We start from the raw sequence: 57,671 nt of genomic DNA, 5'->3' as shown, positions 1-57,671 counted from the left end.
CACCGAATTCCCTCTTAGCTCCGGCCCGCCGTGAGACGAGCCGCAGAACCACGATTGTGTGACAATGCCCCGCAAAGGCGGGCAGGTCAATCGCATAAAGAAATGTTTATGTCTTTATTTTTACTCCTCGACGGACAGGGTAATCCTTTGGCGACAGGTCGCGGTACGGCGTCATGAGGCGCTGTCTGCACAGAGACGCTAGCGTTCTGTGTTACCTGCAGCGAGGGGGCGTCGCCGGGATTGGGATCCGCGACCCACTGCCATGGGACGGCGATGTCGCCGGCGCGTGCCCGGATTCCGTCATTGTCTCGCGTCAGGCCGATGTCCCTCAGCTGGAATTCGCTGAATGTGTCGACTGTTGTCGTGGTGTCGGCGGCTCTCTTGGCCAAGGTCCAGACATGGTGGATGATCGATCGCAGTGCACTGAGCATTGCTAACCCCTTCAGTTCTGCGGTGATGTGTTCGCGAGAAAATTGAGGATTTTCATGGTTTCGCGCAAAGCGGTTTCTCGCATGCTGCCATAAAGAATGCTTATCTCAACGCATGAGCAAGATTCCCCCCATGAGCGCGGTGCGCGCCTTCGAAGCGGCTGCCCGGCACCTGAGTTTCACCCGCGCCGCGCAGGAGCTGGGCATGACGCAGGCGGCCGTCAGCTATCAAATCCGGCTGCTGGAGGACCGCACCGGCACGGCTCTTTTTGTCCGCCTGCCACGGGAAGTGCGGCTGACGGCTGCCGGACGACAGCTCGCGCCGAAAGTGACGGAAGCCATCGATCTCCTGGGCACGGCCTTTTCCGAGATTGCCGACAAGACCGAACATCACCTGCACATCTCCGTGCTCCCGACGGTGGTCTCGAGTTGGCTCGGCTCAAGGCTCGCCTCGTTCCAGGCGGCCCATCCGAACATCAGCATTCGCGTGCACATGTCGACCGAGCTGATCGACTTCAAGCGCGATGCGATCGATCTGGTGGTGCGCAGCGGTAACGGCGAATGGCCGGGCCATGACGTGTTTCCGCTTTTCCCGATCGAATACCTGCCGGTCTGCACGCCGGCCTTCCTGGAAAAACATCAGCTCAAGCATCCCGCCGACGTCCTCAAGGTGAGGCGGTTCGGCAACGCCAGCTGGTGGCGGCGCTGGATGGTCGAAACCGGCGTGGAGCCGCCGGCCAGCAACGGCACCGAGCTGATCTTCGACGTCCAGGCAATGGACGTGGCGACGACATTGCTCGACCACGGCATTGCCATGGCCGTCTCGACCTTTCTGATCGAGGAGCTTCGCAGCGGAAAACTCATCCGGCCGTTCAACCATGTGGTCCGGGACGGCCGCGCCTATTGGCTGGTCTATCCTCAAAGCCACCGGCGTCAGAAGAAAATCCAGGCGTTCCGCGAGTGGATCATCGCCGAAGCGGCTGCTTCGAACGCGCAGCTGGCGGCGGCGATGGGGGAGTGACGGCGGCGACAGCGGCAAAATACACACAGCCATGAATTATTATTCATGGCATGAATTATATTGACATGAGCCTTGGTCATCGTTTTAATCGCGACAGTCGGAAGTCGAGGAGGAGTTCCGGCAAACTCACACATCAGCGGTCATTTCTGACGGCACGATTGGTTTTTGGGAGGGGCTTCGGCCTCGAGGAGGACGCTTGCGCACTTTTTTGAGCACGACCGCACTGGCGGTCATTGCAACGACGTTTCTGGCTGGCCCCGCCAGCGCGGAGACGGCCAACCCGTTTCGCTGCGAACCCGGCGAAAAATACGTCATGAACGTCATGGTATCGGGCGTCGAATACTGGTTCCCGGTCTATGAAATGTTCAAGCAGGCCGGCCAGCAGTTCGGCTGCGAGACCGAATATACCGGCACGCCGGAATATGACGTCAACAAGCAGATCGCCACCTTCGATCAGGCGTTGGCGCAGAACCCGGCCGGCATTCTCGTTCATCCGATGAACTCGGATCCGTTCATCGAGCCGATCAACCGCGCCATCGATCAGGGCACGGCGGTCGTCACGTTTGCGGCAGACTCTCCGCTCTCCAAGCGCATCTCGTTCATCACCTCGGACAACAACCGCGAAGGCGTCTATGCCGCCGATGCGATTGCCGAGAAGATGGGTGGCAAGGGCGAATATGCCGTTCTGGAAAATCCCGGCCAGGACAACCACGACAAGCGCATCACGGCTTTCGTCGGCCGCATGGCTGAAAAATGGCCCGACATGAAACTCGTCGGCCGTGCAGCTTCCAACCAGGACCCGAACAAGGCCTACCAGGGTCTGATGAGCCTGATCCAGGCCAATCCGAACCTCGGTGCTGTGTTCATGCCGGAAGCCAACTCCGCGATCGGTGCGGCACAGGCGAGCAAGGAAAGCGGCGGCAAGGTTCTCGTCATGTGCGCGGACGTCAACGCCAACATCCTCGACATGATCAAGGCCGGCGAAGTCTTCGGCTCGATCAATCCGAACCAGGGCATGCAGGGTTACATGGGCTTCATGCTGCTGTGGCTTGCCAAGCACCCTGAACTCATCGACCCGATGAACGATGCCAAGCGTTCCGGCTTCAACCCGATGAGCATTCCCTTCGTCGATAACGGTCTCTCTATCGTCACCGCCGCCAATGCGGACGACTTCTACTGGGACAAGTACCTGAAGCGCCGCGGCACCAAGGGCATTGACGAGTAGGGGACTTTTGACATGGCTATCCGGATGTCCGGATAGCCGGTCGAAGCATCGAGAGTGGAGAAGGCGATGATATCGCAGCCGGTCCTTCAGGTCCGCAATGTCACCAAGCACTTCGGGGCTGTGAAGGCGCTGACCAATGTGGATTTCAACCTGGAAAAGGGCGAGATCCATGCGCTTTGCGGCGAGAACGGCGCCGGCAAATCCACCCTCATGAACATCATCGCCGGCGTGCTGCAGCCGAACGAGGGCGAAATCCTCGTCGATGGCACGCCGACGAAGATCGCTTCGCCGGCCGCGGCCCAGTCGCTCGGCATCGGCCTCGTCCACCAGGAGATCGCGCTCTGCCCGGATGCGACGGTGGCGGAAAACATGTTCATGGCCGCGACCAACCGGCGGCGCTCGCCGCTGATGAACTATGCGTCGCTTGCCCGCGATGCGCAGGCCGTTATGAACCGGCTGGCGCCGATCGACGTGCGCCGCAAGGTCGCCGACCTCTCTATTTCCAGCCAGCAGTTGGTCGAGATCGCCAAGGCGCTGACCCTCGATTGCCGGGTGCTGATCCTCGACGAGCCGACGGCGGCGCTGACGGAGGCGGAAGCCCAGGCGCTTTTCGGCATCATCCGCGACCTGAAGGCCGCGGGCATTTCCATCATCTATATCAGCCATCGCATGGCAGAGATCTTCAGCCTGTGCGACCGCGTCACCGTCTTCCGCGACGGCCGCCACGTCTCGACCGAGCGTATTGCCGACGTGACGCCCGATGATGTCGTCCGCCGGATGGTCGGTCGCGAGATCACCCAGCTCTATCCGCCGAAACAGGCTCAGGGCGAACAGTCCGACGAGGTCATCCTGTCGGTCCGCGGCCTTGGCGACGGCGAACGCATCGATGGTGTTGGCTTCGAGTTGCGCAAGGGCGAAATCCTCGGGATCGGCGGGCTGATCGGGTCCGGCCGCACCGAGATCGCAGAAGCCATCTGTGGCCTGCGCCGGAAGGTGCGCGGCGACGTGCTGCTGCACGGCAAGAAACAGACGATCGGCAACTACAGAAACGCCGTCGATGCCGGCATTGTCTACCTCTCGGAGGATCGCAAGGGCTCCGGCGTGTTCGTCGACATGTCGATCGCCCAGAACATTTCGGTGCTTGACCTGAAGACGCTGACCGGGCCGCTAGGCCTGATGAACGCGAAGGCGGAAGCGGATCTCGCCCGCGATTTCACCCGGCGTCTCGGCGTGCGCATGGGCGGTATCGCCATGCCGGTGTCGTCGCTCTCGGGCGGCAACCAGCAGAAGGTGGCCATCGCCAAACAACTCGCGGTGAGGCCCAAGGTCATTCTGATGGACGAACCGACACGCGGTATCGACGTTGGCGCCAAATCGGAAATTCACCGCCTACTGCGCGATCTCGCGCGGTCGGGCATCGGTATCGTCGTCATCTCGTCGGAACTGCCCGAACTTCTGGGACTATGCGACCGGGTTCTGGTCGTGCGCGAAGGCGGCATTGCCGGCGAACTCGGCGAGGCCGAGATGACGGAAGAGGCGGTGATCCGCCTTGCATCCGGGGTCGGGCCGCATGGCGAACCACAAAAGATCAAGGCGGCCGAGCATGTTGCCTGAGACAAGCAGAGTGAATGGGGAGGCGGAAATGGCAGTCGATACGGTGGTTGCAACGCAGGTGCAGGTTCCGGCCTGGCGACGGATCGGCACGATGCGCGAGGCAGGGCTGATCGCCATCATCCTCGCGCTCGGCGTCATCATGAGCTTCGCCTCGCCGCACTTCCTCACCTTCGGCAACATGCGCGCGATGCTGATGAGCTTCTCGGTCGAGGGCATCGTCGTCGTCGGCATGACGATCCTCTTGATCGTCGGCGGCATCGATCTCGCTGTCGGCTCAGTCGTCTGCTTCGCCATGGTGCTGGCCGGTTCGCTGTTCCTCGCCGGCGTCGATCCCTGGACGGCCTCGCTCTTCGGCATCCTGGCAAGCAGCCTCATCGGCGCGATCATGGGCTTCTTCGTCACCGTGGTCGGGCTCAACCATTTCATCACCTCGCTTGCGGCCATGGTGATCGTGCGCGGGCTTTGCCTCGTCATCACCAAGGGCACGCCGCTATCGCTCTTCACCCTGCCGGCATCGTTCAAGGCGGTTGGCCAGGGCACGTTCAATGGCATTCCCTACGTCATCCTGATCTTCGTCGCGGTCGTCGTCCTGTTCGACTTCCTGCTGCGCCGGGCAACGGCTTTTCGCAAGGTGTTCTACACCGGCAGCAACGAGAAGGCGGCGCTCTATTCCGGCATCAAGACCAAGCAGGTGAAGTTCTGGGTGACGGTGCTCTGCTCCACGCTCGCAGGTGTTGCCGGCGTCATCTACATGTCGCGCTTTGGCGCAGCCACGCCCACCTTCGGCGTCGGCATGGAACTCAACATTATTGCCGCTGCCGTCATCGGCGGGGCTTCGCTCAACGGCGGATCGGGTACGATCTTCGGCGCCATTCTCGGCATGGCTCTGTTGTCCGTCGTCACCAGTTCGCTGATCTTACTCGACGTCTCGGTCTATTGGCAGGATATGATCAAGGGCTGCATCCTGCTGGCTGCCGTGTCGATCGATCATTTCCTGCATAAGCGGAAGGCCATCTGACCATGCCGATCGCCAATTCCAATCAGAACATCATCTCCAACGCCCGCGAGGAACTCGTCGTCGCCCGGCAGATGCACCAGGCGCTGGTGCTGCACTTCCTCGAAGGTCTGACCCAGTCGCAGATTGCCGACCGGCTCGGCATTTCCCAGCCGACGGTCAATCGTCTGATCAAACGCGGGCGCCAGCTCGGCCTCGTCGAAATCAAGATCAAGTCTCCGATCGAACCGCTGGTCGACATGGAAGAGCAATTGCTGGCGCTCGGCGGCATCAGCCGCGCCGTCGTCGTCCCGACCGTGTCGGATAACCAGCAGACGGCGCTACAGGCGGTGGGCGAGGCGGCGGCCCGCCTGCTGATGGAGGAGATCGCCGACGGCGATACCGTCTGCATCACCGGCGGCAAGGGTGTCAGCGCCGTCGTGGCCGGCCTGCATCCGTCACGGCGCCTCGATATCGAGGTGATCCCGGCGACGGGCTGTGTGCAGGGCAAGCACTATACCGACGTCAACCACGTCTCGACGCTGATGGCCGACAGGCTCGGCGGCAGGTCCTATCAGATCCATGCGCCGCTCTTTGCCGACAGTGCGGCGGAGCGCGCCATGCTGATCAACATGCGCTCGGTAGCGGATGTGTTCAAACGTGCCCGCGAAGCCAAGGTCGCAATCGTCGGCATCGGCTCGATCCTTTCCGACGATTCGAGCTACTACGATCTGCACCCGTCTTCGAGCACCGATCGTGACGCGATCAAGCGCTCCGGTGCAAGCTGCGAGCTGCTCGCGCACCTGCTCGACGACCAGGGCCGGGTCTGCGACTACAGCCTCAACCGTTCGCTGGTTTCGCTCACCCTCGACGAGTTCGCATCGATCCCGACCAAGATCGGGGTGGCGAGCGGACCGAACAAGGCCGGGCCGATCCTCAGCGTCCTGCGCGGCAGGCATCTCGATACACTCGTGACCGACGAGGCGACCGGCGAGCGCATCCTTGCCATGGCAAGCGAAAAAGGACTTTCGGCATGAGCAGTGAACAGTTGACGCGCGAGATCGGCCGCTCCGGTGTCAAGGCATCCGCCGTCGGGCTCGGCACCTGGGCGATCGGTGGCTGGATGTGGGGCGGAACGGATGAGGCCGAATCGATCGCCGCCATCCAGGCCTCGCTCGATGCCGGCGTGACCTTGATCGATACGGCGCCTGCCTATGGCCTCGGACGCTCGGAAGAAATTGTTGGCAAGGCGCTTGCCGGTCGCCGCGACAAGGCGGTGATCGCCACCAAATGCGGCCTCGTCTGGCATACGACGAAGGGCCGGCATTTCTTCGACCAGGACGGCAAGCCGGTCCATCGTTATCTCGGCCGCGACGCCATTGTCCACGAGGTCGAGGAGAGCCTGAAGCGCCTCGGGACCGACTACATCGATCTCTACATCACCCATTGGCAGGATCCGACGACGCCGATCGAGGAAACGGTGCGGGCGCTGGAAGACCTGAAGAATGCCGGCAAGATCCGCGCGATCGGCGCCAGCAACGTCGACCGGTCCGAACTCGAGGCCTATATTGCCACGGGCCGTCTCGATGCGATCCAGGAGCGCTTCAGCATGATCGATCGCGAGATCGAGGCTGAGCTTCTGCCGCTGACGACGAAAAACGGCGTCGCGACGCTCAGCTATTCCTCGCTCGCCCTGGGTCTCTTGTCTGGTACCGTCGGTCCTGACCGGGTGTTTTCGGGCGACGACCAGCGCCGCGACAACCCGCGCTTCTCCGTCGGCAACCGCGAGAAGGCGACGGCCTTTGCCGAAGCGATCCGTCCGATTGCGGAAAAGCATGGCGCCAGCATCGCGCAGACAGTCATTGCCTGGACGCTCGCCCAGCCCGGCGTCACCTTTGCGCTTTGCGGTGCACGCAACCCGGCGCAGGCGCTCGACAATGCCCGTGCCGGCACGATCCGGCTCGATGGCCCAAATCTCGCGGCGATCGACGAAGCGATAGCGGCGAAGCTCGCCCACATGGATAGGTAACGGACCGCCATCATGAACCGAGAAGAGATCTTTGACGGGCTCAGCCAGAGCCCGAAGGTGGACGTCTGCGTGCTGGGCGGCGGCATCAACGGCCTCAGCGTCTTTCGCGAGCTGGCGCTGCAGGGCGTCAATGTCGTGCTCGTCGAGAAACACGATTTCTGTTCCGGCGCCAGCGCGGCATTGTCGCGCATGGTTCATGGTGGCCTGCGCTACCTCGAAAATGGCGAATTCAGCCTGGTGCGGGAATCGCTGGTCGAGCGCGACCGGCTCCTGCGCAACGCGCCGCACTATGTCGGCCCACTGCCGACGACCGTTCCCGTCTTCGATGTCTTCTCGGGCATCGCCAATGGCGCCGTGCGGTTCCTCGGTCTTTCCCGCCGGCCAAGCCGCCGCGGCGCTGTCGTCATCAAGGCGGGGCTCGCCATCTACGATTTCCTGACGCGCAAGCGCGCCTTGATGCCCCGCCACGAGTTTCGCGGGCGGCGCTCGACGCTTGGCCGATGGCCGGCGCTCAATCCGGCGATCAAGAATTCCGCGACCTATTACGACGCCTGGGTCAGCCAGCCCGAGCGCCTCGGCATCGAACTGCTCGAGGATGGGCTGTCGGCCGGCTCCCAGGCGCGTGCCCTCAACTATGCCGAACTCAGGCTGACCGCCCCGGGACGCTACGTGATCAAGGACACAATCGGAGGAACGGAGACTTCGATTGAGCCGACACTGATCGTCAACGCGACCGGCGGCTGGATCGACATCGCCAATCAGAGCCTGTTCTCCGAGCCCGCGCGACCCGCGCCGTTGATGGGCGGAACCAAGGGGTCACACCTGATCATCGACAACGACGATCTGACCCGCGCGCTCGATGGCCACATGATCTATTACGAGAATGAGGACGGGCGCATCTGCATCCTGTTTCCCTATCTCGGCAAGGTGCTGGTCGGCTCCACCGACATCCGCGTCGATGATCCGGAAACGGTTCGCTGCGAGACTGCGGAAAGGGACTACATCCTGCAGTCGCTCGCCTTCGTCCTGCCAACGATCAAGGTCAGAACCGAAGAGATCGTCTTCCAGTTCTCAGGTGTCCGGCCGCTGCCGGCAAGCAAGGACAGCTTTACCGGCCGCATTCCGCGCGATCACTATTGCACCTTCGTCGAGACCGCCGATGCCGGTCCGCCGGTGCTGTGCATGATCGGCGGCAAATGGACCACTTTCCGCTCCTTCGGCGAGCTGGCGGCTGATCTTGTGCTGGAACGGCTGGCGCAGCCTCGCCGCGTGGCTACCGCCGACCGGGCGATAGGCGGCGGTCGGGATTTTCCGGCCGATCGCGAGGCCTGGATTGTCCGGGTCGCAGCGGCGACAGGGCTTTCATCGACACGCATCGGAACGCTGTTCGAACGCTATGGCACGGACGCCGAGCGCATCGCAGCCTTCATTGTGGCGGCACCTGACGCACCGCTTCCGCATGCTGATTATTCGGCGCGCGAAATCCAGCTTTTGATCCGTAGCGAAAAGGTCGAGCACCTCGACGACCTCCTGCTTCGCCGCACGACGCTGGCAATCACTGGCGAACTCTCGCTCGACATGACGGACGCCGTGCTCGCTATTCTGGCCGCCGAAAAACGCTGGCCAGTGGCTCGCCAAGCGCAGGAGCGCGCCCGTTTTCTCACCCTTCTCCACGAACGCCACGGCGTAGACGAAGACACGCTTTCCGTACGGAACGAACAAAGGAGTGCATTATGCGAAACAACCGCAAGGTCCGGATGAACCGTCTTTTTGGCGCAGGACGCTGCCTGGACGTGGCCATCGACCATGGCGTCTGCAACGAACCGTCTTTCCTTGACGGCCTTGAGAACATGGAGACTGTGGTGAAGGCCCTGGTCGAGGCCAGGCCCGATGCGATCCAGATGAATTACGGTCAGGCCGATCTGCTGCAGGACCTTCCAGGCAAGGACAAGCCTGCTTTGGTCATGCGCATCGACATGGGCAATCCCTACAACCGTATTCGCCACCGCGACATGTGGGCGGTGCTGCAGAACGAGGCCGAGCCGCTGATCGGCGCACTGGAGATGGATGCCGCCTGCGTGGTCGTCAACCTGTTCATGCTGCCGGACGAGCCGGATCTCTTCCGCCAGTGCGTCGCCAACATTTCCCGCGTGCGCGCCGATTGCGAAAAATACGGCATGCCGCTGATGATCGAGCCACTGGTCATGCAGCCGGTCACCGAGCGCGGCGGCTACATGGTCGATGGCGATGCGGAAAAGATCGTCACGTTGACACGGCTTGCCCGCGAAATGGGCGCCGATATCGTCAAGGCCGACCCGACGACCAATCCGGAAGATTTCCACCGTGTGGTGGAGGCGGCGCGCTGCCCGGTTCTGGTGCGCGGCGGCGGCAAGGAAGACTTGCGTGCCGTATTCGACAAGTCTGCGGCCTTGATGCGGCAGGGTGCCGTCGGCATGGTCTACGGGCGCAATATCTACCAGCATGCAAACCCGAGCGCCGTCGTCCGAGGATTGATGGCCATCGTGCACGACGACGCCGATGGCGAGGCCGCTTTTGCACTGTATCAGAAGGGCTGAGATCAGCTCAGTTTGGTACAAGGATGACGATGCGAACCTTGGGAGGGGTTCTTCAATGGCAGACTATCTTTTGGGACTCGACGCCGGAAACACTGTCATCAAGGCGGTGATCTTCGACCTCGAGGGCAATGAGATCGCGGCGGCTGCGCAGGAGGGGCACAGCCGGGTTCCGCGGCCCGGGCATGTCGAGCGGGGGCTCGAAGAGCTGTGGACCCATGCCCGGGCAGTCATCCGCCAATGTGTCGAGCGGGCCGGGATCCGCGCCGACGAGATCGTCGCGATCGGTTGTGCAGGGCACGGTAACGGGCTTTATGCGCTCGATCAGGGCGGAGAGCCGCTTCTCGGCATCCAGTCGCTCGACACCCGTGCGGCCGGGCTCGTGGACGAATGGAAGGCGCAAGGCGTCGGCGACCGGACCTATGCCATCGGCCGGCAGCGCCCATGGCCGTCGCAGACGCCGACGCTGCTCGCCTGGCTCAAGCGCTACCAGCCGGAAACCTTCGCCAGCATCGGCACGGTGTTTCTGTGCAAGGACTTCATCGTCAACCGCCTGACCGGCAAGCGGGTCAGCGACGTCTCTGACATGACCGGCTGCGGCCTCTTGAACGTTGTCAACCGGCGCTACGATCGCGACCTGATGGCCGCCTTCGACCTCGGCGAGGCAACCGGTCTTTTGCCGGATCTCGCCGAAAGTGCCGATGTCGTCGGCACGGTGACGCCGGAGGCGGCAGCACAGACGGGCCTTGCGGCGGGCACGCCGGTGGTCGGCGGTCTCTTCGATGTCATCGCTTCTGCCATCGGCTCGGGCGTGACGCGCACGGGCGCTGCCTCCATCATTGCCGGGACCTGGAGCATCAACCAGGTGATCATCGATGGTCCTGATCTTTCCGGTCCGGTCTTCATGTCGTCCACCTTCGACCGCGGCCGATACATGGCCATCGAATCGAGCGCGACGTCTGCCGCCAACCTCGAGTGGCTGGTGCGCGAGTTCTTCGCCGATCACGGCATCGAAGACGGCCGCTCGCCCTACGATGTCTGCTGCGCGTTTGCAGCCGAGATCGAGCCTGCCGCCAACGACCCCATCTACCATCCGTTCCTTTATGGCGCGCAGCAGGACGGCAATGCGCGCGCCGGGTTCTACGGCGTCGCCGGCTGGCACACGAAGGGGCATCTCGTACGTGCGGTTCTTGAAGGTGTCGCATTTGGTCATCGCCAGCACATCGCCACCATGCGTACGGCAGGCGCAACCTTCGACGAGGCGGTGCTTTCGGGTGGCGGATCGCGCAGCCTCATCTGGCCGCAGATCTTTGCCGACGTGCTTGGGGTTCCGGTGTCGGTTGCCCGTTCGCGCGAAACCGGTGCGCTGGGGGCAGCGATTGCTGCTGGCACCGGGGCGGGTATCTTTGCCGATTTCTCGGAAGGTGCGGCAGCCATGGTGAAGACGGAGCGTCACTATCGGCCGAACGCGGCCATGGCGCGCCATTACACCCGACGTTACGAGCTTTATCGGGATATTGCCGACGCAATGGCGCCGATTTGGCGTCGGCTTTCGAATGCCGACGTCGAGGTTTCGGAAGCTGCGGCTTAGGCGCGGCGGGACGGGTCGACAACCTTGCCGTCAACTGAGCGGAAGGCCGAAAAGTGAAGGCGAGGGCCGCGAGCCGGCCATCGCCTTGGTCGTTCCACTTCGATCTGAGCGCCGCCGCCCTGGGAGGAATGGGCAACGGCGCAGGGATCAGGTGAGAAGCATCAGAAGCGCATGTTCACGCCGGCTTTGATGACATGGCTGTTGATGTCCTTCTCGCTCGATCCGAAGGCCGTGTTGGTGCGCACATCAGGCGTCGTGATGTAGTTGTATTCGATCTTCGCCGACAGGCCGCCGGCAAAGGCCTGCTCGACGCCGGCGCCGAGCAGATAGCCGCCCTTGAAGCCGACATCGTTCTGGACGCCACCGCACTTCTTGTAGCTGGTCATGGCGTAACCGGCGGTGCCGTAGACGAGTGTCTGGTCGAAGGAAAGGCCGGCCTTCGCCTTGATCGCGCCGCGCCATTTCTCCTTGAGCTTGCCACCGCTGACCTTGTGCTCGGTGTCGCCGAGATAGGACCCTTCGATTTCAGCGCCGACGATGCCTGGACCCATCTGCATGTTGTAGCCGACCTGTCCGCCGAGGGCGACGCCGTTGCGGTCGGCAAACGGATTGGGGGTGCCGGTAAAGCCGATGCCGCCATGGGCGCCGACATAGGCACCAGTCCAGTTGAAGGCCGGTGGATCCTGGTAGGAAGAAGCCGGTTCCGGCGAATAGAGGTCGGCGGCCTGTGCCTGTTGCATACCGGCTGTTGCCAGGAAGGCGATACTGAGCCAGAGGGAAAACTTGTAATGTTGCTGCATGGCGTTGCTCCGTGGATTGCACATGGCGCCGGTTGCGGCGCTCTCACCTTCGCTCTTTGCTTCGCGCCGGGCTGGCACGATCATCGACGCTGGAAGATGTGCGCATTTGTGCGCCGCGCGGATTGCATCAACATTGCAAATGTCGATTAAAGTGCTGATTTTATTATTAATAACCTGTTAGCTTTTGTGGCGGGGCTTAAGGCGAGCTGACGCTCGCGCCCGCCTCACGCCGCAGGAAGGGTCATCCGGAAGCAGGCACCGCCAGTCTGCGCGCAGACCACCGATATGTGCCCCTTGTGGCGGCTGACGATCTCGCTGACGAGATGCAGCCCAAGTCCCGCACCGTGGTCGCGCGGTTGCAGCCGGTGAAATGGCTCGAAGATCCGTTCCCGCTCGCTTTCGGGAATGCCGGGACCTGCGTCGCTCACCTCGATGATGCCGCCACGTTCGACGTGAATGGAAATCAGGCCGCCCGCATGCTCGATCGCGTTGCGCACCAGATTGGTGACGGCACGCTCCAGGGCGCCCGCGTCTCCGCGCGCACGGACCTGTTCGGGGCCGTGCGTAAAGGAGATGTCGCAGCCGGCCGACAGTGCGAGAGGTGCGAGGTCGGCCGCCACATCCCGGCAGAGCGAGACCAGGTCGATTGGGGCGAAGTGAGCGCTGTCGCGATCGATGCGCTCAAGGTCGAGCAATTGTTCTGCAAGCCCGGCAATACGGGCGGTGTCAACCAGCAGGCGGCTGCGCAGCGGGCCGAAGTCCATGCCCTCAAGACGCGTCTGCAGAATTGCGACCGGTGTTCTAAGCTCGTGGGCGGCAGCCATGATGAAGCGCTGGCGTCGTTCGTAACCTTCGTCCAGGCGCTGCAGTGCGCCGTTGACCGCTTCGACGAGCGGGCGCACTTCGCCGGGGACGCGACCGTCGGGCAGGCGGGCGCCGCGACGGTCGACATCGATGCTTCTGGCATGGTCGGCGACCTCGGCAAGGCTCGCAAAGGCACGGCGCACGATGATCGGAATGGCGAAGGCAGGGATGAGAACTAGGATCAGAACGATCGGCAGCAGCAGCAGGTTCGTCAGGAAGAACACGGCGAACGAGGCGCTCCACAGGCGTCCACCGCCCGTCAGGACTGTATACGTACCGCTCTCGGTCTGAACCACCCGGGCGATGGCCGAGAGCATGTAAGGCGCCATACCGTCCCGGATATCGGCAAATGTCACGCGGTCGAGATGTTCGCCGATGCTGCGATAGGCGTCGGGCACCGGTCCGCTTTGGACCGTCTCGCCGCGCTCGTTGCGCACGACGAACCAGAAGCCCGGCGTCTCGGCGTGCATGGCGCGCAGTTCGGGCGTGTCTTTCAGTTTCAGCTTCTGGTCCGGGCCAACCTCGACGGCGCTGGCGGCGATCGATGCCGAACCGGCGTCGAGGATCATGCCGCCGAGATCGGCCCTGATCAAAAGGGCCATGAAACCGGCAATGACGGCCACGAGCAAAAGCACCTGAAATGTCAGGATATGCCAGATCAGCCGCTTCTTCAGCGAGTGGTTGGCGCTCGTGGTCACGACAATGTCCTCAGCAGATATCCAACCCCGCGAATGCCGTGGATTTCCACGCCGGAACCCGATTCCAGCAACTTTCTGCGCAGCCGCGAAACATGTGCGTCGAGCGAATTGGATTGGATCTCGTCGTCGTATCCATAGACCGACTCCTCCAGCGTCGAGCGCTGCACGGTTCTGCCGTGCCGCCGCACCAACGCCTCCAGCACGAGCAGTTCGCGGCGCGGAAGCTCCAGGACACGGCCGTCGATGCGGGCTTCCCGACCATCGAAATCGAAGACAAGATTGCCGATGCGCGCAGTCATTGGTGCGATATCGGGCGCACGGCGCATCAACGCGCGAAGCCTTGCCAGCAACTCCTCGACGGCGAAGGGTTTGGCGAGATAATCGTCGGCGCCCATGTCCAGTCCTTTGATCCGCTCGTCGACGCTGCCACGTGCAGTCAACACGATCACCGGAATTCCCGACTTCAGCGCGCGAACGCGCGGAATGAGCGTCAACCCGTCGCCGTCAGGCAGTTGCCGATCGAGAATGATCGCGTCGTGGACCTGATTGGCCATGGCGGCGATGGCGTGATCGAGCGACGGCGCGTGGTCAAGGATCATGTCATACCGACCAAGGGCGACGCCGAGCGCGGCAGCCATCTCGGGCTCATCCTCTACAAGGAGTAGGCGCATGCATCGATTCTCCAATGTGTCTGTGCGACGACGGCACATTTGATAGAGGAGCATTGCCGCAAGGTTGCGGCTGGTGCGCGCATCGAGTGCACAATCCTCAATGGAAACGCAATGCAATCGCAGCTGTCGTCATTGGCGGTTGCGATATTCGATCGCCGGTGGACGTGGCATGGATAGAATGAGGCCAGAAGGCGGTGGCACATCGCGGCCATTGCAACGTTGGCGTCGAGTTTTGTTTGGTCGCAGCACTGAAAGAATTCGCCGCAATTCTTATGCCCCGCGCTCCAACAGGCTCCTCGGCGCACATCACTTGAGAATGCGCCGAGAGCATCAGTCAGCTGGTCATGCGATGGTCGAACCTAAAGTGTCGCGCAAAACTGTGCCGTGGGTTTGCGACACTACATGCGTGGAAACAGGAACTTAAAGCGCGCCAAGCGAATCTGAAAGATTGCGACGGGCTTTAAGTGGCCCTGTTCTTGAAAAGAGTCGTCACCCGTCGCGGGTTCCAGTCGATCGCTTCAAAGCCCGCGTCCAACAGGAGATTGAAGACCGGGACGAGGGTACTTTCCTTTGCTACCCCTTTTTCGAAGCCGCAATCCACGGTGACATAGCGCGTCGACTTCAGGGTTTTGCGAGCGCCAGCGAGGATTTCCGGTTCCGCACCCTCTGCTTCGATCTTCAAGATGGCGACATTCGTCAGGCCCGTCTCAGCTGCATAGCTATCGAGGCTTCTGACCTTGACCTGGAAGCGGTCGGCATATTGCTCGGTCTCAAAAAGCGAACCGTCTGCAGTCCCGGGCTTGGAGTAAAATGTCAGTTCTCCGTCGCTCGACCAGAGCCCGAAGCGATTTGTCTGGGGCTTGCCGCCGAAGTTGTTACGGTCGCAGCAGTCCGCTTCCAGGCTCTCCGGCTCGAAGGCATGGTACTCCAGGCCCTTGGAGCGGCTGTATGCACCCAATTCGCCGACATTAGCGCCGCAATCGATAAAGGCGCCCTGGAGGGGTTCCGAGATGTGATGAAGCAGATAGGATTCCGCCAGCTGGTTCACGCGGGCGCTGATACCGCGCTTATAGAGCCAGAGCCGGTCGCGGCGGCAAATACGCAGCTTGTCGCTTCCGTCCATGACCGTCATCGTATTATCGTTGCTATGCATCGCGATGCGATGGCTGTAGCCCTTCAATACGCTGGTGCCGTTTGTAAATTGGACAAAATGCCGGTTTGGCAGGCCCTCAATCATAGATTGACGCACGCGTTTCAGTATCTTCATCTAGCCATCGCCCCCACGATGCAGTCTGTCTAGGATGCCCTTGCGAGTTGTCCCCAAAAGAGTTGAGTGATTCCAGCCGATTGTAGCTTCGACGCGTTGTGCCGATTTTGCAGGTTGCGTCAATGCGGTTCCGCGGAAGGAATACGCGTATTGGTTGATATCCGCAACTTTTTGCGGGGACCATGCACAGGATAGGCGCAAGGGTTTGGGCGATATGTGCGGCACCTGTTGAAGGAGCCGCGCCTATCTCAACTCTGCGATCGGAATGTTCCGTGAACAGCGTCATCGCCGCTTTGCGATCGTCGACGGAGATCATGCAGGGGAAGCCGATCTGCCGGTCGTTGCCGGCGAGTAAACCTGGAGGTGGCAACGCCTTGAACGCTATGCCGCAATGATTGCGGGAGGGGCGCTTGGCCCGCGACCACATGACCGACCGGGCGCAGCGCGAGGGTTGCGTGTCATGGAATTCGGTGTAGCCCACCAAGAGCTACACCGTACGCACGCGTCAGCCCATCAACAGCGGCTTCTATCGAAACCGACGCAAAAAGGCGGAGTGCGACGCCTCAAAGCATGTCGCGCAAAACTGTGCAGCGGTTTTGCGATAACGACATGCGTGAAAACAAGACCTTAAAGCGCGCCAGGCGAATCTGAAAGATCGCGACGTGCTCTAGTTGAGGGGGATTGCATTGCCGCCCTTGCTAGCTTGATAGACGGCAGAGAGGTCGTCGTACTTCCGGCCGATTGCGGAGGCTCTTTCTTTCAGATCGGAACGCTGCGGCTCGGGCAATCGCTCTATTAGCCCCCCGATCGACTGCCCGTTCCAGAATGCATTCGACCGGTTGTAGCCCCCCGGCTCCAAGGTGAAGACCTCTTTCAGGATCTTCAGATCGTGTGGAATGGAAAATGCATCCCGGGAATCCTCGTGGCTGAAGAAATAAAAGAAGTTGTCGAACCCAGCCCAGGTGATCGCCGACAGGCACATTGAGCACGGCTCATGGGTCGACAGGAAAATGAGGTCCTTGGAATCCGGTCGCTCTGAACCTGTCATCTCGTAAAAGCGCTTCAGGGTATGAACCTCCCCGTGCCACAGGGGATTCTCAGTCTCGTTGTTGGTTTCGACAAGGACCGTAGAAAGGTCCGATTTGCGCAGGAGTGCCGCCCCGAAGATCTTGTTGCCGGCGGCAACGCCCGCCTCCGTGGCGGGAATGATGCCCTCTTCCATGGCGGTGAGCAGGGCGTCGAGCAGACGTGCGGATTCGATTTCTTCTGACATTCTTCTTCTCCTTGAAATGTCGGGAATGAACTGGATCCGGACCAAGGCCTCGGGCTCGATCCGGAACCGGCTTTCAAAGCAATGCTCAGTGAGCGCCTTCAGGAACCATCGGTATTTCGATGCCTTTTTCGTCATAAAGCTTGCCGTTGAGGAAGTAGTCGCCGTCACGAAGCCGGACGATGTCCTTGTAGCGGATCGTCCGTTCTGTGCCTGCCACAAACACTGACTGCTGATCGGCATTGCCGGCTTTGAAATGGTTGAACAGCAGGTTGAGGACAATCGCCATCAGGGCAGCGGAGCTGATCCCGGAGTGAAAGATCGTCGCAACCCAGGTGGGGAAGTGTTCGTAAAATCCCGGTGACGCGATGGGGATCATACCGAAACCGATCGACGTCGCGACGATGATCAAGTTCATGTTGTTGTGGTAATCGACCTTGGAGAGCGTGCGTATTCCACTTGCCGCGACCGTACCGAAAAGGACGATGCCGGCTCCACCGAGAACGGAACTTGGCACAGCTGCCACAACGCGTCCCATGACCGGCAGAAGGCCGAGGACCACAAGGAAAAGACCGCCTGTCGCCACCACGTAGCGGCTCTTGACACCCGTGACGGCGACAAGCCCGACGTTTTGCGCAAAGGCACTTTGCGTGAACGAACCGAACACCGGTGCGAGGATGCTCGACAGCATATCGGCTCGAAGGCCATCGCCCAGGCGGCGGGAATCGACCTTGGTTTCGACGATTTCGCCAACGGCGAGAATGTCGGCCGATGTCTCCACAAGCGTTACGACGATGACAATCAGCATGGAGACGATGGCGGCGATCTCGAAGGTCGGATAACCGAAATGGAATATCGCCGGCAGGGCGAAGACGGGGCCGTTTGCGACTTGCGAGAAGTCGGTCATGCCTATGGCATAGGCGATGCCTGTGCCGATCACGAGCGCAAGCAGGATGGAGAGCCTTGAAACCGACGCGCTTCCGAGTTTGCTGAGCAGCAGAACGATGGCGAGCGTTGTGGCGGCCAGCTGGATATTCGCCGGGCTCCCGAAATCGGGTAAGGTGTTGTTGCCACCCATCGCCCAGAATGCGGCGACCGGCATCAGCGTCAGTCCGATCGTGGTGATGACGATCCCGGTGACAAGGGGAGGGAAGAACCGGGTAATCCTTGAGAATACAGGCGTAATCAATAGCCCGATCATGGACGCTGCGATAACGGCGCCCAGGATAGAGGGGATTCCTCCGTTGCCGGAAATTGCGACCATCGTCGCAACGCCTGAGAACGAGACGCCCTGCACAAGCGGCAGCCGGCTCCCGAAGAACGGCAATCCCAACGTTTGTAGGATCGTGGCAAGACCGCCGGCAAAAAGCGAGGCCGTCACCAGGAGGCCGACGTCGCTCGGGCTAAGGCCGGCCGCCTGACCGACAATAAGGGGTACGGCGACGATGCCGCCATACATCGTCAGAACGTGCTGCAATCCATATGCGATATTGGCGCCGATGCCGAGTTTTTCGTCTTCCGGGCGCCTGCTTGATGCATTTCACTCTTTTATGGTCGCCAAGGTAAACTCCTCCATACCTTTGCTGATGTTGCGCTTCGAGTTGAACCCCATTTCAATCAGGCACTTCGGCATAGCCATCGGGGCGCAGGCACCTGCCGCAGCATGGGCTCATGCCCGATGCAGAGAGCGTTGCCGATTGTTGTTGCTGGAACGCGCGCGAGAGATGTCTCTTCGTGCAACAGGGGTGGGGCGCCCCGCCGGATTTTCACGCATGCTTGCCGGGGCCTTGTGACAGGCGTCACAAGAACGTGTGTTCCGAGAGGCAATGCAGTCGCAGCCATAGATTAACCCGCCATCGAGCGGGGTCTTCCAGTCATGGTCGAAGCAAAAAATTATACGAAAGGGGAGATCGGTCTCCATGCCCCACCAGCTCCATAGTTGAACTGGCCGCTGGCCAGTTTCGCTAGGACCCTGTTCCAGGAGGTGCGAACTCCGGATCGTCATCAACTTGCGTTGAACGGGGCGACTATTGTGAGGCGTCAGCCTACACTGTCACTAAGCTTGCAATGTTTTAGAAGAACCTGTCAAGAGTATGCCGCAGCGATTGTTCCGGCGGACAACGGGAGTTGTCTTTCGCACCCCGTGTGCCCCTTCTCCGTCGCCCACCGTACGTTCGGCGCGCGGTTGACACGCGTGGGGTTGCGCCTAGGCTGCCGTCTGTTCCCTGGAGTGTGTCTTGCATCGCAACCGCGAGCCAAAGGAAGACGCGGTGATAAGGGCGACACCTCTTTCTTCGGCGCTTTGCCAATTCGGCAACCCCGTTTTCCGCTGTGGCACGTCTTCGGCACGCCTGCTGCAAGCCGACGATACCGATCAACACAAGCCTCTCGATGGGCCGGCTGAGGATGCAATGGTCAGACGTATCTCCGGTCGTAACGGCCGCCGAGGCCGGTCAGAATCTCATACGAAATGGTGCCGGCATCGCGCGCCACGTCTTCGAGTGTCTGGTTAGGGCCGAGCACTTCCACCAGCGTGCCGAGCTTTAGCCGGCCTTCCGGCAAAGCGGAGATATCAATCGTGATGCTGTCCATCGACACGCGTCCTACGATCGGAAGCCGAACCCCGTCGCAGTAGACCGCCCCGTTGCCGCTCAAGCTGCGTGGAAGACCGTCGGCGTAGCCTGCGGCAATGGTTGCAAGGCGGGTTTCCGCCGTCGTGACATGGCCGCCGCTGTAACCGACGCTGGCGCCCGCGGGGACGCAGCGTGTCTGCACCACCGCGACGTCGAGCCGCACGACAGCTTCCATAGGGTTTCGTATGCCGGCCGTTGGCGCGCCACCGTACAACGCTATGCCGGGGCGGACGAGCGCGCGGTGATAAGCGTTGCCGAGGAAGATGCCGCCGGAATTGGCGACGCATATGTCGAAGTCGGGGAATTCCGCCGCAATGCGGCTCATCTCGACGAGCTGGGCATCGTTCTGGGCGCTTTCGACATCGTCGGCGCAGGCGAGGTGGCTCATGATGAAGAGGATTTCAATGAGGCCGGCGTCCTTCACTGCGTTGGCAAGGGCCAACCGTTCCTCCGGCGGCACGCCGAGGCGAGACATGCCGGTGTCGAATTGCAGCACGGCCCTCAGGCGGCCCTTGAGGCTGTTGGCAGCCGCGGACCAGCGATGCAGCTGTTCCAGCGAATTGACGACCGGAACGATGCCGGCTTCGGCGCAGGCGCGCTCGTTGCCGGGCTGCAGGCCGTTCAGCACGAAGATGTCCGCGTCCAGCGGCAAGCAAGGCCTGAGGTGGAGGGCCTCACCAAACTGGGCGACGAAGAAGTGGCGGCAGCCATGAGCGTAGAGTTTGACGGCCACCTGTTTGGCGCCAAGCCCATAGGCATCGGCTTTGACGACTGCCGCCGCGCGCGCCGGCGACGCGGCGACCGCCAGCTTCTCGTAGTTGCGGGCGAGAGCGCCGAGATCGATGGTCAGATAACCTGGCATGCCTTCTGCACTCGGCGATCGGTGATTGGGCTGCCGATCCAAAATTGTGATGTCCATTTCCGTCTCCCGGTTGACGAAAGCCTATTGAAACAATCGTCAAATTGTTTGCTGATGATTGTTCAAAAATTGTGATTTTGCGAAGTTGTTGAAATAAAGCGTGAACATTCTGAATAATCGCGCATGGCGGATCTGCTGTGGGCGATGACAGCATTCCGTGATCGCCGGCGCTTGATCTGTGGAGGAAAACGCCCGTTTGTCAGTGGACGTCAGATTGTGGCAGCCAGCCGAACCGAGCGCGATGCATTGGTCTCAGCGTGGTTGGCCCAAAGGCGTGAGAGTGACCAGGCAAAGAGTTCGAGCGCCCTTGATGGAGCAATCAATTTGGCGTCGAAGAGCTTTAGGGGGTGGCGGGTCTTGCGGCAGAGAGCCTGCCGATGGCCATCACGCGGGCAGGGAAAATGTGCAGTGAACGAAGTGTGTTGCGACACATTTTGGTAGCAGCTATGGAGTTCGCACCGTTCATAGGGAACACAACATGACGACACGTGCTACCCTTCCCGCGGTCGACTGCGACCCTTCGCCTGAAGGACACGGGCCGATCTCGGTTTGGGGACATCGGCCCATCGCATTGCAGCGACTGATCAACGCAGCGGGCAACCTTCTGTTTGCTCACGATGTCCCGTCCATGGCGCGCTACACCGCCGGCAAGATCTTCCACGATCTTTCCAAGCCATCCTCAATGTTTGGCGTCGCCCGCAACACCTTGCCAGCCTCGGGATATCTCACGGAGGCCTTGGCCGTGGCAGTCAAGGCGGGCGGACCTATAACGGACCTCGGAAAAGCCATCGCGGAAATCGCGCCGGACCTCCGCTGGTACCGGTCGAGAACGGGGCCTTTCGCAAGCATCAACTTCGTGCGTGGTCATGCCCATGCGTTGATGGTGGGACCTGGCGGCATGGAGGAGCGTGACGACGTCCATATCGGCGCGACGATCATGGCGCCCTATAGCCGCTTTCCGGATCATCGCAAGAAACATCCGACTGTCTTTCTCGCGTTGTCGCGCGCCGAAGTGCGCCTCAACGACGACGATTGGTCCGTTCGCTCGCCGGGTGGCATTTTCTTCAGCGACGAGGGCAACGACCTCGCCATGCGCTGTACCGGAAACCCGCTCCTCTTGTTCTGGTGCCAACGCGTTCGATCTCAATCCTAGTCCGCGGCAGAGATGGAACTCTTCGCCTTCTCTGGATTGCTGTTGGGTGGCCTCCCGCTGGTTCGGCCGTCTGGTCTTTACAGGTCGCGATATGAAAGACGATGCTACGCCTCGCGCAGCTTCGCCTCACAACGCAGCAACATGCCGTAGAGATCACGAGGCTCGTCCGGATCGGCCAGCAGATCGAGATCGATGTATAGCCCGGTTTCCTGAAGCTTGCTGCGCACGTAGCGCAGCGCCGAGAAATCCTCGATGGCAAAACCGACGCTATCGAACAGCGTAATCGTCCGCTCGGACTGACGGCCTTCACGCTTGCCGGCGATCACTTCCCAGAGTTCCTTCACCGGATAGTCGGGATCGAGCTGCTGGATTTCGCCCTCGACGCGCGTTTGCGGTGGATACTCGACGAAGATATCTGAGCGCAGCAGGATATCCTTGTGCAGCTCGGTCTTGCCGGGGCAGTCCCCGCCGACGGCGTTGATATGCACACCCGGACCGACCATGTTGTCGGACAGGATCGTGGCATACTGCTTGTCCGCCGTAACTGTGGTGATGATGTCGGCTCCCTCCACTGCTTCCTGGGAGGAGCTGCACGCCTTGATCGCAAAGCCCTTGCCGGTGAGGTTTCTGGCGCAGCGCTCGGTTGCGCTCGGGTCGATATCGAAGAGCCGAAGCTCGCTGACGCCGACGATCGCCTTGAAGGCGAGCGCCTGGAACTCGCTCTGTGCGCCATTGCCGATGATCGCCATGGTCTTCGCGTCCGCGCGAGCGAGGTGCTTGGCAGCGACCGCCGACATCGCTGCCGTGCGAAGCGCCGTCAGGATCGTCATTTCGGAGAGAAGCATGGGGTAGCCATTGCCGACATCCGAGAGCACACCGAAGGCCGTAACCGTCTGGCGCCCTTCCTTTGTGTTCTTCGGGTGACCGTTGACGTATTTGAAGCCGTAGAGCGTGCCGTCGCTTGTCGGCATCAGCTCGATCACGCCCTCCTTGGAATGCGAGGCGATGCGCGGCGTCTTGTCGAACTGTTCCCACCGCCGGAAATCGTCTTCGATCACTGCGGCAAGTTCGGTCAGAAAGGTTTCGATCCCGACCTTCAGCACCAATCTCATCATATGGTCGACGCTGACGAACGGCACGATGTTCAGATTTGAATGAGCGGTCACTGTGTTCAATCCTTTTGGTTCGGGCGCGCGGCACCAGCGTACAACGAGTGGTTCCCACTCGCACCCTTTGGCGGCATCAATTTCCGTGGCCGTCGTCGGCGAGGAATGTTCTGGCAATCTCGGAGACGAGATCCGGGAGGACCTCGAACGCGTAGGGGGCATGCACGCGCTCGAACTTCTGGTGGAACTCCCGGCCCCAGGGACCGAGATTGACGGCCGGGAAGCGTAGCGCATTCTCCGGCGGACGATCGATCAACCGCGAGATCGGCGTGTTGTCCGAAACCACCTCACTGCCGCTCGCCGCCAAGCCCAGGAAACTCATGTCGGAGATGCCCTGGAAATGCGGCTTCCAGACCAGGCTACGGTCAGGATCGGAGCCGAGACCCGCACGCGCCTTTTCGATGGCCTGATGCAGGGCGCGGTCATTCGGTTTATCGAGCCGCAGGTGGCTCGAGGGGTAGTGCAGCCCAGAAAAGCCGACGACAATGGCAGGGCCGGACAATCGGGCGATCCCAACCAGCCACTCCGTCAGTTGCCGCGTGAAGACCAAGGGGTTGTCGATAGCACAGAGTGACGTTTCCTTGGCCGCGTGGAGGGCGTCGAAGCCCTCGCCGCAAACCTGCTTGGCCAAGGCACGCAATTCCTTGAAGGTCAAAAGACGTGGCCTGCCCGGCGTGGCGCCCGCACTTCTGCCGACGAGCCTGCCATACTCGGCGGATTGCGAAGCGAAGCGATCCACCGCTTCGGTGGCGCCGGATAACACTTCCTGCCTGAAGCGGGCGAACAAGTCGTCGGCTGGCATGGCATGGTACAGCCAGTTGAAGGCGATCCAGAACCGCTCCGGCGTGGTTACCTCATACCCGTCGCGCAGATCCTTGGCTTCCAGGCAAATCGGCGGGGGGGAAATATCGTTCTCGTCGCGGTCGGCCAGGGCGGCATTGCCCTCCAGACGGGCCAGAATTCCGGCGGCCATTGCCTGCGCGCTGACGCCTTCGAACGGGTAGCTGGCATGGGAGCTGCAGCCGATCACCAGCGCGAAAGGCAGAAGTTTGCCGATCGTACCGGCATAGACGGCGCGGCCTTCGCTGCCGTCGCCCTGATCCGACGTCACATCCAGGTTGATGCCGGCGGCAATCTCGACGTCCAATGTTGACGTGAGGCTCGGCAGCGCGTCGCGCAGCGAGCGCATGCCGCGGCTTTCGCGTTCTTCATCCGGCGTGGCGACCAGCATCAGATTGCCCTGGCGATCGGGGTCGGCTGCGAAGTTTTCGAGGCAGGCGATCGCAACTGCGATGCCGCTCTTCATGTCGAGCAGACCGCGGCCGGGCAGGAAGTCGGCGCTCAGCAGATCCTGCAGCGCCCGTTCCTCCTGTTCGGAACGGTCGTCCCGAACCGAGAGGCTCTCCACCAAGGCTTCCTTCAGTCGGAGGCTGTCGCACGCCAGCGGTTTGAGTTCGTGATAGTTGTCGGTCGAGACCGTATCGAAGTGTCCCGCCAGGACCAGCGTCCGCTTGCCCGTGCCACGAACAAGCGCCACGACATTGCGGGTGAGGGGCTCTCCATGGCTTTCGACCAGGCGAAGATCTTCGGGGTGCGCGCGAAAATAGGCAAGCTCGCTCAGAAGCCCGTGCAACTGATCGGCAAATCCGGCTTCACCGGGCGTGCCGGTTTCGCTCGACCACGAGGTTATGCGCAGGGCAAGTTCCCGGGCTCGATTGCTGTCGATCCGGGTTCCGGTTCGGGAAACATTCTGCTGTCGTGAGGTCGTCATCCTGTTTCTCCGTCGTTCAATTCGAGAGGTGCTTGCGAAGGAAAGCGCGTGTGCGCTCCTCTAACGGGTCGGAAAGAACCTGAGCGGGTTCTCCCTGTTCGATTACCACGCCGGCATCCATGAACATCACGTGATCGGACACTTCGGCGGCAAACCGCATCTCGTGCGTCACGATCAGCATGGTCATGTGTTCGGCGGCAAGCTGCTTCATGACCTGGTTGACCTCCTCGACCAGTTCGGGGTCGAGCGCCGAGGTCGCCTCGTCGAACAGCATGACCTTCGGCTGCATCGCAAGCGCGCGGGCGATAGCGACACGCTGTTTCTGGCCACCCGAGAGCCGTGCGGGGTAAGCATTTCCCTTTTCCGAGAGCCCGACCTTGGCAAGGAGGGCGTTGGCCCGGTCAAGGGCTTCGGCCTTGGTCAGCCCCTTGAGCCGCATCGGCCCGATCGTGATGTTCTGCAGGACGGTCAGGTGCGGAAAGAGATTGAACTGTTGAAACACCATGCCCATTTCCCGGCGGATATGGTTGATGTGGCTCTCGAACGCGCGCCCTTTCAACGGTCGGTTGACCTGATGGCCGTCAAGCCAGATCTCGCCTCTGGATGTTTCCTCCAGCATGTTGATGGATCTCAGCAGGGTGCTTTTTCCCGAACCGCTCGGGCCGATGATGGAAACGATCTTGCCGCGCGCGACACTGAGGTCGATCCCTTTGAGCACTTCGTGGCTGCCGTAGGATTTGCGGATTTGCCGCAGTTCGATCATGGGAGTCTGTGTCGTCATCGGATTTCCTCCGCTTTCCGGGCGGCAATGCCCAACAGGAATTCCATCGCCAGATTGACGACGTAATAGAGAAGAGCTGCGGTGAAGTAGAATTCAAAGGGTCGGTAGGTCTCGCTGATCGCACGCTGCGCGTTCAGGACCAGTTCGGCGATGCCAAGAACCGAGAGGACGGCTGTGTCCTTCAGGAGGATGATGCTGTTGTTGCCGACCTGCGGTAGCGCCGTCACGATGGCCTGCGGCATGATGAAGAGGCGCCGGGTGGCGCCGCGGCTGAACCCCAATGATCTTGCCGCTTCGGCCTGCCCGGGATCGACGGCGTGCAGCGACGCACGGAAAATATCCGCGTTGTAGGCGGCGTAGTGCAGGCCAAGCCCAACCACCCCGGTCCAGAAGGCGGGAAGCATGACGCCCACCTGCGATAGGCCGTAGTAGAGCAGATAGAGCTGCAGCAGCAGCGGCGTGCCCAGGAAAAGAAAGGTGATGCGGCGCACCGGCAGGCTTGCAAGCTTTGGCCCGTAGAGCGTTGTGGTGGCGATGGCTATGCCGAGCAGGATGCTGATGGAGCCCGCCAGTACGGTGATGAAAATCGTCCAGAGCAGACCGGTGAACAGAAGCTGCGCGTAGGACGGCACCACGCCGAAATCGAGTGTCATGCTCCGACCCTCCTGTCGGCATCGAACAGCTTTTCTGTGCCGCGCACGATCAGTGAAATCAGGGCGACGATTGCAATGTAGGCAGCGCCTGAAACGGCAAAAACTTCGAACGGCTTGTAGGTGGACGTGACGAAACGCTGTGCCGAGTAGGTCAGTTCGACGACGCCGATCGTCGACACAAGCGCTGTGCTCTTCGACAGAATTACCGTGTTGACGCCCAGCGACCGGATCATCAGGGGGGCTGCTTGCGGCAGAATGAAGAGGCGCATGGTATCGAAGCGGCCGAACCCGATCGAACGCGACGCTTCTCCCTGTCCCTTGTCGACGGCGATGATGGCGCCCTTGATACCCTCCGACATGTAGGCGCCAATGTTGAACCCCATGGTCAGCACACCGGCCATGAACGGCGTCAGCTCCAGCCCGAACTGCGGACCGCCGAAGAAGACGATAAAGAGCTGAACCAGGAGGGGGGTGCCACGCATGACGCTGACATAGGCCGTCGCAAGCCAGCGTATCGGCGTCATCCTGGAGAAGCGTCCCGCGACCACGCTAGCGGCGACGACAAGGCCGAGCGCCAGCGAACAGATCGTAAGGCCGACCGTCAGCAACGACGCTTCGACTATATGGGGCAATATTCGCCCGATCAGTTGAAAATCCATTCCTGCCTCTGCGTGCGAGGCTCGCGGGCGTGCGCCGCCTTGCAAGGGCCGCGTGAAGCGGCTCCCTAAGGTGACCTGCCTTGGAGCTACCAGACTCGACGGATGCGGCGGACTGTCTCGTCAAGCCGAACACCGCCATTCCTTTGGAATGTAGGCGGGCCGAGACACATCTCGTGTCCCGGCCGATCCCATCAACGAATGTCCCGGCCGATCCACTTCTTAGAAATGGCTTCGTAGGTGCCATCGGCCATCATGTCGTCCAGTGCCTTCTGCATGGCAGCGGCGAGCGCTGGATTGTCCTTGCGGATCGCGATGCCGATGTCGTAGCGCGGAAGCTTGTCGTCCTTGATCTGTTCGATCGGCGCGTTGCTCTTGGCAATCGCCACGAATACGGGAACGTCGTCGGCAACGATGGCATCGACGCGGCCCGCACCGAGGTCGAGAAGCATTTCGGGAAGGCCCTTGTAGGTGCGGATCTCGAACGTGTTCTGGTCGCGTGCCCATTTCTCGGCGGCTTCGCCGAGCGTGACGCCGATGGTCTTGCCCTTCAGCTCGTCGACGCTGGCGACGCCGGCACCCTTGCGAACGAAGACGGCAAGGCCGGAACGGTAGTAGGGGCCGACGAAGTCGACGGCCTTCTTGCGATCTTCGGTGATGCTCATGGAGCCGATGATCGTGTCATAGCGGCCGGTGACGAGACCGGCGATGATGCCGTCCCAGGCGGTTGTCACGATGTTCGGCTCGACCTTCAGCCGGCGGGCGATTTCCGAGCCTATATCGGCGTCGAAACCGACGACCTTGTTGCTTTCGTCGACGAAGCTGAATGGGGGGAAGACGCCAGAGAGAGCAACCGACAATTTGCCGGTCCCCTCGATCTTCTGCAGATCATCAGCATTGGCGGCGGTGAACGGCATGCAGATCGCGGCGGCGACCATCACGGCAGAAAAAACGCGGTTCAATTTCATCTGTATCATCTCCCAATTCGAGCCGACATCACGGATCATCGCGTGGATTGCGGCGGCAATTCCCAAGGCATGGATCGGTCGACAGGGCGTGAAGCCGGGCTGTCTTGTCTGGTCCCGCTTTATTCCGGCTGCTCTGTCTCGATGAGGGATTCGTAGTGCGGTTGGGGAGAACAAAAAAGAATACAAAGTGCTTGAATTTCCCCATTTCTGCCGAAATAGTAGTCAGAATGACGAAATAGGAAGTATTCGGTGGATGATCTCGATAGACGGCTCATTGCCGAACTGCGCATCAACGGCAGAGCTTCGGTGCCGCAACTGGCACAGCTTCTCGGGGTTGCGCGCGCAACGGCGCAGAAGAGGCTTGATCGCCTTGTCACCGATGGAGTGATCAAGGGCTTCACGGTCCGCCTGAAGAACGACATCAGCAAGGATCTGATCAGGGCCTTCATCCTGATCATGATAGACGGTTCGCCACGGCCGGCAGTATCGGCCGTAAAGCGTCTGCCAGGGGTGGCTGCCGTGTCCAACACCAACGGAGTCTGGGACATAATCGCGGAGATCGAGGTTTCGACCATGTCGGAGCTGAACGAGCTCATCTCAACGGTTCGGGCAATCGATGGCGTCTCGAAAAGCGAAACCTTTATGATGCTCGGGCCAGCGTGAGCGGCCACGCCTTCGCCCGTCCGCACGAGGACCTCGTGGAGAAGCACATTGCCTCAGGCAGACTGGTGCACCACCATCGAACAATGGTCGCCTGTCAGGCGAAGCGGGCCGCCATTCTGGCGCGGGCCTTGTTTGCTTCTTCTTCGCGGTTGCGCGGGGGGTGGGACGTCTCGAGCGTGACGAGCAATTCCCGGGCGCAGGCCGCAATCGAAGCGACTGCTTGCTCGAAGGCCGCTTGATTGCGTTTGGACGGTTTGGTCGTTCCGCTGAGCTTGCGCACGAACTGCACTGCGGCGTCGTGGATCTCCTCGTCAGTCGCAGGCGGATCGAAATTGAACAGGGGTTTTATGTTTCGGCACATGACTGGCTCCCGCGCCTCTCATTCTCGCTCCTCTGGAAGTCGAGATCTTAATGCCCACGCTTCGCCTGCGGAAGAGCCTGTCGTCATGCCTTGCTTCACCCAAGCGACTGGCGAGCGCTGCCTGTCAGGTGTTCTTGCCGTTTGATGCCATTTGCATTCCGGCTGCACGTCCGCCGCTCGGCACCACGACGATCTGCCTGACCTTGCCCTGTTTGAAGGCGGTGAGGAAACGCGGATAGTCCTTGAAGGCGACGCAGCCATGTGATTCCGCCCGGCCGCCGCGCAAGAGGTAGCTGTGGGTCAGGAAGCCGTCGCGGCCGTGCTTGTTTCTGCCGTCGATCGGCAACATGCGGATCGCTTCAACACCGTGGAAGCGCGTCTCGCGCATCTTGAGATTATAGGTGTGCGGTGGGGTCGGCCCGGTCATCTTGACATTCACGTAACGCGGATTGTCGGCCATCTTTCCGATGCCGGAATGGGCCTCGAGCACACTGCCGTCAGGCATGTAGACCTTCGCCGCGGAGATGTCGTAGACGGCGACGCCATTTCCTGCCCGGGTTCCGCCACCGAACAGATTGCGCAGCGCCCCGAGGCCACCGCCGGATCTGTTTTCTGCCGGATTGTTCGGCCGCACAAAGGCAAGCTCCTGCTGCCTTGGCGCTTCCCGCTCATCGGCCTTCGGTACGGCGTCGGCTCTGGCACGCCTGGTTTCGGGCTTTTCCGTTTCGGCGGCAGGCTTTTGGGTTTGGACGCCGCCGGGACGGAACTGCGGCATCGGTCCCGAGGACGGCGTATCCTCATAATCTGGCAGGGCAAGGACCTCATCTTCGGCGTTCGGCTCCTGCGAGGCCGCGATGTCGTCTTCCAAAGGGACCGTCAGCAAAGCCGAGAAAACAGCGCTGCCCGAAGCGCCCTTGGAGGGACCTGCGTAGGCCAGCGAGACAAGGGGCTTGTCGATCGCGCCGGCGAGCGGCGGCCCGAACCGTTCCGGTGCAGGTGCATCAATCCCGGCGATCGCGCGGCTTGGCGAGGTTGAATGAGATGCCTTGAAATGGCGGACGAGCTGCTCGGATGTCAATGCAGTCTGCTTTCCACCGGGGGAAAGCCGCGCTGCCTTGCCATTGGTCTGGTCATCGCCAAAGATATCGGCACTGCGGGGGCGTTTCCCTTCGGCGCCGTCAAGGCTTGCGAGGACGACGGGCTCAGCCTCGGCGGCGATCAGCCTCGGCGTCTGTTCGACCCGCGCCTGCTTGACCCACGAGCGCTCTTTTTTCTGCTGCGCCGTGTAGAGCTTTGGTTTGGGCAGGAAGGTGCCCGAACCGTGACCGAAGAAGCTGCCCATCGCGACTGCACCGGCCACGGATCCCGCAGCCGCGCCGGCAAGGGCGATGCCGCAACAGGTGATCAGCAGTGGGCGCAGCAGACGGCGCAAAGACTGTGGACGAACGACCTTATTCAACAATGCATCTCAAGCCAGTAAATTTCGCAAACGCTCTCAGGCCGACAAGCGACCACCGCTGCGCGATTTCCCGGATTGTCCCTTTTTGACGACGGATCGACAAAGAATGAACAAGTATGGTTAAATTTTGCTTTCCATAGACCAAGATCGATCCAAACCATCGGAATTGCGCGACGATCTCATCGACACCGCGTCCCCGCAGGTCAGGCGAGCACCGGTGTTTCGAGCACCGGTGTTTGATGTCAATGGGCGTCGACTGCGGGATGGAGTTCGCGGTCGTCCGGGACAAGGAAGACCCAACCGCTCAACGTATCCGACGAAGAATGTCCTTGGTGAAATAAGACTGGGAGGAAAGCCCGACAGCCGGCTCGGCGCCCCTCATGGTTCGGCCCTACGAAGATGCGACAATGTCTTGCGCCTTAAAGATGCCCGCTCGGCGACCGAGATCGCCCGGGCGCCCATGATTGCCTTGCCGTCGATGTAGCGCGCGAGGTCCCGGATCGTTGGATACTGGAACAGCGCGATCACGTCGATCGCGCGGCCAAGGCTCATCTCCAACGCTGCCTGCACCCGCATGAGCTGAAGCGATGTTCCTCCGAGATCAAAGAAATTGCGATCCAGTTCCACTGCCTGGATGCCCAATACATTGCGCCACAATTCCAGAAGTAGCCGTTCGGTGCTGTTCGCGGCCGGTACTGGATCGACCGCAGCGGCATCTGCCGGCAGCGGCAGTCTGCTGCGGTCGACCTTGCCGGATTGGTGCAGCGGGAGCTGATCGAGAACCATCACCACGCTGGGGATCATGTAGGCCGACAGGGTGGTGCGCAACGTTTCCATGACGCCGCGTTTGAGCTCGGCATCGGCAATGGTTGTGCCTTTGGATGGACACAGATAGCCGACGATACGCCTGTTCAGAGGGCCGAGATCCTGGCAGATCACCACACCATCGGCGAGGCGCGGATCGCGCCTGAGTGCAGCCTCGATCTCGTCGAGCTCGATCCTCTTGCCGTTGAGCTTGATCTGCCTGTCCCTGCGCCCCTTGAAAATCACGACGCCATGCGCGTCGAGGAGAGCCAGGTCGCCGGTGAGATAACCGCGCACAGTACCGCTCTCCGTCTCGACCGTGACGAAGCGTTCCGCCGTCAGTTCCGGACGCTTGAAATAGCCGATTGCTACGCCATCACCGATCAGCAGGAGCTCTCCTTCGACGCCGTTGACCACCGGCTTGTGATCGCCGTCGACGATCAGGATGCCGGTGTGGTTCACGGCGCTGCCGATCGCCACGTCCTTGCCGTCGAATCCGGCTGGTATATCGAAGGTGCTGGCAAGAACCGTAATTTCCGTCGGGCCGTAGCAGTTGGTCAATCGGCAATGCGGGTGAGCGGTCTGGAACCGTTTGACATGTTCAGCCGAGGCGACCTCTCCACCAAACAGCATATGGCGCAGCGAAGGCAGCGGTCCGGATGCGAAGTCGGCCAGCAGATTGAACAGACCCGTCGTAAGAAGCGACACCGTGACTGCGCTGTCGCGGATGACGTCGCGCAGGCGACCGATCGAAAAGGTGCCGTCCGGCAGGCCCGCTATCGAGGCGCCATTGGTCAATGCGGCCCAGACTTCGAAGGTGGAGGCATCGAAGGCGATGGTGGCGGCGTGCAGCACGACGTCAGCGCTGCTGATCTCCACATAGGTCTGGTCGAGCGCCAGACGGGCAATGCCGCGATGCGGTATCGCGACGCCCTTGGGGCGGCCCGTCGACCCTGAGGTGTACATGACATAGGCGAGATCGTCTCCGCCGACGTCAATGGCGGGCGCCACTCGGGCATCCAGCGCCGCAAGACGCTCGATCGTGGCCTTGAGATCCAAGATCTTGCCTCGCGTACCCGCCACCAGTTGCATCGTTCCCAGCGTGCACCCGTCGACGAATATTATCGTCGGCGCGCATTCGCCGATCACGTAGGTCAGGTGTTCGACGGGAAACGTCGTATCAAGCGGCAGGTAGGCGGCACCCGCCTTCAGTATGGCAAGCATCGCTACCACGCTGTCAAGCGAGCGGGGCACGAAGAGGCAGACGATATCGCCCTTACCGACACCTTCTGCCACAAGGTGGGCAGCAAGAGCATCGGACAGTCGGTCAAGTTCCCCATAGCTCCCCGACCGATCGTCGAAGACGATGGCGGTTGCCTCAGGCGCGGCGCTTGCATGCTGGCGGACGTAATCCTGAAGGGACCTGTCCCGATTGTAGTGGAGCTTTGCCGGGGAACGGCCCGCCCCGCTTTCCGATGCTTCGACCTGGTCACTGGGTTTGGGAACTCGGACCTCGTTCATCGTCGTCTCCTGTTCGTCTCGAACTTGCCGGAAATGTTCCTGGGCGTCTTTCGCCTATCGAGGGCGGCCTGAACGCTGCGGCGACGTCGAATGCCAATATTCCACGGCGGCAAAAGATGAACAGTTGATCATTGGGATAGCGAGTGCGGCGCCAGGCGATCAAAGGGATCAATCCCAATCCACAAAAAGACTATAGGTTATATAGATTATATGTGTAATGGGGTGGCCGCGGATCGAAAAGAAACCATGCTGTTGTCGAAGGGTGCGGCACGCCATCGCGCTTGAAGTAATCCTGGTGTCTGCCAGTCGGTGGTTCGTTGCCACAAGCCTGTTGGCCAGATTGCCGTCCGGGCGCTTATGCGGTCATTCCGACAATCCAGCCCGCAAACGCACGCAACCTGGTTCGGTCTCGCTGAAAATCTTATTAGTCGATAAATTTGATAGAAAATATATTTCGCCGAGGTGGAGTAGGGCGATAGGGAAAGTTCCCGTTCCTGACCCTCCATAAATCGCCATTCGTTGTTCACAAAGGCGGCATTTGCGATTTTTGAGGCAGAAACAATCGTGTTTCGAAGTTGATCCTCCCAATCGCGAAAGCAAGATCACCATGTCGAAGATCCGCACAAGCCTCCTGGAAACCGTACTCCTTTCACGCCGCGCCGCCCTTTCCGCTTTTGCTGCGGCCGCGGTCACTGCCGTTAGCCTCTCTGCGCCTGCACCCGCGGTCGCTGAAGACAAGAAGGAGCTCAAGGTCGGCATCATCTCCGGCGAAGACGAGGACGTCTGGCGCGCCGTGACGGCGGAAGCCGCCAAGAAAGGCCTGACCATCGAGACCGTGGTCTTCAATGACTATACCCAGCCGAACGAGGCGCTTGCCCGCGGTGACGTCGATGCAAACGCCTTCCAGCACCTTCCCTACCTCGAAAACCAGATCAAGGCGCACGGCTACAAGATCGTTCCGGTCGGTTACACCGGTGTCTGGCCGATCGGCCTCTATTCGAAGAAGCACGCCAAGATTGCGGATCTGCCGGAGGGTGCCGTCATCGGCGTGCCGAACGATCCATCCAACGAGGGCCGCGCGCTTCGCGTCCTGCAGAACGAGGGCGTGATCAAGCTCAAGGAAGGAACCGGCATCCTGGCGACGATTGCCGATATCGTCGAGAACCCGAAGAATGTCGCGATCAAGGAGCTTGACGCCGGTATCGTCGGTCGGTCGGTCGATGACCTCGATGCCGCCGTCGTCAACACGGACTGGGCTCTGAAAAGCGGTCTGACGCCGGACAACCGCATCGCACAGGAGCCGGTCGCCGACAATCCCTACCGCAACTTCATTGCGGTGCGCGAGGAATCGAAGGACCAGCCCTGGGTGAAGCCGCTTATCGAAGCCTACCAGAACGACGTCGTGAAGGCCGAGTTCGATCGTGTCTACAAGGGCACGGGCATCAGCGCCTACTGAGGCATGTGAAGAGCAGCCGAGACAGCCCCCATGGCCAGGGCCATGGGGGCTGTCTCGGCGTTTCCGGAAGGGAACCAGAATGAACAGACATGTGTCGTGGACGCCGGCCGAAACGACTGCCGATAGCGGCGACGTCATCCGGCTTGCCGACGTTCGCCGTCGCTTTGGTGAGACGGCTGCCCTCGACGGGGTCTCGCTCGGCGTCAGACGGGGTGAAATCCTTGGCATCATCGGGCGAAGCGGTGCGGGAAAATCGACGCTCATTCGCTGCCTTAACGGCCTCGAACGGCCGGATGGAGGTAGCATCGAGATCGAAGGCCGCGAGATTACCGGCCTTGGCGAGGCCGCGCTGCAACCGCTCCGGCGTCGCATCGGCATGATTTTCCAGCACTTCAACCTGCTGTCGGCCAAGACGGTCGAGGAAAACGTGGCGCTGCCTCTGAAAATCGAGGGGTGGCCGAAGGCAAAGCGGCTGGCGCGGGCGGCCGAACTACTGGAGCTGGTCGGTCTGTCCGACAAGGCGAGGGCCTATCCGTCAGCACTTTCCGGCGGCCAGAAACAGCGTGTCGGCATCGCCCGGGCGCTGGCGGCGAGCCCGGCTCTGCTCTTGTCCGACGAAGCGACGTCGGCCCTTGACCCCGAGACGACACGTTCGATCCTGGCGCTTCTCAAGGACATCAACAGCAAGCTCGGCCTGACGATCCTGCTCATCACTCATGAGATGGAGGTGGTGCGTAATATCGCAGACCGCGTGGCCGTCATCGACGCGGGTCGCATCGTCGAGCAAGGGCCGGTCTGGCAGGTGTTCGCAACGCCAAAGGCGGAAACGACGAAGAGCCTGTTGAGCGGCATCCGTCCGCAACTGCCGGCCCATATCGCTCAGACACTTCTATCGGAGGGGCCCGGCGATGTGGTGCTGAGCATCGACATCGCCGGGCCCGCCGCGACCGGCCCGCTCTTCCAGGACCTTTCGAAGGCGTTTCCGGGCGGGTATCGACTGATCCATGGTGGCGTCGACCATATCCAGAAGCAGCCCGTAGGGCGCTTCTTCATCGCCCTGCCGGCAGCCTCGACGGCAGGTCTTGTTTCTTTTGTCGAGCGCCTCGGCGCACAGGTGGAGGTCCTCGGCCATGTCGCCGATCATGCTTGAACTTCTCGTCCGCTCGCTCTGGGAAACCCTCGTGATGACGGCTGCCTCCGGCCTCATCTCGCTCGTTTTCGGTCTGCCGATCGGGCTTGCACTGGTGGCGACCGCGCGCGGTGGCATTGCGGAGAACCTCGCGGTCAATCGCGCGCTCGGTGCGGTGATCAACGGCTTCCGCTCCGTGCCTTTCATCATCCTGCTGGTGGCGCTTATTCCCGTGACGCGCGTGATCGTCGGGACATCGATCGGCACTTGGGCGGCAATCGTGCCCCTGGCGATCGCCGCGACGCCCTATTACGCCCGCATCGCCGAAGTGTCGCTGCGCGAGGTAGAGCGCGGGCTGATCGAGGCCGTGCGTGCCATGGGGGGCAATCGCTGGACCATCATCCGCGAAGTGCTGATCCCGGAGGCAATGCCCGGCATCGTCGCCGGCTTCACCGTGACATTGGTCACTCTCATCGGCGCCTCGGCCATGGCCGGTGCGATCGGCGCCGGCGGGCTCGGCGACCTTGCCATCCGCTACGGCTACCAGCGCTTCGAGACCGCGGTCATGATCGCGGTCGTTGCCGTTCTCATCGTGCTCGTCTGCGGCATCCAGTGGCTCGGCGACCGGCTCGTTGCCCGCCTCGACCATCGCAACTGAGGAAGGGGCTGGCGGCCTTCGAAGCGCCGGCCGGCAGTGCTAATATTTCTGTCTCCCGTCTGGAATTGGAAAATTCTCTCTGTTTCGCAGAAGTAGTTCACGTAATTTATGGATTGTATCTTTAATTCATAGGATGGGGACCAGCATGACGGTCAATGTGCTGGAGAATGCCATGACACGTCACATCCGTTTCAACGCCTTCGATATGAACTGTGTCGGCCATCAGTCGCCGGGCCTCTGGGCGCATCCGCGCGACAAGTCCTCGAAGTACAAGGACCTTGACTATTGGCAGGATCTGGCCCGCACGCTGGAACGCGGCGTTTTTGACGGTATCTTCATCGCCGACGTCATCGGCTATTACGACGTCTACAAGGGCTCGAACTATCATGCCATCCATCAGGCGGCGCAGATTCCGGTCAATGATCCGCTGCAGCTCGTAGCGCCCATCGCTCTTGCCACCGAGCATCTCGGCATCGGCCTCACGGCTTCCACCTCATTCGAGCATCCCTATACGTTCGCCCGGCGCCTTGCGACGGCCGACCACCATTCCAAGGGCCGGCTGGGCTGGAACATTGTCACGTCCTATCTGGAAAGCGGTGCGAAGAATGTCGGACAGGGCGGCTTGCGCAAGCACGACAATCGCTACGAGGTCGCCGCCGAATATGTCGAGGTGCTCTACAAACTACTGGAAGGATCTTGGGAAGAAGGCGCGGTGGTGCGCGACGGAAACAAGCGCGTCTTCACCCATCCGGAAAAGGTCCATGAAATCGCTCACAAGGGCAAGTTCTTCGAGGTTCCTGGCTATGGCCTGACGGAGCCGTCGCCGCAACGCACGCCAGTGCTTTATCAAGCTGGCGCCTCTGGCCCCGGAAAGGCCTTTGCCGCAGCCCATGCGGAATGCATCTTCGTGGCAGCACCGACGAAGTCCGTGCTGAAGGCCTATGTCGCCGATATCCGTCAACGTATCGCCGATGCCGGCCGCGACCCGAAGAAAGTCTATATCTACACGTTGATCACGATCATAACCGACGAGACTGAAGAGAAGGCACAGCGGAAGTTCGAGGATTACAAGAGTTACGTTTCCTACGACGGTTCACTGACGTTCATGTCGGGCTGGAGCGGTATCGATTTCGGCCAGTACGCCCCGACCGACGTCGTCGAAAAGATCGAGACGAATGCGATCCACTCCTTCGTCGAGCATATTGCCGGCGGCGACAAGTCCTGGACCATCGACGAACTCGCCCAGTTCGGCGGTATCGGCGGTATGGGCCCGGTGTTCGTCGGTTCGCCGACCCGTATCTCCGACATCCTGCAGGAATGGGTGCACGACACGGATGTTGATGGCTTCAACATTGCCTATGCGGTGACGCCGGACAGTTTCGAGGACGTCGTCGCGCACATCGTGCCAGAGTTGCAAAAGCGCGGAGCCTATCCCACGACGTACAGGCCGGGCACGTTGCGCGAAAAACTCTTCGGCGAAGGTCCATATCTGCCCAAGGCTCACCCCGCAGACGGCTATCGCGATATCGAAGCGGTGAAGCAGCGCGACGCTAGTGGCGTGGCGGTGCTAAAGACGGTGAACGCCTGACGGGCGGTTGTTTTCAGCTCGCGCCGGTCGCCGCGCTACGCTCATTCGCGCAGCAGTGGGAACAACGGAGCCGCTTCGGCTCTCGCGCACTGGCCTGACAGTTTCCGCATATCGCTCAGCGAAAGCGCGGCGGTTTTGACGGGGCGTTGGTTTCGAGCTCATGTCTGCTCGCGAACCTTCCCAATAGGGAAAGCAGCTTTCCCTGTTCCTTGCTGTTTATGCTGTGCCGGACGCAATGTTCCACAACATCGAACACAGGTTTGGGCGGTTGCGGATTCAAACGTCGCTCAGGGGTATGTTTGGACATGACTGCACCTCCGGTGGAGTAACGCCCGTGAGGCGTGTGAGTTCCATCGGCGAGGCACGTTCTTGTCCAGCCTCGGGCTCGCTCCGGCCAAGCTGGGACATGATGACGGCCCGGTAGTGCAGCCGGAACGGTCGCATGGAAGTGTCGTCCTTCTCCGCGGTCTACCCTGAGCGACCACCCATGGTCAGGGGTGGTCGAAACATGCGCAGGTACGGTTCGATGCTGTTTTCGATCTCCCTGCAGGTTCGCTCGTATTCCTCAATCAAGGACTGGTCAGGGTGATCACTCGACCGCAGGGCATCAAGCTGCATTGACGCTTCGGCATAGGCGACGAAAATCTCGCTCAAAGAACGGCTCTTCAAGTCGGCCAGAACATGTCGATAGAGAGGTAGGCGCAGCTTCAACCTCGCCCTGCCGATCTTCTCCAATTTCATCTGCGTCTCCGTGGCGTTGCGAGATCACAAGCTCATGGGAGTTCAACATCGCAAGCTGCGAAAGGTTCCCCAATCACAACAGACACACGCAGATCGGCTCTCCCCGCGGCCGATTTTGCCGCCGGCCGACTCTGTTTGACGTTGACTGCTGAAGGCGGATGAGACGCTATCGAACCAAAGTCCCGTTGCGTCCTTTGGGCGTTGTCCTGAACACGAGCGCTACGCCACTGCCATCATCGATTGAAACGCCTCATAGGCCGCCAGAACCGTCTCGCGTTGAGCGTCATGGCCGGCCACGAAGGCGTCGCCATAGATGGTTTCATCGGGATACTCCGTGATCAGCGTCAGCGGCGCCTTGTGGCGATCGTCGACGGAGATCATGCAGGGGAAGCCGTTGATGATGCGGAAGCCGGTTTCTCCGGCATGGGTTTCGTAAAGTGCTATCTGCCGGTTGTTGTAGGCAAGCAGACCGGGGACTGCGGCGAGACGCGCCGTGACCGCCTCGATCAGCTGTTCGGCGCGTGTCTCCCAATCGGCATGGTGGCGCATGATCAGGAAGAAGCCCTTCGGCAAGGTCCACATCGCAAAGCCGCGCGGCACATAACCCGACAGCGGTCGCGTCCACTCGTGCGAGGGGTAGCCGTGCAAATTGACGTGAAGCTCGGCGCCCGACAGCGCATCCGCCTCGTTGCGGATCGCGCGCTCGTTGAGCGCGGTACCGGCGCGGTATTCGAGGTCGTCGCCAAGGGCGGTGTAGCGGGCGGCGTGATGCATGTGCAAAGGGTTGTCGGCACGCAACCGCTGGTGAACTGCGTAACCATCCGGGTTTTCGAGCGGCGAGATCGTGAAGTGCGCGCCGGGGAGAGTGGCGAGCGTCTGGGCGGCCCGCAGCGCGCCGACGATGCCGGTGGTCTCGTTGGGATGCTGGCCGCCGCTGATCATCACGGCAGCATCGCTGCCCTTGTGGTAACGCGCCTTGACCGGGCGGCCGGCGCGCGAATGCGCATCGAACGGCTGTCCGCCGACCTTTTCCAGTTCGGCATGGATCTGGGAGACGGCGAGCGGCGCCTGCGCCGTGTCGATAGGCTGGCTCTCGCCTTCGGCATCGGCCGTCGCGAGTGGTCGCGTCTCCACCCGGATCGTCGGTTTGCTGTCGGCAAAGATGATTTCCGGCACGATCTGGCCGGGCTTCAACCCACGATCGCCGAGCGGGCGGCCGGACTTCTTCTGGAAGACTTCGAGCAGCGAGAAATAGAAATCCTCGTGCAGCGCCTCGCGCAGGCTGACGACCTCTTCGCCGACCGGCAGCCGCAGGTCGTTGATCGGCAGCGTCGCGCGGATGTTGAGTTCGTCGAAATAGGGTTCGCTGTCGCCCCAGCCATGTTCGGCGATCGCCCGCATGGCGCCTGTAAACAGCCGCTCATAATCGGTTTCGAGATGGCATTCCCGCCGCTTGCTGCTCGTGTCGTCAAGGCGTATCCAGCCGGTTGGGGACAGCAGCGTTTCGCCGATGAAGTCGGTGTGCTGGCGGTTCGGGGCGAACACGGCGTGTGTTTGCGTGCGGCCGTCGGCAAAGGTCAGCGCGACGTCGTAGGTCAGGGCCTGGTCGCTGCCGCCGGCAAAGGTGATCTCCGCATCGCCGACCAGTGCTGCCAGTGGATAGGCCTCGAGCAGAAAGCGGTTCGCCGGGCAGTTTTGCGGCTGCGGATAGCGGATGTCGATGTGCTTCACCGCCTCGAGATCGATCTCCTCCAGGAAGAAATGCAACAGCGGCTTGTAGGCGCTCCGGAGCTTTGCCTCGACGCCGAAGGCGGCGAGCTTCTGCTCGGCCGCCTTGCGGCTTTCACGGTCATCGAAGAGCCATGCCTCCAGTCGGGTGCCGCGGGCGGCCTCCTTGCCGTAGGTTGCGAGCATGGTGTCGAGCGTACGCTCGAAGGTCCCTTCGAATATTGTGGTCATCGTGAAGTTCTGCCTGTTGGGTCGAGACTGTCGCGCAGCCAGTCGCCGAGAAGGTTGAGGCCAAGGACGGTGAGAAGGATTGCAAGGCCGGGGAAGACGCTGACCCACCAGGCGTTCTGCAGGTAGGTGCGGCCATCGGCGAGCATGCCGCCCCAACTCGGGATCAACGGGTCGACGCCGAGGCCGAGGAAGGTCAGGCTGCTTTCGAGCAGGATATTGTTGGCGACGTTCAGCGTCATCAACACGATGACTGGGCCGATGAGGTTCGGCAGCAGGTGCTGGAACAGGATCTTGTAGTCGCGAACGCCGATGGCGCGGGCCGACTGTATGAACTCGCGCTCGCGCAGCGACAGAACCGAGCCGCGCACGAGGCGGGCGTACTGCACCCACTGCGACACGATGAGCAGAATGATGGTGTTGGTCAGGCCGCCGCCAACGATGGCGATGAAGGTGATGGCAAGCAGGATGAAAGGCAGCGCCAATTGCACGTCGGCAAAGCGCATGACCACCATGTCCCAGAAGCCGCGATAGTAGCCGGAGACCAGGCCCATCACCACGCCGACGACAACGGCGCCGGCGACCGATGTGAAGCCGACCAGCAGCGAAATCTTGCCGCCGGCGACGACGCGCGCGAGCACGTCGCGGCCGAGCGGATCGGTTCCGAATGGGTGCGCCCAGTTGACAAAGGGTGGCGTCAGTCGCGCCATCAGATCGATCTTGTCGGCGCCACCGGGGAAAAGCACGCCGGACAAGAGGACGGCGAGGCACATGCCGCCGGCAAGCAGCGCGCCGAGGATGAATTCGAGATTGCGGAAACGAGCAAAGCGGGTGTTTGCGGCCTTGGTGGTCATCGGCTCACTCCGTCCGGATGCGCGGGTCGACGAGGCCATAGGCGATGTCGACGATGAGGTTGACGCCGACGATCATCAGCGAGAGCACGGTGATGACAGCCTGCAGCACGGGATAGTCGCGCGCGCCGACCGCGTCGAAGGCAAGCGTGCCCATGCCCGGCCAGTTGAACACGCGCTCCACGACGACGATGCCCCCGAGCAGGCCGCCGAACTGGAGGCCGAAATAGGTGATCAGCGGGATCGCGCAGTTGCGAAGGGCGTGCTTGTAGAGCACCTTGCTCTCGCTGAGCCCCTTGGCGCGGGCGACCATGATGTATTGCGACTGCAGCGTTTCGAGCATCGCCGTGCGCACCAGGCGCACATTGGTCGCCGTCAGGATGATGCCCATGGTGACGGCCGGCATGATGAAGCTTGCAAATCCGTCCATGCCGCTCGGCGGCAGCCATTTCAGAGTGATCGAGAACAACAGCACCAGCATGATCGCCAGCCAGAAGTTCGGGAAGGACAGGCCGACGAGCGAGAGGATGCGGATCGCCTGGTCTGCCCACTTGCCGCGGGCAACCGCGGCCTTGATGCCGAGCGGGATCGAAATGATGATCGAGACGATGAGCGACGCGAAGGCGAGCATCATCGTGGCGGGCAGCGCAGCGGCGATCAGCTGCGAGACCGGCGTTCCGCCCATGAAAGAGCGGCCGAAATCGAAGACGAACAGGCCTTTGATGAAGGCGAAATACTGTGCCATGAACGGCTGGTTGAGCCCGAGCGCCTCGCGGATGCGCGCAAGGTCTTCTTCGGTGATGCTGCCAGCGCCTTGAGCGAGCATCAGTGCCGGGTCGCCCGTCAGGCGGATGGCAAAGGAGACAGTGAGCGTTACGACGAAAACGACGAACACCGCCTGCAGAACACGTTTGATCAAAAATCCGGCCAACTTACCCGCCCTTCATGAAGACGATCCGCCGCCCACCAAAGCGGGCGGCGGACCTGATTGTTACTCGACCGTGACGTCCGTCAGCCGCAGGCGGCTGTCGGGAACGGGCGTGAAGTTCTTGACGCGCTTGCTCACGCCGTAGATGGCGTTGAGGTTGTAGAGCGGCATTTCCAGCGCACGGTCGGCGGCGTAGTTGGCGATCTGCTTGAGGATTTCCTCACGCTTCGGCTGATCGGTGATCGAGCGCTGGGATTCCAGCAGCTTGTCGAGATCGGCGTCCTTGTCGTAGGGGTTCCACTTTTCGCCCGAGTGATACATCGAGTAGGCGGTGTTGTCGTAATCGAGCGTCCAGCCGCCCCAGGATTGCTGGAACATCGCGCCGGTCTTGCCGGCGGGGATGATGTCGTTCAAGAGAACGTTGGTCTCATACGGCTTGATCGTCGCGTTGATGCCGACGAGCTGCAGGTAGCTGGCGACAGCCTGCACCACTTCGTTGAAGGTCGCGTCGTTGCCGCGCACGTCGATCTGGACGGAGGCGCCCGGTGCGACGCCGGCTTCCTTCAAAAGCGCCTTTGCCTGCTCGGGATCGTAGGGCAGCGGCTTCATCGTGGGGTCGAAGCCGAACGACAGTTCGCCCTGGAAGCTGGCGATCGGAGCGGCCTGGCCGCCGAGGATCGACTGGATGATGGTGTCGCGGTCGACGCCGAGGATTAGCGCCTTGCGAACCTTCGGATCCTTGGTGATGCCGTCGCGGGTGTTGAAGCGCAGAGCATAGACCGTCGGGCCGGGGGTCGAGACGATCTCGAGCTTGTCGTCACCCTGGATCGTCGGGATCATGCCGATCGGAATGGTCGGCGGGATGACGAGATCGACGCGGCCGGCCTGCAGTTCGGCAACGGCGGTCGCCGGCTCGGCGATGAAGCGGAAGTCGAGGTTGGAGAGCTTCGGCGCGCCGCCCCAATGGTCGGCGAAGGCTTCGAGCTTGATCGCCACCTTCGGCTCATAGGAGACGAACTTGAACGGGCCGGTCCCGACAGGATGGGTGTTGAAGTAGTCCTCGCCCTTTTCCTGGATGTACTTCGGCGGCACGATCATCGCGCCATAGCCGGCAAGCTTCGTCAGGAGAACAGGATCCGGCGCCTTCAGATGCAGATCGACGGTCTTCTCGTCGATGATCTCGACTTTTTCGATGACGGCGTAGTTGGATTTCTGCGGGCCCTTCGAGCCTTCTTCGCCGAGCAGGCGGTCGAAGGTGTACTTCACGGCTTCGGCGTTGAAGGGCTCTCCATTGTGGAACTTGACGCCTTCGCGCAGCGTGAAGCGCAGGCGCTTGCCGCCGTCAAGCTCTTTCCATGATGTCGCGAGGCCGGGAACCAGTTTGCGGTCAGGGCCGCGATAGGTCAGGCCGTCGAAAATGTTGGTGGAGACAGACGCCCAGTTGACGAGGAAGGTGTCGACCGGATCCCAGCTGCCCGGATCCTGCGGCGACGAAACCGTCAATGTGCCAGCGGCAAAGGCCGGCCCGGTTGTCAGAAGGCTGCCAGTCAGCGCAAGCGCGATGAAGGCGGCGTGGATCCCCTTTTTGTTGATCATTTTTTACTCACTCCTGTTTCGACTGCCTTCCCTCGAAGAGAGAAAGCGGCTTTACGCGTCCAGTGCCACGAAATGGCCCGGCGCGATCTCCTTGCGCGGAAGCACCGCGGGTTCTTGTCCGACACGCCGGATCGGGCTCGGGATCTCGCCCTCGATCATGCCGCGGTCGCGTCCCTTGCCGGGATCTGCAACCGGCACGGCCGAAAGCAGCCGGCGGGTATAGGGATGACCAGGGGTCTCGAACACCTGGCGGCGGCTGCCGAATTCCATCACCTGGCCGAGATAGAGCACCGCGACGCGGTGGCTCATGCGCTCGACCACGGCCATGTCATGGCTGATGAAGAGGTAGGCGAGGCCTTCCTGCTCCTGCAGTTCCATGAACAGGTTGATGATCTGGGCCTGGATCGACACGTCGAGCGCCGACAGCGCTTCGTCGGCGATGATCAGCTTCGGTCGCGACGCCAACGCACGTGCGATGCAGACGCGCTGGCGCTGGCCGCCGGAGAACTCGTGCGGATAGCGCGTTGCGTGCGCGGACGTCAGCCCGACGCGCTCGAGCAGTTCATCGACACGCTTTGCAATCGCTTTTTCGCCGAGAATCAGCCCATGGGTGCGGATCGGTTCGGCAATCGAGAAGCCGACGGTCTTGCGCGGGTCGAGCGAGGCGAAGGGGTCCTGGAAGATGTACTGGATTTCCTGCTTCAGCCGCTGGCGCTCGGCAAAGCTCATGGCGGAAACCGGACGTCCGCCGAAGAGGATTTCGCCAGAGGTGGCGTTCTGAAGCTGCTGGATCGTGCGGCCGATCGTCGACTTGCCGGATCCGCTCTCGCCGACGAGCGCCAGCGTTTCGCCGGGGAAGATGTCGAAGCTGACATTTTCGATCGCGTGCACGCGGTGCGTTGTCTTGCCGAAAAGGTTCTTCTTGACGTCGAAACGGGTAACGAGATCGCGCACCGACAGGATCGGAGCTGCGTCATAGCGGGCGGTGCGCTGGATATGCTCTTCGCCGACAAGCGTCGGCGCGCCGTCGATCATCATCGTCAGGGGCATGCGCTTGGGGAAATCTTCGCCGGTCATGCTGCCGAGCTTCGGCACGGCAGAGAGAAGCGTCTGGGTATAAGGGTGTTTCGGGTTGGCGAAGATCTCGGCGACCGGGCCTTCCTCGACCTTGCGGCCCTTCCACATGACGACGACATCGTCGGCCATTTCTGCCACTACACCCATGTCATGGGTGATGAAGATCACCGCCATGCCGAGCTCCTTCTGGAGGTCTCGGATGATGGTGAGGATCTGGGCCTGGATGGTCACGTCGAGCGCCGTCGTCGGCTCGTCGGCGATGAGCAGCTTGGGGCGACAGGCGAGCGCCATGGCGATCATCACGCGCTGGCGCATGCCGCCGGAAAGCTGATGCGGATAACGGCCGACCAGTTCGGCGGAATCGGGCAGCCGCACCATGTCGAGTAGTCGGCACGTCTCGGTGAGCGCCTGCTGCTTCGTCATTTTTTCGTGCAGCATCAGCACTTCGGCGATCTGGTCGCCGATCGTGAAGACCGGATTGAGCGAGGTCATCGGCTCCTGGAAGATCATGGCGATCTCCTTGCCGCGAATGCTGCGCATCGCCTTCTGCGGTTCGACCGTCAGGTTCACCGCGCCGTTCTTGCCCTGAAACAGGATCTTTCCGGTCGGGAACTTTCCGCCCATCATGTCGGCAAGCCGCATGATCGACAGCGAGGTCACCGATTTGCCGGAGCCGGATTCACCTACGATTGCGAGCGTACGCCCCGCCGTGACCGAAAAGCTCAGGTCTTCGACGACGGCATTGCCATTGAAGGCGACGGAAAGGTTTTCGACCGCCAGCAGCGGAGGTGTCGTGTCAGCAGTCACGCGATCTTCCTTGTCACAATGTGGTCGCGGCACGCGCGGACTGTTCATAGGCACCCGACATGAAGCGCAGCACGGCGGCGATTTCCGACAAAGTCTCCTCGGAAGGGCGGGCATTGGCCGTCGATGTCACGAGCAGGCGCTCGCGGATTTGCGCATAGCGGGTGCAGGCTTCCGCACCTTTGTCGGTGATCTGGATGGTCTTTTCCTTGCCTTCCTTGCCGGTGGTGACAAGACCCGCCGCTTCGAGCTTGCGGATGGCATAAGTCGCGACATGGGTGTCTTCGATGTCGAGCACGAGGCAGATGTCGGCAAGCTTCTTGCCACGGTCGCGGTGGCGGATCGTATGCAGGATCAAGATTTCTGTGGATGAGAGGCCGGGCACGCCGGCAGCGGCCATGCAGCGCACCATCCAGCGGTGAAACGCGTGCGAGGCGAGAATCAGGCCGTACTCGACTTCCGAGAGGCCCGGGGACCCGCCTTCGGCAAGATGTGCGGAGGAGACGATCGGACCAATCGCGGCCACGGGCTTCATATGGCCGGGCAGAGCGTCTTGCGCCCACTCCCTGCCGTCAAAGCTCTCCTCAGACTTCTTCGTCATTCAGCACTTCCTCATCTTGACGATTTTATGTCATCATTTTATCGACATTTTGTCAACGAACTGCTTTGATGATTTTCGGAGCCGACCCGAGCTGGCGGCATACGAGTGAGAGGGATGGACGATGAGCGCACGCGAAACCGGCAGCTGGGACTTCTGGATCGACCGTGGCGGCACCTTCACCGACGTGATCGGCAGGGACCCGCAAGGCGTGCTGCATGCGCGCAAGGTGCTGTCGGAGAATCCGGAAGCCTATCGCGATGCGGCCGTACAGGGTATCCGCCTGCATCTGGGCCTGCCGACCGGCGCGCCGATCCCGGCCGGCCTCATCAGCGAAGTGCGCATGGGCACGACGGTTGCGACCAATGCGCTGCTTGAGCGCAAGGGTGAACCGCTGGCGCTGGTGACGACGCGCGGCTTCCGCGACGCGCTCCGGATCGGTTACCAGGAACGCAAGAACATCTTTGCGACCGAGATCATCAAGCCGGAAGCGCTCTATAAGGACATCGTCGAGCTCGGCGAACGGGTTCTGGCCGACGGTACTGTGGAGCAGGCGCTTGAGGAGGCGGAAGCGCGACAGGCGCTGACAGCATTGCGCGACCAGGGCTACAACACCGTCGCGATCGTCTTCATGCACGCCTACAAATATCCCGAACACGAGGCGTTGGTCGCCCGGCTCGCCCGCGAAATGGGCTTCGAGCAGGTGTCGGTCAGCCACGAAGTCTCGCCGCTGATCAAATATGTCGGTCGCGGTGACACCACAGTCATCGACGCCTATCTCTCGCCGGTGTTGCGCCGCTACGTGGCGCAGGTCTCAGGCGAGCTCGACGTCGAGCGTTCCGGCGCCCGCGTCATGTTCATGATGTCATCGGGGGGACTTACGGCCGCCGACATGTTCCAGGGCAAGGACGCGATCCTCTCCGGCCCGGCCGGCGGCGTCGTTGGCCTCGCAAAAACCGGTGAAGCGGCCGGTTTCGACCGGGTCATCGGCTTCGATATGGGGGGCACCTCCACGGACGTTGCCCATTTCGACGGCGAGTACGAGCGTGCCTTCGAGACCGAAGTTGCCGGCGTGCGCGTGCGTGCGCCGATGATGCTGATCCATACGGTTGCCGCCGGCGGCGGCTCGATCCTGCATTTCGACGGCGAACGTTTTCGCGTCGGCCCGGACTCCGCCGGCGCCAATCCCGGTCCCGCCTGCTATCGCAACGGCGGACCGCTGGCGGTCACCGACGCCAATGTCATGCTCGGCAAGCTGATACCGGAGTTCTTCCCGGCGCTGTTCGGACCTGAGCAGAACGAGCGGCTCGATGTCGAGACGGTGCGTCAGCGGTTCGCAGCGATGGCAACCGAGATCGGCGATGGCCGCACTCCCGAGGATGTGGCCGACGGCTTCATCCGCATTGCGGTCGCCAACATGGTCGAGGCGATCAAGAAGATTTCCGTCCAACGTGGCTACGACGTCACCCGCTATGCGCTCAGCTGCTTCGGCGGCGCCGGCGGACAGCACGCCTGCCTCGTTGCCGATTCTCTGGGGATGAAGAGCATCCTGATTCACCCGATGTCGGGTCTATTGTCGGCCTACGGCATGGGCCTTGCCGATATCCGCGCCACCCGCCAGAAGGCGCTCGGCGTCGCGCTCGACGACAAGGCACCGGCAGCGCTTGCAACGCTCGGCGCAGACCTGCAGGTCGAATGCCTGGGCGAACTCGAAGCGCAGGGGATCGCGCGTGACGACATCCGCACCCATCTTCGCGCCCATATCCGTTATGCCGGCACCGACACCGTTCTGGCTGTCGATGCGACCTTCCCCGCGCATGACGACATTGCCCGCCTACGCGCCGAATTCGAGACCTTGCACAAGCGCCGCTTCGGTTTCGTCGCCGAGAACAAGGCGCTGGTGATCGACGCGGTCGAAGTCGAGACAGTCGGCGGCGGCGCTGCCCAGATGGAGGGCGAAGGCCTGGCAACGACGGATGGCGCGCCAGCGCTCAGCCGCAGCACCCGCTTCTATTCTCAGGGCCAGTTCCACGATGCGCCGGTCGCGCTACGCTCCGACATCAAGCCCGGTCAGCGTCTCGACGGCCCGGCGATCATCATCGAGCCGAACCAGACGGTGATCGTCGAGGACGGCTGGCAGGCGGAACTGACGGCCAAGGACCATATCGTGCTTCGCCGGGTCAAGGCGTTGCCGGAACGCAGCGCCATCGGCACCAAGGCCGATCCGGTCATGCTCGAGATCTTCAACAATCTCTTCATGTCGATCGCCGAGCAGATGGGCGTGACGCTGCAGAACACCGCCTATTCGGTCAACATCAAGGAGCGTCTCGACTTCTCCTGTGCAGTCTTCGACAACAGGGGCAATCTGGTTGCCAACGCGCCGCATATGCCGGTGCATCTCGGCTCCATGGATGCCTCGGTCGCAACAGCAATCCGCGAGAACCCGGTCATTCATCCCGGCGACGTGTTCCTGATCAACGCACCGTATAACGGTGGCACGCATCTGCCCGACCTGACGGTCTGCACGCCGGTGTTCGACGACCAGGGCCAGGAGATCCGCTTCTGGGTCGCAAGCCGCGGCCATCACGCCGACATCGGCGGCATTTCTCCGGGCTCAATGTCGCCGCTTGCCACCAACATCGAGGAAGAAGGCGTCTACATCGACAACTTCAAGCTCATCGATGCTGGCCGATTCTGCGAGGCCGAGCTTGAGGCGTTGCTGAACGGCGCGCGTTATCCCGTGCGCAACATCGTCCAGAACGTCAACGACCTGAAAGCCCAGGTCGCCGCCAACGAAAAGGGCGTGGCGGAACTGAAGAAGATGATCGCTCAGTTCGGCGAAGACGTCGTCGAGGCCTATATGGGCCACGTCCAGGACAATGCCGCTGAAAGCGTTCGCCGCGTTCTCGACCAGTTGCCGGACGGCGAGTTCTCCTACGAGATGGACCAGGGCTGCAAGATCGTGGTGAAGATCACCGTCGATCGCGACAAGCGCGAGGCGACCGTCGATTTCACCGGCACGTCGGAACAGCGTGGCGACAACTTCAACGCACCGGCCCCGGTCACGCGCGCCGCCGTGCTTTATGTCTTCCGCGTGCTCGTCGAAGCCGACATTCCGATGAATGCCGGCTGCCTCAGGCCGATCCACATCGTCATCCCGGAAGGCACGATGTTGACCCCGAGCTATCCGGCCGCCGTCGTTGCCGGCAACGTCGAGGTCAGCCAGGCCGTGACCAACTGCCTGTTTGGTGCCGTCCAAAGCCAGGCGGGCGCTCAAGGCACGATGAACAACCTGACTTTCGGCAACGCGCATTATCAGTATTACGAGACGATCTGCTCAGGCGCGCCGGCGGGTCCGGGCTATAACGGTGCCGATGCGGTCCACACACACATGACCAACTCGCGGCTGACCGATCCCGAAATCCTAGAGACGCGATTCCCTGTCGTGCTGGAGGACTTCCATATCCGCCGCGGCTCCGGCGGCAAGGGCAAGTGGTCGGCCGGTGATGGCACGAAGCGCACCATCCGTGCCCGCGAGAAGCTCGACTTCGCCATCCTCTCCGGACACCGCCGCGTTGCCCCCTTTGGCATCAAGGGTGGTGAAGCCGGCAATCTCGGCCAGAACCTCGTTCGCCGCAACGATGGTCGCACCGAGGAACTGTCGGGTTGCGCCCACACGGTTCTGGAGGCCGGTGAGGCCTTCACCGTCGTCACGCCGACCGGCGGCGGCTACGGCAGTAAATGATCTCCCAAGACTGCTGCGGCGGTCTGCGGGCGGGCGAGCAATCGCCCGCCCGCTTTGCGTTTGCAACGGCGCTTGGCTCATGCGCGTCCCGGTGGAGCCGATCCTGGTATTGCTGTTTTAACGTTAATTTAAATTCGCAATTACTAAGGATAGCTCGGTCGGTGCGCCGAAAAACTCCGCCTCCTCCCACGGAGCGCGCGCAACATTCCGGGTGTCCTCCCACCGGTTTGGCCGACCATGTCCACCAAACCAGCGCGATCGCGACATCACAGGAGTCACGGCAGTGACGTTCAAGAATTTATCGATATTGACCAAGGTCGGCCTCGTGGTCGTGGTCATGGGCATTTCCTCCACCCTTATCGCGCTTGCTGGCGCGCGCGGGCTCTCCTCGCTTGGAACGACGATCGTCGACGTCGGCGCTCGTGAAGAGGCGGCGCGCGAAGCGATGGACCTGCGGGTCGATATTATCGCCATCAGCCGCATGACCTATCAGCTGGCGGCAACGCCGGAGAAGGCTTCGGAATTCGGCGCCGAAACCGAAACGCGCGCTGCGGAAATGCTCGAGCGCGTCACCAAGATCGAGGCGGTTGCCGACGATGCCGAGGACAAGCTGCTCAACGACATCCGCACGACGCTCCACAGCTACTTCGACGAAATCAGGGCCATGGTTGCCGTCGCCGACTCGAACGGCGCGGATGCCGCTGCCGTCAAGGCCGCACTCGACAAGGCGCTCGATGCCCAGAAGACGGTGACCTCCACCGTCAAGGCCTACAGCACCTATTCCGGCGATGCTCTTGCAACGGCCCGCGCCGAAGCGCTCTCCTCGTCTTCCGTTGCGATGACGATCCTTTTGGCCGCGGCCGGTGCCTGCATCGTCTTCGGCGTCGGCGTTAGCCTGCTGGTTGCCCGCCGCGGCATTGTTGTTCCGGTACAGTCGCTGACCTCTATCATGAGCGAACTTGCAGACGGCAAACTGGATGGCGATGGCGCCGACGTTTCGCGTCGCGACGAGATCGGTGAGATGGCCCGCGCCGTCGAGGTCTTCCGCAAGAATGCCATCAGCATGCGTGCCATGAAGGCCCAGGAGGCGGTGCTGCATGCCCGCAGCAGCGACCTGCAATCGAACATCAGCATCGTGGTCGCATCCGCTGTCGCCGGCGATTTCACCGGCCGCATCACCAAGGACTATGACAACGAGGACCTGAACCGCTTTGCCGCCAGCGTCAACGAACTGGTGTCGAGCGTCGACCTGACGGTCAACGAGGTCCGCCGTGTCGTGGCAGCGCTTGCCGACGCCGACTTGACGCAAAACATGCGCGGCGAATTCCACGGTGCGTTCGCCGAGCTTCAGACCAATGTCAACGCCACGATGGTGACCCTGCGCTCGACGATGCAGAATGTGCGGACTGCGGCCGGAACGATCAACGACAACTCCGTGGAATTGAGCTCGGCCGCAAACGACCTGTCGAAGCGTACCGAGCAGCAGGCGGCAGCGCTTGAAGAAACCGCGGCTGCCCTCGATGAAATCACCTCGACGGTCCGCACCGCGTCCGAGCGGGCCAACGAGGCCCATGACATGGTGCGTGCCACCAAGGACAGTGCCGGCCGTTCAGGCGCGATCGTGCGAAGCGCGATCGACGCCATGGGCCGCATCGAGGATTCGTCCAACCGGATCAACCAGATCATCTCGGTGATCGACGAGATCGCCTTCCAGACCAATCTTCTGGCGCTGAACGCCGGCGTCGAGGCCGCTCGTGCCGGGGAAGCGGGGCGTGGCTTTGCCGTCGTCGCCCAGGAAGTACGCGAACTGGCGCAGCGCTCTGCGAACGCTGCCAAGGAGATCAAGACGCTGATCCACAGCTCGGCAAGCGAGGTCGAAAACGGCGTGTCGCTGGTGCGTTCCACAGGCGAGGCGTTGCTGGAGATCGAGACCCTGGTCAACAATGTCAGCGGCCATGTCAACACGATCGCCACGGCTGCCCGCGAACAGGCAACGGCCCTGCAGGAGATCAACACCTCGGTCAACCACATGGACCAGATGACCCAGCAGAACGCGGCCATGGTCGAAGAGACGACGGCTGCAAGCGGTACGCTTGCCGAAGAAAGCCGTCAGCTCCGCACGATGCTGGCGAAGTTCAAGCTCGAAGCGGCTGCAACGCGCGAAAGCTGGAGCCGCGCCGCCTGACGGTTGAAGGCGAGCGGTAACGAACGAGAAGGGCCGGCAAACGCCGGCCCTTCTGTCATTTCGTCCCCTCGACGGCTTTACGCCTCCGGGGCGTAGCCGAAGACCACGGCCGGGTTTTCCGCGGTCTCGACCCAGACGCTCTTGGTCTGGGTGTAGGCCAGCAGCGCGTCGCGGCCGCTTGAGCGGCCATAGCCCGAGCGCCCGAAGCCACCGAAGGGCGACATGACGCTGATCGTCTTGTAGCCATTGATCCAGAACGTGCCGGCCCGCACCCGCGCGGCCATGCGGTGGGCGCGTCCGACGTCTTTTGTCCAGACCGCGCCGGCAAGGCCGTAGGGATTATCGTTGGCAAGGGCGACCGCCTCCTCTTCGTCGTCGAAGACGGTGACGCCGACGACCGGGCCGAAGACTTCCTCACGCGCGATCGTCATGTCGGGCTTGACGTTGTCGAGGATCGTCGGGGCAAAGAAGAAGCCGCCCGAGGCGACAAGCGCTTCCGGCTTGTTGCCGCCGGTCGCAAGGGTGGCACCCTCGGCCACGCCCTGGCGTACCATCTCGTCGATCTTTGCCCATTGGCGGGCATTGTTGATCGGGCCGATCTGGGTTTCGTCGAGATAGGGATCGCCGACGGGGATACGCTCGGCGGCGCGGGCATAGCGCTCGACGAACTGCTGGTGCACCGAGCGGTGGATCAGGAGGCGCGAACCGGCAACGCAGCTTTGGCCAGCACCGGAGAAGATCGCCGACTGCGCGCCGACGATCGCGCGGTCGAGATCCGCATCGGCAAAGACGATGTTGCCGGATTTTCCGCCGAGTTCGAGAATGCACGGTACGACGTTTTTCGCAGCCGCTGCCGCAATGGCAGAACCGGCCTGAGCCGAGCCGACGAAGACGACGAGCGCCGTCTTCTGGTGGGCGACCATGGCAGCACCCGCGGTCAGTCCCGCGCCGGCGATGACGTTGACGAGGCCGCGCGGCGCGCCGCCGGCTTCGCAAAGCGCTCCGAGCACGAGCGTGCTGAGCGGCGTCAGTTCCGACGGCTTGATGACGACGCCGTTGCCGGCGCAGATCGCGGGTGCGATCTGCCAGCCGCCGGTAAAGAGCGGCGCGTTCCAGGGCGTGATCTGGGCGACGACGCCGACCGGTTCGTGCCGGATGTAATTCAGGTGCGACGTCGGCACGGGGATGACCTCGCCATGCAGCTTGTCGCACCAGCCGGCGTAGTATTCGAACATCTCGGCGACGCGCAGCGCCTCGCCGCGGATGTCACGGATCGGCCGGCCGGCCGACCGGCTTTCAAGCTCGGCCAGATCAGGTGCGCGCTCACGGATCTTGCGGGCGATCTCGTTCATCACCCGGCCGCGCGCCGATGCCGTCATCGCGATCCACTCGCGCTGGGCCCGCGTCGCCGCCTCCATCGCCGCATCGATGACGTCGGCGCCAGCGTCCTTGAACGTTGCGAAAACCGCACCGGTTGCCGGATCGGTCAGGTCCTGATCGGGCCCGGAGCCTGCCACCAGCGCGCCATCGACATAGCTGCCGATTTCGCTGCCGGGCAGGAAGCCATGGAACAGTTCGCGGATGCGCTCGGCCTTTCCGGCCGGCATGGTCATATCGTTCATCGTCGTCCCCTTGTCTTATCGGTTGTCGTTGGCCGCAGCGCGAAAGGCGCCCATACGGGTGAAGTCATCGGCATTGTCGAGCGGGCTGTCGGCCCAAAGCCGGGCGACCTCTGCCGAAAGCGGCAGTGCGGCGCCGGTGCGGGCGGCAAGCTCGCTTGCAAGGCGCACGTCCTTGCGCATCAGGCCCATGGTGAAGCCGCTGTCGAAGCGGTCGTTCATCACCCAGGTCGGGAAATGCACGTCGCTGATCATCGATTTGCCCGAGGCGGCGTTCAGCACCTTCAGTGCCTGTTCTGGCTCGAGCCCGGCCGAAAGCGCCAGCTTCAGACCTTCGCCCGTCGTCACCATATGGGCGGCGGCCAGCAGGTTGTTGACGAGCTTGGCGACGTTGCCGGCACCGCTTGGGCCTACATGCAGGGCTTTGGCCGCCATCGCGTCGATCACCATCTTGGCGCGGATGACATCGGCGTCGCTGCCGCCGATCATCATCGTCAACGTACCGCTTGCCGCACCCGTCGGTCCGCCTGATACGGGCGCGTCGAGGAAGCCGTGGCCAAGCGCATTGAGGCCGGCTGCAAGATCGCGCGAAACATCCGGCTCCGACGTTGACGTGTCGATGATGACGACACGATCACTGGCAGCCTTCAGGGCGTTGAGATTGGCCTCGACGACGGCAGCAACGTCCTTTGCTGTCGGCAGCGAGAAGACGATGAAGCCGGTATCGACGAAGACATCGGCAAGCGTCTCGCAAGGCGTCACGCCGCCTTCGGCGGCGAGCTTTCGCCTGCTGTCGGAAAGGTCGAAACCTTTGACGGCAAAGCCGTTGCTTGCAAGCGTGGTCGCCATTCCGAGCCCCATGGCCCCAAGCCCGACCACGCCGATGGCTGCATCTTTCGTCGTCATATCCGGTTTCACCCTCAGCGTTTGTTTTGGTGCTGAGAAGGTGGCACGGGGTCTCTGGGGCGGGTAGACGGTCGGGCCGGTACACTGCGTTGCTGGCGCCGCAACGTCGGCATGCGAAGGGGCTGGCCACCGTTGAGAACCGGCCTCCGATCGTCAGATCGTGACGACGATCTTGCCGAACTGCTCGTTCGCCTCCAGATAGCGATGCGCCTCGACGATTTCTTCGAACGGGAAGGTTCTGGCGATGACGGGTTTCAATGAACCGGATGCCAGGCCATCGAGGATGAAAGCCTTGGCGGCCTCCAGACGCCGGGCATCGCCGATGATCTCGTGGACGAGGTAGCCTCGCAATGTCAGCGATTTGCTGAGGACGGCAAACAACGGAAAGGGTGTGGGCTCAGGGCTGAGGCCGCCATATTCGATCAGGATGCCGCCGCGCGCCATCGCTGCCGTCAATGGTTCGAAGATCGGTCCGCCAATCGGATCGAACACCACCCGGACGCCCTCAGGCCCGCTGATCTCCTTTAGTCGGGCTTCGAGGTCTTCCTCAGTGGAGGCGATGACATACGCTGCGCCTGCATCAAGCAGAGCCTGCCTCTTGGCTGAGGTCCGCGTGACGGCAACCGGTGTTACGCCGACAAGGTTGGCGATCTGGATCGCTGCCAACCCGACACTACTAGAGGCAGCGGTGATCACCACCGTATCGTCTTTGCCCAGCCCGGCGATGTCGATCAACGCGCCATAGGCGGTCAGATATTGCATCCACACGGAAGCGGCTGCTTCCCAGTTGAGAGACGACGGGTGCTTGACGACCTGTGAGGCGGGGAAGGTGAGGAATTCGCCATAGGCGGGCCAACGAACCATCGATAGAGGGGGAATGAGGCTGACGGCATCGCCCGGCGCAAACCCTTCGACGTTGTCGCCGATGGCCTCGATCGTGCCGGAGGCCTCAAGGCCGAGACCCGAAGGCAGCGTCGGCATTTCTATGTATCGGCCCGAGCGCAACAACGCTTCGGCGCGATTGAGCCCCAGCGCCTTGACGGAAATGCGAACCTCGCCAGCACCGGGCGCGGCGACATCGTGATGCTCGATGCGCAGGACTTCGGGACCACCATATTCATGAAAACGAACGATGCGGGCCATCACCTCTAACTCCGTAATGATTGAACTGAATAAGCTATGCGTGTGGGATTGATCGCGATAAATGTCCGTTCTGACAGAACAGTAGAAACCCGGAGTTTCGAATTATGGATCGCCTTACAAGCATGGCGGTTTTCGTCAAAGCGGTGGATCTCGGCTCGTTTGCAGCTGCTGCGGAGGCTCTCGATCTCTCCGGGCCGATGGTCGGCAAGCATGTCCGGTTTCTCGAGGAACGGCTCGGCGTGCGGCTGATCAACAGGACCACGCGCCGGCAGAGCCTGACTGAATTCGGCCGCGCCTATTATGATCGCTGCCGTGTCATCCTCACGGAGGCGGAAGCGGCGGACGCGCTGGCAGCCGACCAGCTTTCCGAGCCGCGTGGCCGGCTGCGGGTCACCATGCCGGCGCTTCTCGGCCGACGATGCGTTGCACCCATCCTCACGGAGTTTGCCCAGAGATATCCAGGGCTTGAGCTGGAGCTTTCCTTCGGCGATCGCATCGTCGATCTCGCCGAGGATGGTTTTGACCTCGCCATCCGCACCGGCATTCTGGAGGACCGGTCCGGCCTGATCGCCCGCCGGCTTGCCCGGCACGGCATGGTCGTTTGTGCTTCACCATCCTATGTCGAACGCCATGGCGCACCGCGACGGATCGACGACCTCCGCGGCCACCACGCCGTCACCTACAACCGTCCGGGATGGGTGCATCCCTGGCTGTTCCCGCGTGATGGCCAGTCGGCGCTGGAGGTGACGCCCGCCAGTCGGATGCGGCTTGACGATCTCGAGGCGATCGCCGATGCCGCCGCCTCCGGCATGGGACTGGCGTGGCTGCCGTCGTGGCTCGTTCGTCAGCGCATCAGGACAGGCGTTCTTGTCGAAGTGCTGCAGGACGAGCCGGGATATGTGTTCGACAACTACGCCCTGTGGCTACGCACGCCGCACCTACCGCTGAAAGTGCGCCTCGCGGTCGATGCGCTGGCGGCGGCCTTGCCCAAGGCAATGATCTGAACCGGCTTTCCTGGCTGGTGTCAGGCGCGAAAAGACTGCATTTCCAGCGCCAGGTGCTGACCGAGTTTTTCCACCGACAGCGGCAAGCGCCGATGGGCGCGCACCATCAGATGGGCACTCGCCTCGCGCAGCAGCGGGTCCTCGAGATCGACCGCCTGCATGACGCCACGGGCAATTTCGCCGGAGACGGCGGCACGCGGCAGGAAGGTGACGCCGAGACCGGAGGCGACGAAGCGGCGTAGCACCTCGATCGAATGGGTCTCGAGCAACGGCGCCAGCGCCATGCCGGTATCGGCGGCCACGCGGGCGACGATCTGGGTGACGCCGTTGCCCTTGCCGAGCAGGGCACAGGGCGAGGCCAGACAGTCCGCCAGCTTCAGTTCAGTGCGGCTGGAGAGGGCATGCCCGTTCGGCACGATGACACAGAGCGGCTGGCGCGCTATCGCCAGCGCGCGGATGCGTGGATCGGTCAGCGGCGTATAGGCAATGCCGATATCCGCGTCGCTGTTGGCGATGGCATCGACGACATCTTCGGTGCTGCCAAGTTCGACGATATAGCGCACATAGGAATGTGCCTTCGAGAACGACGACAGCCCGTGTTCGACCAGATCGGCCATGAAACCTTCGCCGCAGCGAATGCGGATGCGGGTCTGCTGCACGCCGCGGATCTGGTCGAGCTGTTCGGCCAACAGGCCGTTGTCCTCAAGAACACGCTTGCCGTGTTCGAGAACGAGTTCGCCGGCATCGGTCAAAACGGTGCCGCGCGCCGTGCGCTCAAAGAGCGCAAGGCCGATTTCGCGTTCGGTGTCGGCGATCTGGCGGCTGACGACCGATGGCGCCAGCCCCATATGTTCGGCAGCGCCCCGGATCGAGCCGATGCGGGCGACCGCCATAAAAATCTTGAGCGCTTTCGCGTCGAGCACGTCCATGGTGGTCATGGATGCGACGGAAACCGTTTGAGGTCAACGACCAAGAGATGTTGCGATCAGCCTTGTCCAGAGGTCAACGCCCTGGGGGATGATCGTGTCGTTGAAATCGTAGTGCGGTGAATGCAGGCCGGGGTTGGCGCCGTTGCGGCGCGCGCCAAGCCAGAGGTAGCAGCCGGGGCGCTCCTCCAGCATGAAGGCGAAATCT

At 61.9% G+C, this 57,671-nt stretch carries 46 protein-coding genes and 1 riboswitch (2 of these 47 running past the window's edge); of the genes, 18 read left to right on the top strand and 28 right to left on the bottom strand.

The genetic code is table 11. The features are described 5' to 3' along the window. Positions 1 to 68, bottom strand: a riboswitch (cobalamin riboswitch) (it extends 151 nt beyond the left edge of the window). Positions 69 to 561: 493 nt separating this feature from the next. The 9 genes from HT585_RS15240 (at position 562) to HT585_RS15200 (ending at position 11,475) form a co-directional block, all read left to right on the top strand. Next, positions 562 to 1,449: a LysR substrate-binding domain-containing protein gene (locus HT585_RS15240; RefSeq protein ID WP_176353728.1), complete on the top strand. Its 888-nt coding sequence runs from the start codon at positions 562 to 564 to the stop codon at positions 1,447 to 1,449. 196 nt (positions 1,450 to 1,645) lie between these two features. After that, positions 1,646 to 2,674: a substrate-binding domain-containing protein gene (locus HT585_RS15235; protein ID WP_173421688.1), complete on the top strand. Its 1,029-nt coding sequence runs from the start codon at positions 1,646 to 1,648 to the stop codon at positions 2,672 to 2,674. Positions 2,675 to 2,740: 66 nt separating this feature from the next. Continuing rightward, the gene (locus tag HT585_RS15230; protein WP_176353727.1) at positions 2,741 to 4,288 is read left to right on the top strand and encodes a sugar ABC transporter ATP-binding protein; all 1,548 of its coding nucleotides are present in this window, start codon (positions 2,741 to 2,743) and stop codon (positions 4,286 to 4,288) included. 28 nt (positions 4,289 to 4,316) lie between these two features. Continuing rightward, entirely contained in the window at positions 4,317 to 5,306 is a 990-nt protein-coding gene (locus HT585_RS15225; protein ID WP_176353726.1) for an ABC transporter permease, read from the top strand. A 2-nt stretch (positions 5,307 to 5,308) separates the two neighbouring features. Continuing rightward, entirely contained in the window at positions 5,309 to 6,319 is a 1,011-nt protein-coding gene (locus HT585_RS15220; RefSeq protein ID WP_176353725.1) for a sugar-binding transcriptional regulator, read from the top strand. Next, a complete protein-coding gene (locus HT585_RS15215; protein ID WP_176353724.1) occupies positions 6,316 to 7,311 on the top strand; it encodes an aldo/keto reductase in 996 nt (331 codons plus the stop codon). Before HT585_RS15220 ends, HT585_RS15215 begins: the two co-directional genes overlap by 4 nt. A gap of 12 nt (positions 7,312 to 7,323) precedes the next feature. Continuing rightward, positions 7,324 to 9,072: a glycerol-3-phosphate dehydrogenase/oxidase gene (locus HT585_RS15210; protein ID WP_176353723.1), complete on the top strand. Its 1,749-nt coding sequence runs from the start codon at positions 7,324 to 7,326 to the stop codon at positions 9,070 to 9,072. After that, complete coding sequence (locus tag HT585_RS15205; protein ID WP_176353722.1) at positions 9,045 to 9,887, top strand: class I fructose-bisphosphate aldolase; 843 nt, start codon at positions 9,045 to 9,047, stop codon at positions 9,885 to 9,887. Before HT585_RS15210 ends, HT585_RS15205 begins: the two co-directional genes overlap by 28 nt. Before the next feature lie 55 nt (positions 9,888 to 9,942). After that, positions 9,943 to 11,475 carry an FGGY-family carbohydrate kinase gene (locus HT585_RS15200; RefSeq protein WP_176353721.1) on the top strand — a complete coding sequence of 511 codons (1,533 nt, stop codon included), beginning with the start codon at positions 9,943 to 9,945 and terminating at the stop codon, positions 11,473 to 11,475. Between the two features lie 161 nt (positions 11,476 to 11,636). On the opposite strand, the gene HT585_RS15195 is transcribed toward HT585_RS15200, so the two are convergent. The 7 genes from HT585_RS15195 to alr form a co-directional block, all read right to left on the bottom strand. After that, complete coding sequence (locus HT585_RS15195) at positions 11,637 to 12,275, bottom strand: outer membrane protein (RefSeq protein ID WP_176353720.1); 639 nt, start codon at positions 12,273 to 12,275, stop codon at positions 11,637 to 11,639. A 224-nt stretch (positions 12,276 to 12,499) separates the two neighbouring features. After that, positions 12,500 to 13,837, bottom strand: a complete 1,338-nt coding sequence (locus tag HT585_RS15190; RefSeq protein ID WP_176353719.1) for an ATP-binding protein — start codon at positions 13,835 to 13,837, stop codon at positions 12,500 to 12,502. Beyond that, on the bottom strand, positions 13,834 to 14,508 hold the full coding sequence (locus HT585_RS15185) for a response regulator transcription factor (protein ID WP_176353718.1): 675 nt from the start codon (positions 14,506 to 14,508) through the stop codon (positions 13,834 to 13,836). Before HT585_RS15185 ends, HT585_RS15190 begins: the two co-directional genes overlap by 4 nt. A gap of 460 nt (positions 14,509 to 14,968) precedes the next feature. Further along, complete coding sequence (locus HT585_RS15180; protein WP_176353717.1) at positions 14,969 to 15,775, bottom strand: FkbM family methyltransferase; 807 nt, start codon at positions 15,773 to 15,775, stop codon at positions 14,969 to 14,971. A 667-nt stretch (positions 15,776 to 16,442) separates the two neighbouring features. Further along, entirely contained in the window at positions 16,443 to 17,048 is a 606-nt protein-coding gene (locus HT585_RS15175) for a nucleoside deaminase (protein ID WP_176353716.1), read from the bottom strand. Positions 17,049 to 17,133: 85 nt separating this feature from the next. Further along, entirely contained in the window at positions 17,134 to 18,546 is a 1,413-nt protein-coding gene (locus HT585_RS15170; protein ID WP_176354189.1) for a solute carrier family 23 protein, read from the bottom strand. Positions 18,547 to 19,460: 914 nt separating this feature from the next. Continuing rightward, on the bottom strand, positions 19,461 to 20,597 hold the full coding sequence (gene alr / locus HT585_RS15165; RefSeq protein WP_176353715.1) for an alanine racemase: 1,137 nt from the start codon (positions 20,595 to 20,597) through the stop codon (positions 19,461 to 19,463). Positions 20,598 to 21,075: 478 nt separating this feature from the next. Between alr and HT585_RS15160 the strand changes: the two genes are divergently transcribed. Next, positions 21,076 to 21,750, top strand: a complete 675-nt coding sequence (locus HT585_RS15160) for a dimethylsulfonioproprionate lyase family protein (protein WP_176353714.1) — start codon at positions 21,076 to 21,078, stop codon at positions 21,748 to 21,750. Between the two features lie 104 nt (positions 21,751 to 21,854). Here the strand turns inward: HT585_RS15160 and HT585_RS15155 are convergent, their stop codons facing one another. From HT585_RS15155 to HT585_RS15130, 6 genes are all read right to left on the bottom strand, one after another. Further along, positions 21,855 to 22,916 carry an ornithine cyclodeaminase gene (locus HT585_RS15155; protein ID WP_343213988.1) on the bottom strand — a complete coding sequence of 354 codons (1,062 nt, stop codon included), beginning with the start codon at positions 22,914 to 22,916 and terminating at the stop codon, positions 21,855 to 21,857. Positions 22,917 to 22,992: 76 nt separating this feature from the next. Next, positions 22,993 to 24,687, bottom strand: a complete 1,695-nt coding sequence (locus HT585_RS15150) for a M20/M25/M40 family metallo-hydrolase (RefSeq protein WP_176353712.1) — start codon at positions 24,685 to 24,687, stop codon at positions 22,993 to 22,995. 16 nt (positions 24,688 to 24,703) lie between these two features. Further along, positions 24,704 to 25,468: an amino acid ABC transporter ATP-binding protein gene (locus tag HT585_RS15145; protein WP_281410682.1), complete on the bottom strand. Its 765-nt coding sequence runs from the start codon at positions 25,466 to 25,468 to the stop codon at positions 24,704 to 24,706. Next, positions 25,465 to 26,121: an amino acid ABC transporter permease gene (locus HT585_RS15140; protein WP_176353711.1), complete on the bottom strand. Its 657-nt coding sequence runs from the start codon at positions 26,119 to 26,121 to the stop codon at positions 25,465 to 25,467. The genes HT585_RS15145 and HT585_RS15140 overlap by 4 nt, the downstream gene beginning before the upstream one ends. Then, positions 26,118 to 26,780: an amino acid ABC transporter permease gene (locus tag HT585_RS15135; RefSeq protein WP_176353710.1), complete on the bottom strand. Its 663-nt coding sequence runs from the start codon at positions 26,778 to 26,780 to the stop codon at positions 26,118 to 26,120. The genes HT585_RS15140 and HT585_RS15135 overlap by 4 nt, the downstream gene beginning before the upstream one ends. Positions 26,781 to 26,971: 191 nt before the next feature. Next, positions 26,972 to 27,745, bottom strand: coding sequence for a transporter substrate-binding domain-containing protein (locus tag HT585_RS15130; protein WP_176353709.1), 774 nt, complete (start codon positions 27,743 to 27,745; stop codon positions 26,972 to 26,974). 249 nt (positions 27,746 to 27,994) lie between these two features. On the opposite strand from HT585_RS15130, the gene HT585_RS32195 reads away from it, so the two are divergent. Next, the gene (locus tag HT585_RS32195) at positions 27,995 to 28,408 is read left to right on the top strand and encodes an AsnC family transcriptional regulator (RefSeq protein WP_176353708.1); all 414 of its coding nucleotides are present in this window, start codon (positions 27,995 to 27,997) and stop codon (positions 28,406 to 28,408) included. 94 nt (positions 28,409 to 28,502) lie between these two features. On the opposite strand, the gene HT585_RS15120 is transcribed toward HT585_RS32195, so the two are convergent. From HT585_RS15120 to HT585_RS15110, 3 genes are all read right to left on the bottom strand, one after another. Then, positions 28,503 to 28,769 carry a DUF2277 domain-containing protein gene (locus tag HT585_RS15120; RefSeq protein ID WP_176353707.1) on the bottom strand — a complete coding sequence of 89 codons (267 nt, stop codon included), beginning with the start codon at positions 28,767 to 28,769 and terminating at the stop codon, positions 28,503 to 28,505. A 124-nt stretch (positions 28,770 to 28,893) separates the two neighbouring features. Continuing rightward, positions 28,894 to 30,228 (bottom strand): tlde1 domain-containing protein, encoded by a 1,335-nt coding sequence (locus HT585_RS15115; RefSeq protein WP_246707692.1) that lies wholly within the window; start codon positions 30,226 to 30,228, stop codon positions 28,894 to 28,896. A 378-nt stretch (positions 30,229 to 30,606) separates the two neighbouring features. Then, the gene (locus tag HT585_RS15110; RefSeq protein WP_176353706.1) at positions 30,607 to 32,553 is read right to left on the bottom strand and encodes a non-ribosomal peptide synthetase; all 1,947 of its coding nucleotides are present in this window, start codon (positions 32,551 to 32,553) and stop codon (positions 30,607 to 30,609) included. A gap of 607 nt (positions 32,554 to 33,160) precedes the next feature. Here HT585_RS15110 and HT585_RS15105 point away from each other — a divergent pair. The 4 genes from HT585_RS15105 (at position 33,161) to HT585_RS15090 (ending at position 37,384) form a co-directional block, all read left to right on the top strand. Further along, positions 33,161 to 34,009 carry a MetQ/NlpA family ABC transporter substrate-binding protein gene (locus HT585_RS15105; RefSeq protein ID WP_176353705.1) on the top strand — a complete coding sequence of 283 codons (849 nt, stop codon included), beginning with the start codon at positions 33,161 to 33,163 and terminating at the stop codon, positions 34,007 to 34,009. Positions 34,010 to 34,088: 79 nt separating this feature from the next. Next, a complete protein-coding gene (locus HT585_RS15100) occupies positions 34,089 to 35,159 on the top strand; it encodes a methionine ABC transporter ATP-binding protein (protein WP_176353704.1) in 1,071 nt (356 codons plus the stop codon). Continuing rightward, positions 35,140 to 35,796 (top strand): methionine ABC transporter permease, encoded by a 657-nt coding sequence (locus HT585_RS15095; protein WP_176353703.1) that lies wholly within the window; start codon positions 35,140 to 35,142, stop codon positions 35,794 to 35,796. Before HT585_RS15100 ends, HT585_RS15095 begins: the two co-directional genes overlap by 20 nt. 172 nt (positions 35,797 to 35,968) lie before the next feature. Next, positions 35,969 to 37,384: an LLM class flavin-dependent oxidoreductase gene (locus tag HT585_RS15090; protein ID WP_176353702.1), complete on the top strand. Its 1,416-nt coding sequence runs from the start codon at positions 35,969 to 35,971 to the stop codon at positions 37,382 to 37,384. A 468-nt stretch (positions 37,385 to 37,852) separates the two neighbouring features. On the opposite strand, the gene HT585_RS15085 is transcribed toward HT585_RS15090, so the two are convergent. The 7 genes from HT585_RS15085 to HT585_RS15055 form a co-directional block, all read right to left on the bottom strand. After that, the gene (locus HT585_RS15085) at positions 37,853 to 38,125 is read right to left on the bottom strand and encodes a hypothetical protein (protein ID WP_176353701.1); all 273 of its coding nucleotides are present in this window, start codon (positions 38,123 to 38,125) and stop codon (positions 37,853 to 37,855) included. Between the two features lie 219 nt (positions 38,126 to 38,344). Continuing rightward, complete coding sequence (locus tag HT585_RS15080; protein WP_176353700.1) at positions 38,345 to 40,084, bottom strand: M14 family metallopeptidase; 1,740 nt, start codon at positions 40,082 to 40,084, stop codon at positions 38,345 to 38,347. Next, complete coding sequence (locus HT585_RS15075; protein WP_176353699.1) at positions 40,081 to 40,935, bottom strand: ABC transporter permease; 855 nt, start codon at positions 40,933 to 40,935, stop codon at positions 40,081 to 40,083. The genes HT585_RS15080 and HT585_RS15075 overlap by 4 nt, the downstream gene beginning before the upstream one ends. 4 nt (positions 40,936 to 40,939) lie before the next feature. Continuing rightward, positions 40,940 to 41,863: an ABC transporter permease gene (locus HT585_RS15070; RefSeq protein WP_077501295.1), complete on the bottom strand. Its 924-nt coding sequence runs from the start codon at positions 41,861 to 41,863 to the stop codon at positions 40,940 to 40,942. Positions 41,864 to 41,923: 60 nt separating this feature from the next. After that, on the bottom strand, positions 41,924 to 43,456 hold the full coding sequence (locus HT585_RS15065) for an ABC transporter substrate-binding protein (protein ID WP_176353698.1): 1,533 nt from the start codon (positions 43,454 to 43,456) through the stop codon (positions 41,924 to 41,926). A gap of 51 nt (positions 43,457 to 43,507) precedes the next feature. After that, the gene (locus tag HT585_RS15060; protein WP_343213987.1) at positions 43,508 to 45,340 is read right to left on the bottom strand and encodes an ABC transporter ATP-binding protein; all 1,833 of its coding nucleotides are present in this window, start codon (positions 45,338 to 45,340) and stop codon (positions 43,508 to 43,510) included. A gap of 13 nt (positions 45,341 to 45,353) precedes the next feature. Further along, complete coding sequence (locus tag HT585_RS15055; protein WP_176353696.1) at positions 45,354 to 45,938, bottom strand: winged helix DNA-binding protein; 585 nt, start codon at positions 45,936 to 45,938, stop codon at positions 45,354 to 45,356. A gap of 121 nt (positions 45,939 to 46,059) precedes the next feature. Here HT585_RS15055 and HT585_RS15050 point away from each other — a divergent pair, with 121 nt between their 5' ends. Together HT585_RS15050 and HT585_RS15045 are read left to right on the top strand one after the other, a co-directional pair. After that, a complete protein-coding gene (locus HT585_RS15050) occupies positions 46,060 to 49,680 on the top strand; it encodes a hydantoinase B/oxoprolinase family protein (protein ID WP_176353695.1) in 3,621 nt (1,206 codons plus the stop codon). Positions 49,681 to 49,963: 283 nt separating this feature from the next. Then, positions 49,964 to 51,865, top strand: a complete 1,902-nt coding sequence (locus HT585_RS15045) for a methyl-accepting chemotaxis protein (protein WP_176353694.1) — start codon at positions 49,964 to 49,966, stop codon at positions 51,863 to 51,865. A 77-nt stretch (positions 51,866 to 51,942) separates the two neighbouring features. Here the strand turns inward: HT585_RS15045 and HT585_RS15040 are convergent, their stop codons facing one another. The 3 genes from HT585_RS15040 to HT585_RS15030 form a co-directional block, all read right to left on the bottom strand. Continuing rightward, the gene (locus HT585_RS15040; protein WP_210270422.1) at positions 51,943 to 53,487 is read right to left on the bottom strand and encodes an aldehyde dehydrogenase family protein; all 1,545 of its coding nucleotides are present in this window, start codon (positions 53,485 to 53,487) and stop codon (positions 51,943 to 51,945) included. 15 nt (positions 53,488 to 53,502) lie between these two features. After that, positions 53,503 to 54,390: an NAD(P)-dependent oxidoreductase gene (locus HT585_RS15035; RefSeq protein ID WP_176353693.1), complete on the bottom strand. Its 888-nt coding sequence runs from the start codon at positions 54,388 to 54,390 to the stop codon at positions 53,503 to 53,505. Between the two features lie 153 nt (positions 54,391 to 54,543). Next, positions 54,544 to 55,533 carry a zinc-dependent alcohol dehydrogenase family protein gene (locus HT585_RS15030; protein WP_176353692.1) on the bottom strand — a complete coding sequence of 330 codons (990 nt, stop codon included), beginning with the start codon at positions 55,531 to 55,533 and terminating at the stop codon, positions 54,544 to 54,546. 104 nt (positions 55,534 to 55,637) lie between these two features. On the opposite strand from HT585_RS15030, the gene HT585_RS15025 reads away from it, so the two are divergent. Further along, entirely contained in the window at positions 55,638 to 56,537 is a 900-nt protein-coding gene (locus HT585_RS15025; RefSeq protein WP_176353691.1) for a LysR family transcriptional regulator, read from the top strand. A gap of 20 nt (positions 56,538 to 56,557) precedes the next feature. Here HT585_RS15025 and HT585_RS15020 read toward each other — a convergent pair whose 3' ends face one another. Continuing rightward, on the bottom strand, positions 56,558 to 57,475 hold the full coding sequence (locus HT585_RS15020) for a LysR family transcriptional regulator (protein ID WP_246707691.1): 918 nt from the start codon (positions 57,473 to 57,475) through the stop codon (positions 56,558 to 56,560). A gap of 24 nt (positions 57,476 to 57,499) precedes the next feature. After that, positions 57,500 to 57,671, bottom strand: partial view of a M20 aminoacylase family protein gene (locus tag HT585_RS15015; protein WP_176353690.1) — the 3' portion only. It continues 986 nt past the right edge of the window; 172 of the gene's 1,158 nt are visible here — the last part of the coding sequence; the start codon falls outside the window, past its right edge; it ends in the stop codon at positions 57,500 to 57,502.

The sequence above is a fragment of the Ensifer oleiphilus genome (assembly GCF_013371465.1).
In the GTDB taxonomy this organism is placed as follows: Bacteria; Pseudomonadota; Alphaproteobacteria; order Rhizobiales; family Rhizobiaceae; genus Ensifer; species Ensifer oleiphilus.
The sequence above is the reverse complement of the archived record's forward strand: the minus strand, read 5'-3'. Positions and strand labels throughout refer to the sequence as shown.

Coding starts and splice junctions, on each gene's coding strand:
- HT585_RS15240 (WP_176353728.1), top strand. CDS start 562: ATGAGCGCGGTGCGCGCCTTCGAAGCGGCTGCCCGGCACCTGAGTTTC.
- HT585_RS15230 (WP_176353727.1), top strand. CDS start 2,741: ATGATATCGCAGCCGGTCCTTCAGGTCCGCAATGTCACCAAGCACTTC.
- HT585_RS15225 (WP_176353726.1), top strand. CDS start 4,317: ATGGCAGTCGATACGGTGGTTGCAACGCAGGTGCAGGTTCCGGCCTGG.
- HT585_RS15220 (WP_176353725.1), top strand. CDS start 5,309: ATGCCGATCGCCAATTCCAATCAGAACATCATCTCCAACGCCCGCGAG.
- HT585_RS15215 (WP_176353724.1), top strand. CDS start 6,316: ATGAGCAGTGAACAGTTGACGCGCGAGATCGGCCGCTCCGGTGTCAAG.
- HT585_RS15210 (WP_176353723.1), top strand. CDS start 7,324: ATGAACCGAGAAGAGATCTTTGACGGGCTCAGCCAGAGCCCGAAGGTG.
- HT585_RS15205 (WP_176353722.1), top strand. CDS start 9,045: ATGCGAAACAACCGCAAGGTCCGGATGAACCGTCTTTTTGGCGCAGGA.
- HT585_RS15200 (WP_176353721.1), top strand. CDS start 9,943: ATGGCAGACTATCTTTTGGGACTCGACGCCGGAAACACTGTCATCAAG.
- HT585_RS15195 (WP_176353720.1), bottom strand. CDS start 12,275: ATGCAGCAACATTACAAGTTTTCCCTCTGGCTCAGTATCGCCTTCCTG.
- HT585_RS15185 (WP_176353718.1), bottom strand. CDS start 14,508: ATGCGCCTACTCCTTGTAGAGGATGAGCCCGAGATGGCTGCCGCGCTC.
- HT585_RS15180 (WP_176353717.1), bottom strand. CDS start 15,775: ATGAAGATACTGAAACGCGTGCGTCAATCTATGATTGAGGGCCTGCCA.
- HT585_RS15175 (WP_176353716.1), bottom strand. CDS start 17,048: ATGTCAGAAGAAATCGAATCCGCACGTCTGCTCGACGCCCTGCTCACC.
- alr (WP_176353715.1), bottom strand. CDS start 20,597: ATGGACATCACAATTTTGGATCGGCAGCCCAATCACCGATCGCCGAGT.
- HT585_RS15160 (WP_176353714.1), top strand. CDS start 21,076: ATGACGACACGTGCTACCCTTCCCGCGGTCGACTGCGACCCTTCGCCT.
- HT585_RS15150 (WP_176353712.1), bottom strand. CDS start 24,687: ATGACGACCTCACGACAGCAGAATGTTTCCCGAACCGGAACCCGGATC.
- HT585_RS15145 (WP_281410682.1), bottom strand. CDS start 25,468: ATGACGACACAGACTCCCATGATCGAACTGCGGCAAATCCGCAAATCC.
- HT585_RS15140 (WP_176353711.1), bottom strand. CDS start 26,121: ATGACACTCGATTTCGGCGTGGTGCCGTCCTACGCGCAGCTTCTGTTC.
- HT585_RS15135 (WP_176353710.1), bottom strand. CDS start 26,780: ATGGATTTTCAACTGATCGGGCGAATATTGCCCCATATAGTCGAAGCG.
- HT585_RS15130 (WP_176353709.1), bottom strand. CDS start 27,745: ATGAAATTGAACCGCGTTTTTTCTGCCGTGATGGTCGCCGCCGCGATC.
- HT585_RS15120 (WP_176353707.1), bottom strand. CDS start 28,769: ATGTGCCGAAACATAAAACCCCTGTTCAATTTCGATCCGCCTGCGACT.
- HT585_RS15110 (WP_176353706.1), bottom strand. CDS start 32,553: ATGAACGAGGTCCGAGTTCCCAAACCCAGTGACCAGGTCGAAGCATCG.
- HT585_RS15105 (WP_176353705.1), top strand. CDS start 33,161: ATGTCGAAGATCCGCACAAGCCTCCTGGAAACCGTACTCCTTTCACGC.
- HT585_RS15100 (WP_176353704.1), top strand. CDS start 34,089: ATGAACAGACATGTGTCGTGGACGCCGGCCGAAACGACTGCCGATAGC.
- HT585_RS15095 (WP_176353703.1), top strand. CDS start 35,140: ATGTCGCCGATCATGCTTGAACTTCTCGTCCGCTCGCTCTGGGAAACC.
- HT585_RS15090 (WP_176353702.1), top strand. CDS start 35,969: ATGACACGTCACATCCGTTTCAACGCCTTCGATATGAACTGTGTCGGC.
- HT585_RS15085 (WP_176353701.1), bottom strand. CDS start 38,125: ATGAAATTGGAGAAGATCGGCAGGGCGAGGTTGAAGCTGCGCCTACCT.
- HT585_RS15080 (WP_176353700.1), bottom strand. CDS start 40,084: ATGACCACAATATTCGAAGGGACCTTCGAGCGTACGCTCGACACCATG.
- HT585_RS15075 (WP_176353699.1), bottom strand. CDS start 40,935: ATGACCACCAAGGCCGCAAACACCCGCTTTGCTCGTTTCCGCAATCTC.
- HT585_RS15065 (WP_176353698.1), bottom strand. CDS start 43,456: ATGATCAACAAAAAGGGGATCCACGCCGCCTTCATCGCGCTTGCGCTG.
- HT585_RS15055 (WP_176353696.1), bottom strand. CDS start 45,938: ATGACGAAGAAGTCTGAGGAGAGCTTTGACGGCAGGGAGTGGGCGCAA.
- HT585_RS15050 (WP_176353695.1), top strand. CDS start 46,060: ATGAGCGCACGCGAAACCGGCAGCTGGGACTTCTGGATCGACCGTGGC.
- HT585_RS15040 (WP_210270422.1), bottom strand. CDS start 53,487: ATGAACGATATGACCATGCCGGCCGGAAAGGCCGAGCGCATCCGCGAA.
- HT585_RS15035 (WP_176353693.1), bottom strand. CDS start 54,390: ATGACGACGAAAGATGCAGCCATCGGCGTGGTCGGGCTTGGGGCCATG.
- HT585_RS15030 (WP_176353692.1), bottom strand. CDS start 55,533: ATGGCCCGCATCGTTCGTTTTCATGAATATGGTGGTCCCGAAGTCCTG.
- HT585_RS15025 (WP_176353691.1), top strand. CDS start 55,638: ATGGATCGCCTTACAAGCATGGCGGTTTTCGTCAAAGCGGTGGATCTC.
- HT585_RS15020 (WP_246707691.1), bottom strand. CDS start 57,475: ATGACCACCATGGACGTGCTCGACGCGAAAGCGCTCAAGATTTTTATG.